The following is a 55073-nucleotide window of genomic DNA, read 5'->3' on the forward strand; positions in this document are numbered from 1 at the left end:
GAAGTTGACCTTGGAGGTGAAGGTCAGCTTCACCCGGTCCAGACTCTCGACCGTGGCGCCCTTCGCGGGGTCGCTGCTCTTGAGCGCGTCGTGCGCCAGGGCGGGCGAGGCGGGGGCCGTACCGAGGAGGAGGGCGGCCAGGAGCGTGAGGGCTGCCGCAACAGGGGAAGTCTTCATGGCACCCCCAAGGCTACCGACGCCGTCATGCGGTCCCTACCTCCCTGTCTGCGTGCGCCGGAGACCCGCCTCTGCGGCCGTCCGTAAAACGTCCGAGGCCATGCCCGGCAATTGCCGGACACGGCCTTTCGGATGTCACCTTTCTCCCCCTGCTCCGCCTGGCCCACGGGACCCGGCGGGGCGGGGTGGTTCCTACAGCCCCACGCAGGCCAGAGCCTTCTTGTAGGCGTCCACGCTGCGGTCGGGCTCGTCGATGCGTTCCAGGACGCGCGCGGCCGTCAGCCAGGCGTGGGCGGTGTAGCGGGTCGCGGGCAGCTTGTCGAGCGCCTCGGCCGCGGCCTGGAGCTCGTGCAGCGCCCGCTGCTGGCCGTCCAGCTCAGCGGCGGTCTGGCCGTGCAGCAGACGTGCCTCCATCTGCAGCGGCCTGGGCATCCCGTCGAGCATGTCGCAGACGGCCTTGATGTGCTCTCCGGCCCGCTGGGGGTTGGCGAGCAGCAGCTCGGCGCGGGCGAGGTTCATCGCGCAGCGCATCTTGTCCATGGGGTTGGCCGAGCTCTCCGAGAGCTCCTTGTCGACCTTGGACAGCAGCTCACGCCAGGTGCCCGCCTGCATGGGCCGTACGGTCAGCATGACCTGGGCGTAGTCGTTGCGGAGCCTGGCCAGTCTGCGGGGGTCACCGTACTCGGACTGGATGGCCAGGGCGCGCTCGACGTGGCCGACGGCGTCGTCACCGCGACCGCTCTCGACCGCGACGATGGCCGCGCCCCAGTGCGCCAGGGTGAGCGCCTGCGGGGTGCCGAGGACCTCGGCCGCGGCGAGCACCTCGGCGGAGAACTGCCTGGCCCGCAGCAGGTCACCCCGCTCGACGTAGGCGGCCAGAAGCTGCCCGCCCAGCCTCATCAGGCCGTCGGTCCAGGCCGGCCTGACCGCGCCGCCGAGGATCTCCTCCACGACGTTCACCGCCTGGGCCAGGTCTCCCTGCTCGCGGTAGCAGCGCGAGAGGGCGACGGCCACGGCGATGTGGCGCTCCGGGGTCATCGTGGCGGGGTCGTTCTCGCGCAGGCCGTTGAGCAGGGCGATCGCGCCGTCGAGGTCGCCGCAGGCCTCGGTGGCCAGGGCCAGGCCGTACTCGGCGTCCTGTCTGTGCTGGGGAAGGCCCGCCAGGCCGCTGTCGGCGAGGAGCTCGGCGTAGCGCGTGCGCGCCTCGCTGACCTCGCCGTTCTCCATGGCCAGCCTGGCGTAGCCGAGGCCCAGCTCGATCTCCTGCATCTGCTCGGCGGTCACGCCGTTGATGAGGTAGGTGAGGGAGCAGTCGAGCTTCTCGGCCAGCAGTTCCAGGACCGCGGGCGTGGGAGTACGCTTGCCGCTCTCGATCAGCGACACATAACTGTCGGATAGTTCCGGATGGGCGAGTTGCGCCTGGGAAAGACCACGTTGACGTCGGACGGTCTTGATGCGTTGCCCCACCAAGTCTTGACCAGCCACGTTACCCCTTGAAAGATATCGTTCGAGCAGCAGAACCCACGACAGGAGCCTCCCCCGTGCGCCGACGCCTCGCTTTGTCTGCCCTCGCCGTCCTATTTACGGCCACATTTGCAGCCATGAGCAATGCTACGACTGCAAGTGCTGATTCGTCTGCCCCCTCACAGAGCACCAGTCAGTATTCTTTGCAGCTCAACCAGGAGAACAGGACAAGCTGGAGCTATCCCGACTAGCAGCGGGTCAGCCCGTCTGTAAAGCCGGTGCCAGTCCGGCACGGCCCGTCACCGTGGAGAGATCCCGACCGGTGAGCTTCGCGATCCGGTGGATACGGTGGCGGGCCGTTCCGTTGCCCGGAGGAGGTTCCCTGAGCATGGGAACGCTCCAATGCCCCGAGATCCTAGCCCAGGCTCCTCGCCGCCGACATCGCGCCGGAGCCACGGGGGTAGGAACCCGATCATCCCCGGGGCGATGGGAGGCCCATGGACCGGTTCTTCGAGCTGTCGGCGCGTGGTTCGACGGTCGGCCGCGAGGTCAGGGGTGGGATCACCACCTTCATGGCCATGGCCTACATCATCCTGCTCAACCCGATCATCCTGGGCGGGGCGACGGACGTCACCGGGGCGAAGCTGACGATCACCCAGCTCACCACCTCGACCATCCTGGCGGCTGCGGTGAGCACGCTGCTGATGGGGATCGTCGGCAACGCCCCCTTCGGCCTGGCGGCCGGGCTCGGGCTGAACGCCGTCGTCGCCTACCAGGCGGCCCCGCACATGACCTGGGCGCAGGCGATGGGCCTGGTGGTGCTGGAGGGCCTGGTCATCGTGGTGCTCGCGGTCTCCGGGCTGCGCAGGCTCATCATGAACTCCATCCCGCTGGCCCTGAAGCACGCGATCAGTGTGGGCATCGGGATGTTCATCGCGCTGATCGGGCTGGTCGACGCCGGGTTCGTCGGGCGGGGCACCGGGACGCCGGTCCAGCTGGGCAGGACCGGGCACCTGACGGGCTGGCCGGTCGCGGTCTTCTGCTTCGGCCTGCTGCTGATGATCGTGCTCTACGTGCGCAGGACCAGGGGCGCCATCCTGGTCAGCATCGCGATCACCGCCGTGCTCGCGATCGTCGTCAACGCGGTCGCCACGATCGACCCGGCGGCCTGGGGGGTCGTGGTGCCCCGGGTGCCCGAGGGGGTGGTCTCGGCGCCGGACTTCGGGCTGGTCGGGCAGATCGACCTCTTCGGCGGCTTCTCCAAGGCCGGTCCGGTGACCGCGACGGTCGTGCTGTTCACGTTGGTGCTCTCCGGGTTCTTCGACGCGATGGGCACGATCATCGGGGTGAGCGACGAGGCGGGACTGGTCGACGAGCAGGGCCGGGTGCCCCGGCTCGGCGCGATCCTGACCGTGGACGGCGTGGCCGGGGCCGTCGGCGGCCTGTCGAGCGCCTCGGCCAACACGGTGTTCGTGGAGTCGGCGGCCGGGGTCGGCGAGGGCGCCAGGACCGGTCTGGCGGCGCTGGTAACCGGTGCCCTGTTCACGCTGAGCCTGTTCTTCACCCCGATCGCCTCCGTGGTGCCCGCCGCGGCGGCGGCCCCGGCGCTGGTGCTCGTCGGCGCGCTGATGATGACGCAGTCCAGGAACATCCCCTGGGAGGACCTGACGCTGGCCGTACCGGCGTTCCTGACGATCGCGCTGATGCCCTTCACCTACAGCATCACCAACGGCGTCGGGGCCGGGGTGATCTCCTACACGGTCGTCCAGGCGGCCGTGGGAAGGGCCGGACGCATCCCCTGGCTGCTGTGGGTGGTCACCCTGGTCTTCACCGCCTACTTCGCGATCGAGGCCGTCCAGGGGCTGTTCTAGGGCTTCTTGAGGTCGTCCGGATCGCAGGCGACGCCGTCGCCGTCCTTGTCGGTGTACCAGGTGTACTCCTGGTGGGTCTCCTTGAAGTAGGGCCCGTAGCCCGCCTTCGCCGCGGCCTCGCAGTCCGGGAAACGGGGACCCGTCGTTCCCGTGGCGGCAGGCGCCGTTGTGGGCGCCGTCGTGGGCACTGTGGCGGGCGCTGTGGTAGGCACCGTCGTGGCTTCGGGGGTCACCGGAGCCGCGCTGGGGGTCGTCGCCGGGGGCGAGGGGGTTCCGGCGCCGAGGAGGCGGGCGACCATGGCGTCGGCCTGCTCCTTAGTGAAGGAGCCCGCGATGCTCAGGCTGTCCTCGGTGATCACCTGGGCGACCCTGGGGGCCGCGACGACCCGCTCCCCCACGACGATCGCCATCTGCTGGGTGACCGTCTCCTGGGTCAGGTCGTTGATCTGGTCGCGGAAGGTGGGCGCGAACACGATCTTGACCGAGTAGGCGCCGGTGCGGTCCTGGACCGCCTCGATCCTGCGCACCGCGTCCACGCTGACCCCCGCGGCCAGCGTGTAGCAGACCTGCCCGAGGTCGTCGGGCCTGGCGTCGGGGTCGGTGCACGGCCCCTGCTGGGCACCCGTCACCGGCGCGAAGTGGATGGGTACGGCCAGCCGCCGGGGAGGCGTCGCGCCGAGCGGCAGGTCGGGGTTGCGGGTCATCAGCACCGCGAGGGTGCCGAGCACACCGGCGGTCAGCACGACGATGACCAGGGCGACGACCAGGGCGATCGTGGTGATCCTGGTCGCCTGTGGCGGCGGAGGCGGGACAGGCCGGGACTGCTGTGGATCCCGGGGATCCCGGGGATCTCTGGGACGGCCGTGACGGGCGGGTGGCGGCCCCTGCGGCACCCGTGGATCGTCCGTGCCGCCAGGACCGGCGCGCATCTCCATCGTTTCGTCCCCGTATCCTCGCGTCCCTCGCGGGCGAGCCTACCGATCACTCAAAATCCCCGGTAATCGGACGGTCAATCGGGCATCCAGAAAGATGACGACCTCTGTGGTTTGACAGCGTGTTATCAACGATGAGCGATTCATTGCATCTTGCGCGTAGTGCCCTCTTTCTCGGGAACGCAGAGTGAAGATGACATAGGTGCACGAATCTGGAGGAGCCGTGAAGATCGCTGTTCCCCGCGAGGTCAAGAACCACGAGTACCGTGTGGCCCTCACCCCCGCCGGAGCCCAGGAACTGGTCCGGCATGGTCATCAGGTGTTCATCGAGAAGGACGCCGGAGTGGGGTCGTCGATTCCCGACTCCGACTTCCAGAGCGTCGGTGCCGTCATCATCGACTCCGCCGACGACGTGTGGGCCGAGGGAGATCTCGTCCTGAAGGTCAAGGAACCCGTCGCCGAGGAGTACCACCGGTTGAGCAAGGGGCAGGTGCTCTTCACCTACCTGCACCTGGCCGCCTCGGAGGCCTGCACCCGGGCCATGCTGGAATCGGGTGTCACCGGAATCGCGTACGAGACCGTGCAGAACGCCAACGGCTCCCTGCCGCTGCTCGCCCCGATGTCCGAGGTCGCCGGGCGCCTGGCGCCACAGGTCGGGGCCTACCACCTGATGCGGCCAGAAGGGGGCCGTGGAGTGTTGATGGGCGGTGTCTCCGGGGTGCACGCCGCCAGCGTGGTCGTGATCGGCGCCGGGGTCTCCGGCATGAACGCCGCAGTGATCGCGCTCGGCATGCAGGCCGAGGTGGTCCTGCTGGACAAGAACATCGACAGGCTCCGCCAGGCCGACCTCATCTACCAGGGCCACTGCCAGACGGTCGCCTCGAACAGCTTCGAGGTGGAGCGCGCGGTCCTCAACGCCGACCTGGTCATCGGCGCCGTTCTCGTGCCGGGCGCCAAGGCCCCGAAGCTGGTCAGCAACGAACTGGTCTCGCGGATGCGGCCCGGTTCGGTCCTGGTGGACATCTCCATCGACCAGGGCGGCTGCTTCGAGGACTCCCGGCCGACAACCCACGCGGACCCGACCTACCGGGTCCACGACTCGGTCTTCTACTGCGTGGCCAACATGCCGGGTGCCGTACCGCACACCTCGACCTACGCGCTGACCAACGTGACCCTGCCCTACGTCCTGTCCATCGCCGACCTCGGCTGGCGCAAGGCGCTGCGCGAGGATCCCGTGCTGGCCCCCGGCCTGAACACCCACGAGGGGCACCTGACCAACCAGCCGGTCGCCGACGCCCACGGTCTGGACGCGGTGTCCCTGGAGCAGGTCCTGGCCTGACGTGACCGCCCCCGCCCGGCCGGAGACGTCACGGCCGGGTCGGGGTACGGCGTGCCGTACGGGAAGATCAGGTCAGGAGCTGCTCGGCGCCGGGGTCTCCGGAGCCATCGTGGGCGCCGTCGACGCACCGGAGGCGCCGGGGCTCGGGGTGGCCGTCGGGATCGGGGCCTCGGCCGTGGTCGTGTCCACGGCACCGCTGCAGGAGGCGCCGAACTCCGGGGTCTCGGTGCTGTTGTTCCTGTACTTGGCGATGTACTTGGGCAGGCGGGGGTCGTCGGCCCCGTCCAGCTTGATCTGCTTGTTCCAGGAGCTCGCGACGACCTTGGCGGGCAGCCCGGGGTAGGGGCTCAGCAGCATGTAGTCCTGCGAGGCCAGCTCCTTGAGCTTGGCCACCTGGTCCTTGGGCAGGTCCGGCTGGTAGGTGATCCACACGGCGCCGTGCTCCATCGAGTGCACGGCGTTCTCGCTGTTGATCGGCTGGTCGTAGACGCCGCAGTTCTGCCAGGCCGGGTTGTGCTCCCCGCCCATGGGCGGGTTCTCCTTGTACTGCACCTTGGTCAGGACGTGCATGCTGCCCGGATACTTGGCGCTGGTGACACCGTCGAGTGAGGTCGTCGCCCGCTCGTTGACCATGTAGAAGCCAACCAGCCCGACGAGCAGGACGACGACGACACCGCCGACGCCCCACATCAGGAACGCGGCCCTGCGCTCCTGCCGCCTGTGCTCCGCACGCATCCGGGCGAGATTCTCCCGCCTCGCCTGCGCCTTTTCCTTCGACATCGACCCTCCAGCCGGCGACCAACTCCGGGTCAGACTATGCCCTAACCGTGTGTGTGGAGAATAAAGCGAATCACAATGCGTGATACAGCAACGATTCGCCACAGTGGGTACGCTGGGCACGCGATGGAAACCCCCGCAGGAAACACCTCGAAGCCCGGGCGCCGTACGGCACTCGTCGTACTGCTCGCCTGTCTCGCCGCCGCGGCCGTGTTGCTGCTGGTCGTCGGCAGGACCGCGGCGCCGACCGACGCCTCGCCCGAGGCGGGTTTCGCCCGTGACATGGCGACCCACCACGCCCAGGCCGTGGAGATGTCGTTCATCGTCAGGGACGGCAGCAAGGACGAGAACGTCCGGCGGCTGGCCTACGACATCATCGTCACGCAGACCGCCCAGCGCGGGATGTTCAGCGGCTGGCTCCAGCAGTGGGGGCTCGACCAGTCGACCGAGCGCCCCCCGATGGCGTGGATGTCAGGTCACGGTCACGGCGTAACGGCGGCGGCTCCGGGCGCGATGCCCGGTATGGCCAGCCAGGAGGAGCTCAAGAGGCTCCGCGAGGCCACGGGCAAGGACCAGGAGATCCTCTTCCTTCAGCTCATGATCCGCCACCACGAGGGCGGCGTGCAGATGGGCCAGGGGCTGCTGAAACTGTCGGACCGCGCCGAGGTGGTCACCACGGCGCGGCACATCGTCGAGGGCCAGACGGGAGAGATCAAGCTGATGACCGACATGCTGGCCCAGCGCGGAGCAAGGCCACTGCCCTCGATCCTCTAGGGTGTGTTTCCCGGATCTTCGCCATGGCGAGGATCGTCCGGGTGGACGCGCCGGGACGCAGGAGAGGCTCGTAGCGAAGGTTCTGTGCGACCGCCCCAGGTTTCTCCCGGCTCTCCCGTGCCCACCCCCCTGTACGGCGTCCGCCTCGACGAGGTCGGCGCGCCCCTGCGCCGCCCGTTCCCCCGGCCAGGGCAGCATTGAGCAACCTGGCCGGAGGAGATAGAACAGAAATGGTGAACGACGAACCGGAGAACCGCCTGGAGGTGAGCATCTCCGCCGAGGTCGAGGCCGGGCAGTACGCCAACTTCGCATCGGTGTGGCACACCGAGGATGGCTTCGTCCTGGACTTCGCGGTGATCACCAGACCGCCCCAGCTCGCCAACGACCCCTCGTCCGGCCAGCACTTCGTCAGCGTGCCGACCAGGATCGTCAGCCGGATCCGCATCCCCCCGAGCCAGGTGTTCGAGCTCATGAAGGCTCTGGAACAGCAACTGACCGCCTACGAGAAGGAGACGGGCCAGAAGTGACCCGTCCCCCCTGCTCCTCCCCGCGGCGGCGGTCCCTCCGACCGGCCCGCGGGGCTCACGCCTGCGCGCGCATCTCCTCGGCCACGGCCGCGGCGAAGGCGTCCACGTCCGCCTCCGTGGTGTCGAAGGCGGTCATCCACCGGACCTCCCCGGTGGCCTCGTTCCAGGTGTAGAAGCGGAAGCGCTTCTGCAGCCGCTGCGTCACCTCGGCGGGCAGGATCGCGAAGACCGCGTTGGCCTGCACGGCCCTCGGCACCTCGACCCCGGGGATCCTCCGCACGGCCTCGGCCAGCCTGGCGGCCATCGCATTGGCGTTGCGCGCGTTGCGCAGCCACAGGTCACCGGCGAGCAGCGCCTCGAACTGCACCGAGACGAACCGCATCTTCGAAGCGAGCTGCATCGAGTTCTTGCGCAGGTAGCGCAGCCCCCTGACGGCGTCGGGGTTGAGGACCACGATCGCCTCGCCGAACATCAGCCCGGCCTTGGTGCCGCCGAAGGACAGCACGTCCACCCCGGCGTCCGTGGTGAAGGCGCGCAGCGGCACACCGAGCGCGGCGGCGGCGTTGGTCGCGCGGGCGCCGTCGAGGTGGACGAGCATGCCGAGCTGGTGGGCGTGCTCGCAGATCGCCCTGACCTCCTCGGGCGTGTAGAGGGTGCCCAGTTCGGTCGCCTGCGTGATCGAGACGACCCGGGGCTGGGCGCGGTGCTCGTCGCCGAAGCCCCACGCCTGGGTGTCGATCAGCTCGGGGGTGAGCCTGCCGTCCGGGGTGGGGACGGTGAGCAGCTTGAGCCCGGCGGAGCGCTCTGGGGCGCCGCCCTCGTCGGTGTGGATGTGCGCGGACTCGGCGCAGACGACCGCCTCCCAGGGGGCGGTCATGGCGCGCAGCGCGACCACGTTGGCCCCGGTGCCGTTGAAGACCGGCCACGCCTGCGCCGACGGGCCGAAGTGGCCGCGGAAGACCTCCTGGAGCGCCCGGGTGTAGACGTCCTCGCCGTAGGCGGTCTGGTGCCCCTCGTTGGCCAGGGCGACGGCCTGGAGGATCTCCGGGTGCACCCCGGCGTAGTTGTCGCTGGCGAAGCTCTTGACCAGCGGGTCGTGTCTGCGGATGGCGTCTGTCACTTCTTCCCCTCGGTCAGGCGGCCGGGCATCGGTGCCCGGCCGCCCGTGTCGCTCCCGCCCCGGCTCAGGGGGCCAGGACGATCCTGTCGCCGTTCCTGCCGGTGTCCCACAGGCCCTCGATCGCCTCGGCGAGGTCGTCCACGTCGGTGAACCCGGGGAAGGCCCGCTCCGGGCTCGCCTCCCGCATGGCCTGGTTCACCAGGGCCTTGACGACCAGGACGTTGGCCGTCGAGCCCGACCCTTCGAGGGCGTCGGCAAAGGCCAGGGTCCAGGCCTCGGCGGCGGCCTTGGCGGCGCCGTAGGCCGCGTTGCCCTGGGTGGGGCGTTCGGCGGCCAGCGCGGAGACGATGGCGAACCTGCCGTTCCCGCTCTCCCTCAGCAGCGGCTCGAAGGAGAGCGTGACGTGCTGCAGGGTGCGGATCAGCAGGTCGTGCAGCAGGTCCCAGTCCTCAAGCCTGGTCTCGGCGAAGGTCTTCGAGCCGCGCCAGCCGCCGACCAGGTGCGCGACGCCGTCGACCTTGCCGTGCTCGGCCCGGATGTCGGCGGCCAGCCTCTCGACAGCCTCGGCGTCGAGCAGGTCGACCGGGAGGGTCCCCTCGGCACCTGACTTGTCGACGCCGATGACGGTGTGCCCCCTGTCCGTGAAACGGCGCACCACCGCCCGGCCCGCGGGACCTGCCGCGCCCGTCACCAGAATGATCATGCCCGGATCCCCCTCGTGGACTCGACGACATCGCCGAGCTTACGGCGCAGGGCCTCGTAGAACATGCTCAGGGGGAACTCGTCGGACAGCACCGCGTCCACCACGGCCTTGGGGAAGCCCTCGACCGGCAGCGCGTCCACGCCCCGGTGCCAGACGGAGGCCGGGTGCGGCTCGACGTAGGCGGCGACGAGTTGGTGCGCGGCCAGCCAGTGGGCGAGCTTGGAGCGGTCGATCCCGTCGCGGTAGAGCTTCTCCACCTCGCCCCGCAGGTCGGCGACACCGTCGGCGACCCGGCTCCAGTCGACGCTGAGCCGGTTGTCGGTCCACCTGACGACGTCGTTGCGGTGCAGGTAGGCGAAGAGCAGTTGCCCGCCGAGGCCGTCGTAGTTGCGGACCCGGTCACCGGTGATCGGGAAGCGGAACAGCCGGTCGAACAGGATGGCGATCTGGACGTAGCGGGCGTGCGGCACGCCCTCCCGCTCCAGCTTCACGGCCTCGCCGAACGCGGTCAGGTCGCAGCGCAGCTCCTCCAGGGAGTACAGCCAGTACGGCATGCGCTGCTTGATCATGAACGGGTCGAAGGGCAGGTCGCCGTGGCTGTGGGTGCGGTCGTGGATCAGGTCCCAGAGCACGAAGGTGTCCTGGGCCAGCTCCTGGGAGGCGATCAGCCGCGCCGCGTCCGGCGGCAGCGCCAGCTTGAGCGTCTCGGCGGCGGCCCCGCTGACCGCGCGGAAGCGGGCGGCCTCCCGGTCGCAGAAGATGCCACCCCAGGTGAAGCGGGCCGGGGTCTGGCGCACCGCGACGGTCTCGGGGAACAGGACGGCGGAGTTGGTGTCGTAGCCGGAGGTGAACTCCTCGAACGCGATCGGCACGAAGAGCGGGTTGTCGTAGCGCTCCCCCTCCAGGTCGGCCAGCCACTTCGGCCAGACCGTGCGGATCCACACGGCCTCCAGGTGGCGGCGGACGCTTCCGTTCTGGGTGTACATCGGGAAGACGACCAGGTGTTCGAGGCCGTCGATCCGCTGGGCGTCGGGGTGGAAGGCGTCGAGGGAGTCGAGGAAGTCGGGGACGCCGAGGCCCTGCTCGACCCACTTGCGCAGGTCGGCGACGACCGCGGTGAGGTAGGCCTCGTCGTGGGGGAAGCGCGGGGCGAGCCGTACGACATGGTCGATGATCTCGGCGATCAGCTCGACGGCCCTGTCCCGGTCGCCCTCGACGGAGCCGTCCTTGGCCTGCAGCGGCTGGAGCGCCTCGACTGCCTTCTTGAGCCCGAGGAACGCCTCGCGGGCACCGGAGGCGTTCTCCTGAGTGCCAGTGGGGACGGGCACCCGGGCGGCCCAGGTGACGAGGTTGCCCCAGAGCGCGGCGTGGTCGTAGTCGCCGATGGAGTCGTCACCGAACAGGTCGGAGTCGGCGACGACCACGACCCTGCCCTCGCCGTGCCGTACGGCCAGCGCGAGGGGCGCGTCGGCGGGGTCGGCGGTCGGTGAGGTCCGGAACAGCACGCTCGCGTGCTCGGGGCCGGTCAGGACGCCCGCCCGGTAGAAGCACGCCCTGCGCGCCCCGGCCAGCGGGTCCTCCTCGTGGGAGGGGTCGGCGGGGACGCCCAGGACCCAGGAGGCCACGCCGTTGTGGGAGTTCCTGGGGTCCTGGACGGTGGTGTGGGTGACGGTGACGCCGAAGCGGCCGAGCAGTTCGGCGAGGTTGCTGCCGTACTTCTCCTGCTCGCACTCGGCGAGCACGACCAGGCCGCCCCCGGCCGTGACGTAGTCCTCGATGGCGTCGAGCTCCTCGACGGGCAGGACGGGGCTGCCCAGGCCCGTGGTGCGCTCCCAGCGGTCCGCAGAGGGGTGGGCGACCACGAGGACGTCCTGCGCCGCGAGGAGAGCCGGGGTGACCGGTCCACCGGTGTGCGCGGCCACGGTGTGCCCGAGGCGGCGCAGCGACTCGGCGGCGCGGGCGTAGCTGTTGTCGTCGGGATGCCCCGGATTCATCGTTTCGGCCACGTCCCTGCGGATGGTCCATGACTCGTTGTGCGCTTCGTCGAAGAGCACCCGTGGGAACGCTCGCACGATAAATCCTCCCTCAGATGTGTGCCAACGACGGAAAATATACACAAGATGCCCGATTTTTGACACATCACTTACGGTGCGACGATGTGGATCATCGGCGCATGGAGAGGATTACGGGCAGGCCGATACGCGGGACGGGCCCTGACACCGGGCCCGTCCCGGGAGGGTCACCTGCCGGCGAAGTAGTCGGCCACGATCCTGGTGTGCAGCGGGAAGGCCAGCTCCCGTGGGCCGTCGATCGTCAGCCACTCCGTCGTCTCGTCGGTCGGCACGACCGGGGGAAGCGCGGCGGAGGCAGTCTCCGGCCCCCTGGCGAAGATCAACACGGTGCCGTCGGGGGCGCTGAGCACGTCGAGGAGCCGGACGTCGTCCGCCCCGACGACGACCCCGGTCTCCTCACGCAGCTCCCTGACCGCCGCCTGCTGCCAGGACTCCCCCACGTCGACGAAGCCACCGGGCAGGGCGAGTTCGCCCCGGCGCGGTTCGACGCCGCGCCGGATCACCAGCACGCCGTCGTCGACGGGCAACAGCATCACGGCGACCGGCAGCGGGTTGAGGTAGGCGGTGTTGCCACAGAAGGAGCAGGTGCGCGGCCACGCCTGGTCGAGGGCGTATGCACTGCCGCAGAAGGAGCAGTGCGAGTTCCTGGTCATCACGCCGCGAGACTACGGCTCACAGGCGCTTCAGCGGTCCGTGCCGTTCCAGCCAGTTCCGGTAGGCGGGAGAGCGCTGCGACTCCGTCCAGTAGGTGGTGGTCAGCGCCCGCACCAGGTCGTCGGCGTGCGCGGTGATCGGCCCGGGAGCGGTCCACCCGATGAGGTGGCGGAAACGCAGCGGCGAGTCGGTCAGCGGACGGATCGCGATGCCCTCCCTGGCCGGGACTGTCGCCTGGAACAGGCTGACGCAGCGCCCCTCGGCCACCAGGTCGACCCCGACCTCCAGGTTGACGCCGTAGGCCACCCTCGGGGCGAAGCCGTGCGTGGCGCAGGTGTTCCAGAAGTACTCCCTCGGCCCCGATTCGAGCGGGGTCGGCAGCGCCCAGTCCTCCTCGGCGAGGTCGCGCAGCTCGACCTCCTCCCGCGCGGCCAGCGGGTGCCCGGCGGGCAGCCCGACGAAGAGCGGCTCGACCGCGATGGCGGTGTACACCGCGCCCGGTGGCGCCGAGAGCCTGTGGTCCGGGTAGTCGTCGAGGGTCGCCAGCTCGATCCGCTCCGATTCGAGCAGGCCGGGCAGCGTGTCGATCGTCTGCTCGGTGAGCAGTCTGATCTCCGCCCCTGGCAGCAACTGGCGGAGGGTCTTGGCCAGGTAGATCCGCAGCCGGGTGGGCGCGCAGCCGACCCTGATCGGCGCCGTCTCCACCTTCGGGGGCGCGTAACGCCTGGCCGTACGCTCCAGTTCGTCCACGGCGGAGACCAGGGAGCGGGAGCGGACGAGCAGCCACTCGCCGAGCCGGGTCGGGCGGGCACCCTCTGGCCCCCGGTCGAACAGGGGGTCGCCGAACATCTGCTCGATGCGGCGTAGCTGAGCGGTGAGCGCGGGCTGGGACATCTTCAGGGTGGCGGCCGCCCTGGAGATGCTCCCGCTGTCCGCGATCGCACACAGCACCCTCAGATGACGAACCTGGAGATCCACGCATCGAGAGTAAAAGCAAAGAAGCTTTCCAGTAAGGCCTAATCGGCGAAGTGCCCAGGACACGCTTCGGACACATCGGCCTCCCCGGCCACCCGGGGGCGGTTTTCGGACCGTCTGTTACCGGGTTACAGGTCCGTCCGGTACGGCTCACCGCCTCGACGACCCCCTCCCGAGGCCTCCGCCGTACCGGAAATTTGTGGCTTTAGTGGGTTATTTCTGGACTTTGGGGCGGCGGCGGGGTGGCAGCGTGGAAGGGGCAGGATCGTGGGAACGAGAAAGCCTGCCTTGTCTGGTTCCCGGCTGGCGCCTCCGGGGTCGCCGTTGGGAAAGTCCGCAGGTGGGGGGCTGCGGGGCTGCCGCCCCCAAGGGGCTTTGACCCCCTTTTTCGTCTCATACCAAGCTTTTTCGGTGGAGATTCAGGAAATTCCACGAAATAGCGTGGCGGGCGGCAATAGAGTGTGGCCTCGCTCGGGGGTCTCGTCTCGCCCGGGCCGTGCTGTGCGGCAGGGGCGCACGACCCGAAGGGGTTGATGGTGCCACCTCGTGTCCGTACGGCGCTGCTCGTAGGACTTCCCGTGCTTCTCCTCGGGCTGATGGCGAACGTCGTCAGCAACCGGCTCCCCGTCTGGGTGCAGGACAACTCGCCGTTCCTCCTCGTGATCGCCTTCCTGCTGGTGGAGGCGGGAGCCGCCTGGGCCACGAGCCCCACCAGGAGGAAGCGCAGACGCGCCCGCCTGCGGACCGAGGTGGTCCGCGCCGTCGCCGCCGACACGGCGCGGATCCTCGACAGCGCTCTCGGCGGCATCCCGCGCATACCGCCGTGCCTGTCCGAGCGATCTGAGCCCACGGCCCCGTCGGTGACCGGGATCGGCGCCGTGGGCGCGCGGGCCGTACGACGGGATGACGGGCCGCTCGCGGCGTTCGACAGGTCCGGCTCCTCGCTGCTGCTCCTCGGCGCGGGTGGCTCGGGCAAGACGGTGCTGCTGGCGGAGCTCTGCCGCGACCTCGCGGAACGGGCGCTCGCGGACAGGACCGAGCGCGTCCCCGTCCTGGTCGGCCTGGCCGGGTGGACCAGGAAACAGGGTCCTCTCGAACGGTGGCTGCGCGACACCGTCGCCGCGAGATACGGACTGTCGCGGGGGCTCGTGGACGAGCTGATGGACGACGACGGGCTCACGCTCCTGCTGGACGGCCTCGACGAGGTGCGGGGAAAGGACCGTGGGGAGTGCGTGGCGCAACTCAACAAGCTGATCACCGAGCGGGCCCCGTTGCCGGTCGCGGTGAGCTGTCGCAGCGTGGAGTACGGCACGACCGGCGACGTGCGGGCGCGGCTGGTGGCCGAGATCCAGGTTCCCGACGCCGACACGGCCGCCACCTACCTCAAGGCCCTGCGCAGCCCGACTGCCGACGCCGTCGCGGCCGTGCCGAGGCATGACGACGCGTGGTGGGAGCTGGTCACCTCCCCGCTGATCCTGGGGATGATCGTCAGGATCGCCGCGCACGACCCGACCGCCGTGCTCGTCGGACGGGGATCACCCGCGCGGCGGCGCGGCCAGGTGGTCGACACCTACGTAAACGTGATGCTCGGGCGCAGGGCGAGCGGGGAGGAGGCCGATTCCCGCAGGTGGCTGGCGTGGCTGGCCCACTCGATGGACAGGACGCGGCTGTCGAGCCTGCCGATCGACCGGCCGCCGACAGCGTGGCTCGCCCTGTTCTGCGACCCGCCGTCCATCAAACACCTGGTGGTCAGGGCCTATATGGTGTGCGCGGCCTCGACCGTCGTCGTGGGCTCGGTGCTGGGCGTGGTCCCCGGCCTGGCGATCTCCCCGACCGCCTTCATGATGATCTTCCCCGCCCTGCTCATCCGGTACGACCTGGCCAGGCACCACACGGACGCCGACGCCCCGGTACGGCTCATCGCCCGCATCGGGGTGCCGCCCTCCGACCTCATGCCCGCGACCCTCGCCAGGGCGGGGATCGTGCTGCTCGCCGCGGCGCTGCTGGCCCTCATCCCGGGTGTGCCCGCGGCGTGGCCCCTGGCCGTCGTCCCCGCGGCGTTCGCCACCGAGGCGCTCACCCTGACCACCAGCTCGGAGCCACGGGAACTGCCCGACAGACAGGCCGCCCTCCCCGGTTTCAGGATCCGCCTCTCGACGAGGAACGCCCTGCGGGGCCTCGTCTTCCTCGGCGTGCCCGCCGCGGCGATCATCGCCGGGGCGTCCTGGATCGCGCAGGGGCCCGAGTACGTCCTGCCGACCTTCGTGGCCGAGACCGGTCCGCTGTGCCTGGGGGCGTGGCTCGCTGCGGGCGGCGCCCCCGTGGTCCAGCTCAGGCTGATGCTCAGGCGGATCCACCGCCGTGGCCTCGGGCCCCGGCGCTATCTCGACTTCCTCGACTCGGCGGCCGACCGTCTCATCCTCAGGCGGACGGGGACGGGCTACGTCTTCGTCCACCACCTCGTGCGGGACCGCCTCGCCCAGGAGTGGCGCCGGGCCCATTGACATCCTCCTGTTATGAACGTCCGTTCATAACAGGCCGAGGAGGAACCATGAACGCCGTCGTCAACGCCCACCAGGCCGAGGCGTGGAACGGCTACCGGATTTGTCCCTAATGTCTCGGCATTCGCACCGAAGGCGAAGCGGCCCTTCTCGCAGAGCGAGATAGAAAAAGCCGATCCGCCGTCATGACGAACCAGCACCTGATAGCTTCGCCGCGTCAGGTACCGCCGGGCGGGCGGGAACGGAGCCGCAAGGCTCAAAAGCCTGTGGAGACCTGATAAGACCATTTCGGTGGCACAGGTCGCTGAAGCAGGAAGCCACAGAAGTACCGCACATGCTGCACAGGTTGAGTCTCCGGCGTTCACGCTGGAGAGCACGTCAAGAGGGCAACCACTGGGCTGATCACCAGGACCGCTGATAACGCCGAGGGCGTCGCCCAGGTCCACCCGCTGCCCCCGGCGGGTTCGACGTGGCGGTGAGCCGGTTCGGGATCATGTTCTTCGCCGACCCGGTCGCCGCGTTCGCCAACATCGGCCGCGCGCTGCATCTCGGCGGACGCCTGGCCATGCTGTCGCTGCGGAGCATGGCGGAACAGGACCTGGGCCCCGTCTTCGCCGCGATGACCCCGCACCTGCCGGGACGGCCCGCCTCGACCGAGCCCGGCCACCCCGGCCCCGAGTCACTGTCCGACCCCGCCCGCGTCCACGAAGTCCTCACCGGGGCGGGCTTCGAGGACGTGGCCACGACCCCCGTGGACGCGCCCCAGACGTGGGGCGCCGACGCCGAGGACGCCGCGGCGTTCCTGGGCGCCTGGGGCCCCGTCCGGTTCATGCTCGGCCAGACCGACCAGGACTCGGCCGCCCGCGCCCTCGCCGCGCTCACCGAGGCGATGCGCCCCTTCGAGCGTCCCGGTGCCGTACGGCTGCGCGGCGCCGCCTGGCTGATCACCGCCACCCGGCCGTGACCCACCGGCCTCACCAGAACGCCTCGCTGGGACGCCTCGCTGAGGACGTCTCACTGGGACGTCTCACTGGAACGTCTCACTAGGATGCGGGGTGATGTCACCGAGAAAAGCGGCAGCCCTGCGTGACGGCGCCGACGGCCTGAGCCTGCGCGACCACCTCGTCGCCACCGCCGCGCGGCTCATCGCCGAGCGCGGCACCGCCGGACTCACCGTCCGCGACATCGCCCGCGAGGCGCGGGTCGCGGACGGCGTGCTGTACAACCACTTCGAGGGCAAGGAGGAACTCCTCGCCCTCGCCCTGCACGCCCACGTCCGCTCCGTCGAGCGCGACCTCGGCCCGCTGCCCGCCGTCCCGGGCGAGAACACCGTCGCCGACAACCTGCACGCCTGCCTCACCTACGGCCTCGCCCTGCACACGGCCTTCCTGCCCGCCTTCGCGGGCCTGATCTCCCAACCCGAGGTCCTCGCCCGCTTCCACGCGCTGCCCAACCCCCTGGGCAGCGGCAGAGGGCTGAAGACGCTTCTGGCCGACTACCTGCGCGCCGAACAGACCCTCGGCCGCCTCTCCCCCGTCGCCGACCCCGAGGCCGCCGCCGCCATCATCGTCGGCGCCTGCCACGAACTGGTCCTCCCCCGCCTACTCCAGGGCGCGCTCCTGACCGAACCGCCCCCCGGCCACACCGAAACCCTGATCACCACCCTGATGAACGGCCTCGCCCCTTCCACCTGAGACGCGTCCCGCATCCCGTACTCAGACCGGCATCCTCTTCGCCACAAGACGCGCCCGGTCGAGAAACTCCCGCTCCTCCTCGCCACCCGGAACAAGAACGCGCCCCGACCGTTCGAGCATCACCACCGAAACGGTGAGGGTTCCACTCATCAGCTCCCTGCGACGACACGAAATACTCCTGGAACATCCGCCTGTTCAGCGTTTCGAAGGCCACGATGTCAATCTCACACATGTCACCGGATATCTCGACCACGCCGGACGGCTGACCGAGAAGTTCGGATATCGAACGCAGGAGGGAAAGATAAGTCTTGCCCACTCGTAACGCCGGGCTCCATACGGTTTCCTCCCCGACCTCGAAGACGTAACTCATCCCCACTCCAACCAGATGTCACGGTTCTTCGGCTTCTTTCCACGAGTACCGTTCTGCCTGTTCCTCCAGGTAGGACCTCCACCGGGCGAGCATGGTGACCTCTCCGCAGGACGAACCGCCCGTCAGAACGACATCGACGTCCTCGCCCAACCACAGGACGCCTTCACGGTCACCTCCACCCGCCCTCATCAGGAGGATCACGGCTCCCGTGGAGGGATGCACAAGGCGCGCCCCGAGTCCGCCAGCCTTTTCCGCGGGAAGACGAAACCGCAGGATCTCCCCGCGCACGGCGCACCTCCTACCAAGGGCACGACACCTGCTCTCCCCCGACGCCGCCACCATCGGCTCCTGCTCAGAACACGGCCCACCCCTCTACTAAACACCTTTCATGCGATTCAGCATCCTCCTAAGAGAATCTATATCAACAGACTCCCATCCCTTGAGATCACACTCCTCGATCACCCGTAAGGCACATTCCTTCACTGATTCAAAAAAGACATCATAAGATATCTCGATCAATCGGCCGCTGTTTGCGCTTCTGGCCCGGAAGAGGTTTGCAATACATCTTTCACCATCGAAGTCCAGGATGATCTCCCAAGGGCCGTCCATGAAAGATAATTCGATACTTCCAGCCGCACCACCTCTGCTCTCGGAAGATAGAACAGCCTCTGTCCACCAGCCCAGAACGACAACGGGGAAATCCATCCACTCCAACTCCGGAAACGGCTCCTCCGCTCCCTCCACCCAGATGGGACCAACGATCGATCCGGAAGCCAGCCTCTCCAGCGCCGAGACATCGACCATCACGCGGACTTCTTTTTTCATAGCATCGTCACAGAACAAGCGGTTTCAATCACCTTAGTTTTGAGGTATCGGCATGACCGAAAGGATATTTCGTCACTCGCGCTACTCCTTCACCACCGCCGACGAGGGAAAGTGACGCGGCGACACCATGGAACTGTCAGTCCGCGTCCGAGTCGCCGTCCTCCAAAGCCTCATCCATCAATCCTTCGATCTCCCTTCAAGGTCATCATGAAACGCAACATGCGAGCGAAGATCACCTATCCACTCCGGGCTGAGGACAACCATTTCCTTGGCAGCCGAAAGACTCAGATCATAAATTTTTGACACCATATATATGGCCTCCACGGTCGAACGGCCCGCCGTACGCAGGCGGGAAATAATTGCCCTCGGTTCCTCCCCATCACCCCCTGCACACACCAGGCGATCACATTCATCGTCAATCTCGCGCCTATCCATCACCATCCCACAAATTTTATACAGTTCGGACGACACATTCCATCGGACAGGATTCTGACATATTTAACACACCAACCCGGAGGACAATTACTTTGGCATCAAAATAGACGTACTGGTCTACTTCCACCCCGGCATCAGCCGTCGCCAACCACTCGACGACTTCAGGAGCCAGCGATATTCCCTTCTCCATCGAGTCGTCAGCATCGCGAAACTCCTGTACCACCACCAGGGATATCTCCCAACGTCCCTCCGCGTGCAATGTGTGAAACTTCCCGGCCATGGGAAGGCCCCACGAGACCAGCTCGTCGAAGGCGTCTTCCGGCCTTTCGAAGCCGCCCTCCGGCCCGATCTCAACACTCCACGAACTGAACCGATGAGGCTCTCCAGTCCTCGGCGACCTCTCCCCAGCCCGGAACATCCGATCAGCCGTTATCCCCGTAATGACTGACACCTCAGCAGGATCAGCACTCTCATTAACGAGCCGCAGGGATACTCGAAACAAATTAAATCACCACTTGCATTTCCGATTTAATCTTCACCTTGCCATCTTTACTGGTAAGCCGGTGATAACCATCCGATCCGTACATCACCTCCCCATACGAGCGTGACGTTGTCCAAGCGTTCCAACCGGACCAACGAACCCCGAGCGCGACGGAAAGAAAAAGGAGTGGTCTCCTATCCCAGCGGGGAAAGGATGGCACTCGCTTCCGGTTCTCCGCTCAGGGGAATGATATTCCCCGGACCGTGCTTCTTCGCCTTATTTTCTCCCGTACCGCTCTGCCTGTTCGTCCAGGTAGGACCTCCACCGGGCGAGCATGGCGGCCTCTCCCACCTCGGCACCGGCGGGCGCGGGCATATACCGAACGAACCCCTCCAGGGCCTCCGGGTGGTCGAAGTCGGAATACAGCGCCTCAACGACTTCGAGAGGCTCGTTCACCTTCTCCCTGTTCTCGTGGAGCCAGGCGAGTGACAGGTAGAGCCAGACGGCCTTCCTGTCCGAGGTCCGGCAGTCGGCCTGACGGCTTCCCAGTATCTCGTCCACCCGGCAGAGCTCCTCCCGGAGAAGGAAAGCCAATTCCTGGAACAGGGGATCGTCAACACCCTCGCAAACGGCCATCAGGCAGAGGGAGACGACCCCTTCACGATTGAGCCATCCCATCCGGAACCCGCACGCCACATCTTCCAGATGGAGCCTGACACGCGACCAGACGAAATCCGCGGGAATGGTGAAACCGATCTCCGGCATCCTGTCGATCATTTCGCCTCCGACGGGCAACGGTAGCCCGCCCTCCCGTCGGCACCCGATGGCGTCGGCGGGGTGATACGCCGCCGGAGGGACGGCGGGTCCGTCCGGGGGCGGACGACCTGGGGTTGGGGGCGGATCTACCGTCCTTGGGACAGTTCCGCACAGCAAGGCACAGCAAGGAAATTCCCGATGTTCAAGGACTCAGCCGACTTCAGGCGTATCGCGTCCGGCACGCTGCTGATCGTCGCACCCCTCCTGCAAGCGATCGCCGTCATCATCGACCCCGGCACCTGGGGTGATGACCGGGAGGCCGTCAGCTTCGGCGACAACCCGGCCCTGGCCCAGGCGCAGTCGGCCCTGTACCACTGGGCCTACCTGCTCATGGCGCTGGTCGCCATCGCCCTGCTGCACGTGATGCGCCGCAGGATGGTGGTCTTCGGCCACGTCGTGGGCTCGCTCACCGCGCTCGGCTACATCAACCTGTCGGGCATGCTCATGATCGACCCGGTGGAGTGGTGGCTGGGGCAGCGCAACACCCCCGAGCAGTCCGCCAAGATCCTCGACGAGATGCTGAACCTGCCCGGGGTCGTCTTCGCCTTCCAGATGCCCTGGCTCTTCTTCGCCATCCTCGGCATGCCGGTCCTGCTGGTGGGCGTGTGGCGGGCAGGGTTCACGCACTGGTGGGTGCCGCTCGTGGTGGCGGTCGGTTACGGCACCTCGCTGGTCGTGCCGTACGGCCCGGCCTCGGTTGTGCTGTGGGGCGCGTGCGCGGTCGCGATCGGCTCGCTCGGCGTCAAGGTGCTCAGGATGAGCCGTACGGAGTGGGTGGCCTATTACCCCACGGACGCTCCCGGCCGGACGACGCCCGACTCGTACGCGAACACCACGGCCTGAGCCCGGTCCCGCAGATGGAGTTTCATGAGCACCCGCGCGACGTGCGTCTTGACCGTGGCCTCACCGACGAAGAGCTCCCCGGCGATCTCGGCGTTGGTCATGCCCCTGGCCAGGAAGCGCAGCACCTCAAGCTCGCGCGGGGTCAGCTCGGCGAGCTGCGGCGGGGGCGCGGGGTCGTGGCGGCCGGCGAAGGAGGCGATGACCCGGGTGGTGACGGCCGGGTCGAGCAGCGCGTCGCCGCCGACGACGACCCTGATGGCCTCGACGAGCTGTTCGGGCGGCGAGACCTTCAGCAGGAAGCCGCTGGTCCCGGCGCGCAGCGCGGCGTAGAGGTTCTCGTCGGTGTCGAAGGTCGTCAGCATGACCACCTTCGGCGGGGCGGGCTGGCCGAGGAGCTGCCTGGCCGCGGTGAGGCCGTCCATCCGCGGCATGGAGATGTCCATCAGCACGATGTCGGGCCGGGTACGGCGGGCGACGGAGACGGCTTCGAGGCCGTCGGCGGCCTCCCCGACGACCTCCATGCCCGCCTCGCTCTCCACGACGAGCTTCAGCCCGGCGCGGACCATCGCCTGGTCGTCGGCGATCACGACGCGAATGCTCGACTCACTTGATCCGTTCATCGGCGAACACCTCCTGGTGGGAGATAGGCAGGGACGCGTGGACACGGAAGCCGCCCTCGGGACGCGGGCCGGCCTCGAAGTCGCCGCCGAAGAGCGCGGCGCGTTCGCGCATGCCGACGAGGCCGTTGCCCGTCGACAGTTCGGACGGGGCTCCGCCGCCGCCGTCCAGGACCTCAAGCTCGACACGGTCCCCGTGGTAGGTGATGGTGATCGTGATCTCGGACTCGCCGCCGTGTTTGACCGCGTTGGTCAGGGCCTCCTGCGCGATGCGGTAGGCGGACAGGTCGAGGCCGGGCGGCAGCCGTACCGGATCGCCGACGATGTCGAGACCGATCCGCAGGCCGGAGGAGACCAGCGAACTGACCGTGCCGGCCAGCAGGTCGAGACCCGGCTGTGGGATGGCCTCGTCGAGCGGCATGCGCAGCGCGCCGAGCATGACGCGCAGTTCGTCGACCGCCTCCCGGCCCATCCGTTCGATGCCGAGCAGCATCTCCTCGTGCGGGCTTCCCATCCGGCGAAGCACCCCGGCCTGCATGACCATCATGCTGACGCTGTGGGCCACCACGTCGTGCAGCTCGCGGGCGATGCGGGTGCGTTCCTGGGCGACGGCCTCGGCGGCCTGGCGCTCCCTGTCACGTTCCAGTTGTACGGCGTGGGCCGCGAGGCGCCGTGCCCTGGCGGCGTAGGCGTGCACCGCGAGACCGGTGAGGTAGGCGGCGCCGAAGACGACGGTGAGGAAGATGACCTCGTCGAAGGGCAGCCAGCGGTGGTCGACGGCGCCGGAGTCGAAGACCAGGATGCCGGTCACGGCCCAGGCGAGGCCCGGCTTGAAGGGCAGTTCCGCGGCGACCGTGTGGAAGACGATCAGCAGGGAGAACAGCTGCCAGGTCTGGCAGGATTCGTAACCCTGCCGGTGCCAGGCGTACTGGGCGAGGATCATCAGGATGAAGACCGCGACCGGTGCCCTGCGCCGGAACCACACCAGCACCCCGGTGACGAGCGCCTGGCCGATCCACCACAGCTCGGGGGTCTCGGCGGCGCCGTGGTCGGCGGCGACGGTGAAGGCCTCCAGGGTGCCGAGCGCGATGATGGCCAGGCCGATCAGCAGGTCCACCCTGGGCACCGCGCGGAGGTGCCGGGCGAGGAAGTCGACGCCGGAGCGCTGCAGGAGGGGAGAGGGAACCGCCATGCGGGGAGACTAATCGCTCCCGCCCGCCGTGCATATGGGACAAACCACCCAGACAAGTGGCTTACAAGTGGGCCACAAGTCAGGAGGTCCCGAAGGACACGCTCCGCACGAAACGGTTGGCCAGCGCGCTGTCACAGGTTCCCGGGGCGCAGAAGTAGATCATGAGGGCGGGCTCGTCCTGCCGTTCCACGGCCCAGCCGGTGAAGTCCAGCCTGCCGCCGCGCTGCGGGTCGGTGATCGACCCTTCGAGCCGTACGGCGGGCTTGCCCCCCACCCGCACCTGGACGACCTCGGAGAAGACGTTGACCGTGCCCGGCAGCGAGGACTGCAGGGTCTCCTGGAGCTGCTGGGCCCCGCTCCTGGGGTCGAGAGTGTCGAGGGTCTGCGCGTAGATCCCGGTCGCCTCGGTGGGGGACGCCTTGATGATCTCGTTGACCGCCGCCCAGTCGGCGGTGACCGGCGTGCCGAACAGCGTGTCGAACTCCCCCGCCTTCGGCGAGACGACCACGAACACGTCGGCGTGCGCGCGTGGGGTCCAGCCGGACGGGTGCTCGAAGGAGATCGGCACGGCGGCCGTCCCCGCGTACGGCGCCCAGGTGTCGCCGCCCCTCAGGACCGTGGCGAGCACCGCGACCAGCGTGACGACGGCCGCCACGGCGAGGACCGCGCCGATGACGATCCCCCGTGAGGACTTCTTCCGCGCGGCCTTCTTCCGCGGCGGCTTACGCTTCTCGCGCGCGGGCTCGTCCTGCGGGGCGGTCTGCGTGAGCCGGTAGGACTGGCCGCTGATCGCGTCCCGCAGCTCGGCGACGAACTGCGTGCAGGTGTCGTAGCGCTGCTCGGGCGACTTGGCCAGCGCCCGCGCCATGACGCCGTCCACCTCCATCGGCAGTTCGGGCCGCAGCGTGCTGAGCGGGGTCGGCGCCTCGGCCAGGTGCGCCCACAGCAGCGCGATCTCGTTGTCCCGCTGGAACGGCAGCCGCCCCGACAGCGCCTCGTAGACCACGCAGGCCAGGCCGTACTGGTCGCAGCGGCCGTCGATGCGCTCCTTGTTGATCTGCTCGGGCGACATGTAGCGGGGCGTGCCGATGAACTGGTCGGTGTGGGTCAGCCCGGAGATCGAGGTGCGGTGCTTGGTGATGCCGAAGTCGGTGAGGTAGGCGTGGTCGCCCTCGGTGTGGCCCGCGACCAGGATGTTGGCGGGCTTGACGTCGCGGTGGATGAGGTCGTGCGCGTGCGCGGTGTCCAGCGCCGCCGCCACCTGGGCGAAGATCCTGTTGACCTGGCTGACCGGCATCGGTCCCCGGTCGTAGAAGAGGCGGCGCAGGTCGGGACCGGCCACGTAGCGCATCGCGATGTAGAGCGTGCCGTCGTCCGCCGCGTCGGCCTCGTAGACCGGGATGATGTTGGGGTGGTCGATGCTCGCGACAGTCCGCGACTCCAGCACGAACCGCTGGCGGAAGCGCTCGTCCTCACCGAGCAGCGGGTTGAGGATCTTCAACGCGACCTTGCGGTTCAGCCGGGGGTCGATGGCGAGGTAGACCACCGCCATGCCGCCCTTGCCGATGATGTCCTCGACGCGGTACCCGGCCACCTCCTGGCCGATCAGGGATCTGTCGTTCTGGGCCATCACGCCTCCGTGGGGTGCCCGCAGTAGCCACAGAAGCGGTGCGCGGGCCCGAGGCGCATCCCGCACGCGGTGCAGTACTTCTGCACGACGGTCCCGCTCTCCCCGGTCCCGGTCTCCTTGGTCGCAGGTCCGGCGCCGGGGTCACGCGCGACCAGCACCGGACCTCCTGGCTGGCCGGGCGCGGTGTTCGTCCTGGGCAGCGCGGGGAAGGACCTGCCGACCACGACTGTGGCGTCGGGCACCTCGTCGGGCGGCGTCACCCGCGGCACGGGCCGTTGTTCGAAGGGCGGCGGCTCCTCGGCTTCCTCCTCGGTCCCCCTCCTGCGCCACAGCAGGAACGCCCCGGCCAGTACGGCCAGCACCAGCACGCCGCCCGCGACGAGGAAGGGCCATAGCGGAAGCCCGGCGGAGGTGTGGTGGGCGGCGGCGTCGGCCTTCTTCGCCCCCTCGTCCTCGGCGGTCCCGCGCTTCTGCTGGGAGGTCTTCAGGTGGGCCGCGGCCAGCACGTGTCCCGGATAGAGGTCGAGGACGCGCTGGAAGGCGGGCACCGCGTCACCGTAGTAGTGCGTGTGGAAGCGGGTCAGCGCCTGCTCGAAGGCCGCGTCGATCGGCCCTCTCCTGGCGGTGACCTTGGCCTCGGCCAGGGCCTTGGTGACCTCCCTGACCCCGATCATGCGGCCGTCCTCGCCGCCGCCGACCAGCAGTCCGACGACCTCGCCCTTCTTGTCCTCGATCACCGGGCCGCCCAGCAGGCCCCGGTCGACGAGCGCGCCCAGCTTGCGCGGTTCGTCGACCTTGTTCTCCGGGTCCTTGAACTTCCTGCCGCCCTCACCCGCTCCCCCGGCGGTCAGGTGGCCGATGTCCACGGTCTCCGGCAGGTTCGGCGCGGGCCGTCCGGTGAACCCGGCGACCGCGACCGGCCAGGAGTCCTTGTCGGGCACCTGGGCCGCGAGCGGCGCCGTCGGCAGGCCCGCGCTGGCGTCGGCGCGCCCGACCGGCACGAGCACGGCGGGGCTGTCCGGCTTGTCCCCGACCCGGGTGATCTCGGCCTTGAAGCCCTCCTCGTCGGGCCGGGAGATGTTGGGGAAGACGCGGACCTCGGTGGTGACGTCGATGATGCAGGTCGCCGTCGGCAGCTTGGGCGGGTAGCACTCCTGCAGGTGGTGGTTGAGCTGGTCGTCCTTCAGCGTGTGCCGCTTGAAGTCCTCGGGGATCTTGACCTTGTGGTGCTCGGCGAAGATCTTGTTGGCGGCGTAGACCGCCACGTCCTTGTCGGTCTTGACGACCCGGGTGAGGGTGACGACGGCGCCGTCGGGGTTGACCACGGTGCCGGTGCCGACGCCGATCGGCACGTCGTAGGAGCGCTCCACATGGACCAGCTCGCCGACGTGGTCGAGCAGGGTGATGTCCACGCGCGCCTTGGCCTCGACCCTGACGACGGCGGGGGTCACCAGGTCGGTGATGCCGCTCGGGTGCTCGTGGGCGAAGGCGGGGACTGTCGCGGCGGTCACGGGGACGAGAACGCCGAGGAGTGCCAGAGCCAAGACGAACCGCCGCATAGCCACTCCATAGGGGGGATTAGGACAAGCGTGGCAACCGTAGTGCAGAAGTCAATAGAACAGCATGCGGATAAGCGTTTGATAGACGAACAATCGATGTTCTGCCAGGACACACCCCACCAGAACCCCGGCAACAACGCCCACACCAGCCGTTAACCCCTACATATCGGACAGCCCAGAAGATGGTTCCGGTACGGCCCGGCCGCTCCGGTCCATCCAGTCGCGGGTGCCCCGCCGTACGGCATCGTGGACCGCGCGGGCCACGCGGGCGCCCCAGGTCGAGCGCGGGCCGCCGAACAGCTCGGCCCCACCCTCTTCCCGTACGGCGACGCAGACCGCGTCCGAGGCGGTGCCCGTGCCGGGGAAGCCCTCCTCGACGAGTGCCTGGGTCTTGGCCTCGGTGACCGTCATGACCGCGTTGACCAGGGCGGCGTCGGTCATCGCCACCGGCACCGCGACGACGATGTTGATCGTCCCCGGGAGATACATCGGCGCCAGCTCGGGATCGGGGGTCCCCTCGGGGGCCGCGGCCCAGGTGGGCACGCGCAGGCCGACGGTGGCCGCGACCTCGACTCCCCCGTCGGCCGCCGTGGTGAACCGGTCGACGGCCGCCGCGGTCAGCATCCCGACGCCGGGACCGGGCGGAGCCATCTCCAGCAGGTGCGCCACCGGGTCCATCCGCGAGTAGCCGCCGGCCACCTGGGCGTTGAGCACCCACCCGACCGGCCCGATGCCGCCGCCCAGCATCGCCGAGGAAATCGCCCGCCAGCCGGGCCCGCACTCCCACAGCAACGAGGCGAGCCTGGCCCCGTCCTCCTCGCGGTGACTCAGCCCGAGCCTCACGGGCGCTCCAGGTGGACCTGCGGCCTGCCGCCCGTACCGGCCACCACCCGGACCCGGGCGTCGAAGTGCTCGCCGATCAGTTCCTCGGTGAGGACCTGCTCCGGGGTGCCCGTGGCCGCGGCGCCGCCGTCAGCGACCAGCGTCATCCTGTCGGCGTACTGCCCGGCGACGCTCAGGTCGTGCAGCGTCGTGACCACGGTCAGGCCGTCGGCCAGCCTGAGCCGGTCGAGGAGTTCGAGGACCTGCTGCTGGTGCCCCAGGTCCAGGGCCGTGGTCGGCTCGTCGAGCAGCAGCACCGACGCCCGCTGGGTCAGCGCCCTGGCGAGCACGACCCGCTGACGCTCCCCGCCCGACAGGTGGCCGAGCGTGCGCCCGGCCAGCGCCGTCAGGTCGAGCCGCTCCAGCACCGAGCCGGTCACCTCCCGGTCCGCGCGGCTCTCCCTGCCCAGATGCGGGATGTACGGCGTGCGCCCGAGCAACGCGTAGTCGAAGACCGTCATGTCACCCGGCAGCGCCGGGGTCTGCGGGGCGTAGGCCAGCAGGCGGGCCCGCTCCCTCGGTCTGAGCCCGCGCACCGGCGTGCCGTCCACGAGCACCTCACCGGAGTGGGGCAGCAGCCCGGCCAGCGCCCTGAGCAGGGTGGACTTGCCCGCGCCGTTGGCCCCGATGACGGCCAGCCACTCACCCGCGTCCGCCCGAAGATCCACCCCGGCCAGTACGGCCCGGCCCCCGAGGACGACGCCGAGCCCCCTGGCCTCGACGCGGCTCACGTCTCCACCCGCCGGGTCAGGCGCAGCACGGTCACGAAGAACGGCGCGCCGGTGAACGCGGTGACCACCCCGATGGGCAGCTCGGCCGGGGCGATCACGGTCCTGGCGACCAGGTCGGCCACGACCAGGAAGGCGGCCCCGCCGACCAGGGACAACGGCAGCACCGCCCGGTAGGACCCCCCGGCCAGACGGCGCACCACGTGCGGCACCACGATGCCGACGAAGCCGATGAGCCCGCTGACCGCCACGGCCGAGGCCGTCGCCAGCGAGGCCGCGAGCAGCACCACGAGCCTGACCCTGGCCACGTTCACCCCGAGGCTGGACGCCTCGTCGTCGCCGACCGACAGCACGTCCAGCAGCCTGCCGTACAGCAACATGACCACGACGGAGACCACCGCGTACGGCAGAACCAGCCTGACCTGCTCCCAGCCGCCGCCGACGTTGCCGAGGATCCAGCTGTAGACGCGCTGGAGCTCCTCCACGTCGAGCTGCTGCAGGAAGGTCTGGATCGCGGTGAGGAAGGAGGTGACGGCGACTCCGGCCAGGACCAGCGTCGCGGTCCCGCCGCCCCGTCCGGCGACGTTGCCCAGCGCGTAGGCGAGCATGACGCCGCCGATCGCCCCGGCGAACGCCGCCCCGGGCACCAGGAGCGTGCCTCCCTCGCCCGTCGTGAACACGATCACCGCCGTCGTCGTCAGCCCCGCCCCCGCCGCGGCCCCCAGCAGGTAGGGATCGGCGAGCGGGTTGCGGAACACGCCCTGGTACCCGGCGCCCGCGCAGGCCAGCAGACCGCCGACGATCGCGGCCAGCAGGACCCTGGGCAGCCTGAGCTCCAGCAGCAGCGCCCGCTCGACCGGCGCGAGCCCGGAGTCGGCGGAGACGAACGGCAGCCAGTCGAGCAGTTGCAACGCGGCCCCGCGCGGCGCGATGTCCGCCGCCCCGACCAGCAGGGCGGCGAGCATGCTCACCAGCAGCAGGCAGCAGGCCGCGAGCGTGACGAGCAGGCGCGGCCCCGCCGTCCTGACCTTCCCGGCGGGCGGGAGAGAACCGGTCACCTAGCTGTTCGCGGTCTTCTTCACGGCCTCGCCGACCTGCTTGACGAGATCGACGACCCGCGGACCCCAGCGGGAGGCGAGGTCGTCGTCGAGGGGGACGACCCGGTCCTTCTTGATCGCCGAGAGCCCGGACCAGCCGGGACGCTTGGCGAGGGTCTCCCTGGACTCGCCGCAGCACTTGGTGTCGGCGAGGAAGACGAGGTCCGGGTCGGCCTTGACGACGAACTCGGCGGAGAGCTTGGGGTAGCCGCCCGCCGCGTCGGGCGCCTTGTCCGCGATGTTGGTCAGCCCGAACAGGCCGTAGATCTGGCCGACGAAGGTGGTCGAGGTCGCCGAGTACGGCGTGCTGTCCAGCTCGTGGTAGTAGGTGAGCTTCTTACCCTGGGGCGCGTCGGCGGCCAGGGCCTCGATCTCCTTCCTCATCCCGGTGGCGACCTCCTCGGCCTTGTCCACGTTGCCGGTGGCCAGGCCGAGGTCGGTGATCTGGTCGTAGGCGTCGTCGAGCTTGGTGGCCGCGGGCTCGACCAGCACGGGGACGCCGAGCGTGCTCAGCTTGCCGACGACGCCGTCGATGTCGTTGGCGAGCACGACCAGGTCGGGCTTCTTGGCGACGATCGCCTCCACGTTCGGCTTGAAGCCGGACAGGGTCGTCTTCGGCGCCTGCTCGGGGTAGTTCGACTGGTCGTCAACCGCGACGACCTGGGGACCGGCCCCGACGGCGAAGAGGCCCTCGGTCGCGGTCGGCGACAGCGAGACGATGCGCTCGGGACGCTTCTGGACGACGACCGGACCGTTGCCCGCCTGGACCGTGACGGGGAAGCTCCCCCGCTGCGGGGACCCCGTCGCGGAGGGCTGCGCGGTCGTGCTGTTTCCTGCGTCTCCCGCGCCTTCGGGGTTCCCGGCGCATCCGGACAGGGCAAGCACACCGGACAGCGCGCCGACGAGGGCGATACGTACGGGCCTCACTCGGGGGTCCTTTCGGTCATCGGAACAGAGAGACCCGTGAAGGGACGGGGTCACCCTTTCCACGAGGGCAGACAGCGTCGGCACAGCGGAAGGCGACCTGGCTCGATCAGGGAACGCTCCCCTGACCATGACAGTTGCGGGACAGCGCCGGACTCACACCGGACTTCGCTACACACTGCACGTCAAACAAACGCTATCAATCCCCCAAATCCCCTCCCAGTCAAGCCCAACCTCCTAACTCCCCAGCCCGAGCACCGACGCCAAGCGTGAGGAGTTTCCGGCTTGGGCGCGTCGGTGAACTGGACTGAGGAGCGACGGAGCGAAGCGGAGAAGTGACGAGGGAAGTCACCGACTTCGGGCGCCCAAGCCCGCGCCGCCGAAGGCGTCGCAAAGAGGCAGGGCAGCGGAGGAGCGACGAGGGAAGTCACCGACTTCAGGCGCCCAAGTCCCGCGACGCCGTCAGGCGTCGCAAAGGGGCAGGGTCCCCCAGCTCCCTCTCCGCCGCCGCGATCACCTCCTGCAACCTCAGGCCGTGGGCGGCGTCGAGGGGGTGGCCGCCGCCTCTGGCGACGGTTTCGGCGAACTCGGCGAGCATGACGGCGAACGAGTCCGGCCCGAGGCGGCTCCCGTCGAGGTGTTCGCTGCCGAGACGGCCGTAGACGTCCACCCTGGAGGGCGGGGTCTCGCCGGGGACGCTCATGCACAGCGACGCCTCGCTGACCGCGCCCGTCTCGTGTTCGAGCAGCAGACCGACCCAGCCGCGCGGGTTGCCGTGGGCACGCACGCCGGTGACCCGGCCGAGGGCGGCGTCCAGCATGTCGATCATGTGCGGGCCGATGTCGAGGATCGCGCCGCGCTCAAGGCGCCAGGGGGTGGCGAAGTCGCCGCCGAGCATGGAGCCGGAGACGCTGACCGCGTTGCCGCCGAAGGGCTCGATGGCCGAGACCCTGGCCAGGAAGGCCCTGGTCGCCGCCGAGTACCGCCAGGTGAGGACCATCTGGGAGGGCACCCCGGCCTCGGCGACCGCGTCGGCGAGCCGTCTGGCCCCGTCGAGATCGGCGGCGAGCGGCTTCTCCAGCAGCAGCGCCTTGCCCGCCCGCGCGGCGAGCACCCCCAGCTCGGCCTGTACGGCGGGCGGCACGGAGAAGGCGACCGCCTCGCAGTTGTCGAACAGCTCCTCGATCCGCTCGTAGACCGGGACCCCGAACCGGGCGGCGGCCTCGGGGCGCCGCGCCCACACGCCCACCAGGCGCGTGTCCGGTCCGGCCGCGAGGATCGGTGCGTGCACCATCTCCGCCCACGGCCCCGCGCCCACCAAACCCACAGATATCGTCACGGCCCCAGCCTCTCACGACCTCTTCCGCCGGTCGTGCGCTCATCCGGGACCCACCCCACCAGAGACGCCGGGCCGTACCGGCATGATGGATCACCTATGGACGAGATGATTCTGCTGCGGCACGGCGAGACCGAGTGGAGCAGGGACGGGCGGCACACGGGGCGCACCGACCTGCCGCTGACTCCCGTGGGCGAGGACCAGGCGCGGGCGCTCGCGCCACTGGTCGGGGACGGGTCCTTCGGGCTCACCCTGGTCAGTCCCGCCTCGCGGGCCCGCCGTACGGCGGAGCTGGCCGGGCTGACCGGCTACGAGGTCGATCCGGACCTGTGGGAGTGGGACTACGGCGGCTACGAGGGCGTCACGACCGTGGACATCCGGCGCACGCGTCCCGGGTGGTACCTGTGGCGTGACGGGGTGGTTCCCGGGGACGCCGAGCATCCCGGCGAGAGCGTGGAGGAGGTCGCCGCGCGCACCGACCGGGTGATCGCCAGGGCCCGCGCCGCGGACGGCACGGTCGTCGTGGTGGCCCACGGCCACCTGCTGCGGGTGCTGTGCGCCCGCTGGCTCGGCCTTCCCGCGCGGGACGGCCGGCTGTTCCGGCTGGACACCGGGACCTACTCCCGGCTGGGGTTCGAGCACGGCGAACCGGTGGCGCTCACCTGGAACGCCCCCGTCTGAGGGCCGGACCACGAGCCGGGCCGAGGACCTCGGCCCGTCAGCCATTCCAGCACCGCGCGGTGGCCCCTGCGGGCCTCCTCGTAGTGCTTCCATCTCCAGTAACGAGACTGGTCGCGTACTCCGGTGACCCATGTGCGGTAGGACACCGGAGGAGTGGTCGCACCGTCGCCCGTGGCCTGTGAGGCGACACCATATGTGCGGATCACGACGCGACCGCCCGGTGCGAACAGCACGTCGTCGGCCACTGGATACAGGGTCATCCGGTCGAGCATGGCTTGAGCCCCCATTCGCTGTTGGCTCACACTCTTTCCCGCCGACCCGCTCCCCGGGTTACGTCATCGGCGCGGCGAGGTTAACCACTCGCCCCCGATGTGAAAACGGCGTTACACCGTAAGGCTGTCGAACTCCCCGTCTTTCACCCCGAGCACCAGCGCGCGGATCTCGTCGCGGGTGTAGATCAGGGCCGGCCCCCCGGGAAAGCGGGAGTTCCGGACCGCGATGCTGCCGTCGGGCAGTTCCGCCAACTCGACGCAGTTGCCCGTCGAGTTGCTGTGACGACTCTTACGCCAACTCGCCCCGGCCAGGTCCGTGGCGGGCATGCCGTTGTAGGTGTGGTTCATTTAGATCTCTCTGAGAAGGTCGCCGAGGATCTCGGCGGTGCCCCCAGGCGTGGTGCTTTCCACGCACAGCTGCTCCATGGCCGTGAGGTATGGATCAATGTCCTCACGTTTGTCCAGGTAGAGGGCACCCCAGAGCTGCTCGACATAAACGACGTCCGACAGGTCGGACTCGGGAAACCGCAAGATGCTGAACGCACCACCCTCGGCCGCGTGCATGCCGAACCGGAAGGGCATCACCTGGATGGTGATGTTGGACAGCGCGGCCACCTCCAGCAGGTGCTGGAGCTGTTCGCGCATGATCTCCCGTCCTCCGATAGGACGCTTCAGGGCCGCCTCGTCGATGACGGCCCACAGACGTGGCCCGTCCTTCTTCGTCAGGCGCTCCTGCCGCTGCATGCGCATATGCACACGACGCTCGATCTCCGCCTCCGGCACGTCCGGGTAGCCCAACCGGATCACGGTTCTCGCGTAGGCCGCCGTCTGCAGCAGGCCGGGAACGAACTGCACCTCGTAGGTGCGGATCACGTTCGCCGCCTCCTCCAGCCCCACGTAGGTGGTGAACCAGTTCGGCAGGAGATCGCCGTACTTGTGCCACCAGCCGGGGGTGTTCGCCTCGCGGACCATCTCCAGCAGGCCGCGCCGTTCTGCGTCGTCGAGCACGCCGTACAGGGTGAGCAGGTCTTCCACGTCTCGTGTCTTGAAACCGACGCGACCCAGTTCCATCCGGCTGATCTTGGACTCCGAGGCGCGGATGTGAAATCCGGCCACCTCACGGGGGAGCCCTTTCTCCTCACGCAGGCGACGCAGGCTTGCGCCGAGCATGATGCGCCGAACGGTGGAACCGGTACCGGGCGGGTCCATGGACACGTGGTTGCTCCTCGCTCGCTTTCCTGATCGACAGTCTGTCACTTCGCGGCCCAAGATTTCCCAGCCGCGGACAAGATCCCCTTTCTGTCCGATTGCCGATTTCATGGGTAACCGTAGCGGTTGCACGCACCTTATGCACGTGCATTCGCTCTTGCACCTGCACGGGAGTTTGCACCATGATGATCGCTGTGCAGTCCGCCCACACCGCGCTCTCCCGAACCTCCTGGACGGCGCTCGACTGGTGGCCCCCCGTCGGCTGGTGGCCAGATACGGCACGCGATCTCCTCTCCGGATCCGCGGCCATGGCAAGCGCCACCTTCGTGCTCCCCCCGCAGGCCGAGTCGGTGCACTCCGCCCGCAGCTTCGCCGCGGGGACGCTCACCGGCTGGAAGCTCACCGACCTGGTCGAGAACATGGAGCTCGTCGTCTCAGAGCTGGCGACCAACGCCTTCAGGCACGGCCTTCGCCTGGCCGAGACGCGTGCGAAGGAACCGATCAGGCTCTCGCTGCTGCGCCGGGGAGGACTGGTCACCTGCGCGCTCAACGACCCGGGATCGGGCTTCCCCACGCTGCGGGATCCGTCACCCCTGGACATCGGAGGGCTCGGACTGCACATCGTCGAGTCGCTGAGCGTGCGCTGGGGCTGGGCGCCCCTGGCCCCCTACGGAAAGATCGTCTGGGCCGTCCTCGGCTGACCGGACACCACGAAGACCATCTCGGACGGCGCCGCCTCTTCCCTCATTGGCGCCGGCCGGTCCCGGGTCCGTGACGCACCCCCGCGAACGGCCTCGGGACCGGCCAAACAGCCGCCGAATCCCGCCGGTCACCCACCGGTGGACCGGTGAACGTCACGTGAACCTGTCGCATTCTGCGCGGTGCGTCCCCTGGCGACGCCCTCTGCATTACCGTGGATGTTTATGGCTCACGGAGAGTCCCCGTGTGAGATTCCTGCAGAGAGCTGCGAGATGGACGATCACCTGCTCGGCTGGTTGAAGACCCTCGACGAAGAACGGCTCACCCTGATCCTGGCCAACCGGCCGGACGCCATCGCGCCGCCGTGGCCGCGCCGCCTCGACACCCTGGCGCAGCGGCTGGGCAACGGGTCCGCGATCTCCGCGGTCATGCGTTCCCTCCCGCTGCCCTCGCTGGAGATCGCGCAGGCGGCCCTGGCCCTGGGCGACCGCGTCGACGTCGAGACGCTGGCCAGGTTCATGGGCGTCTCCGAGGCCGAGGCCGCCCCCTGGATCGACCTGCTGTCCGACCACGCCCTGGCCTGGCCCGACGGTGAGGGCCGCATCCGGCTCGCCGGGGCCCTGGCCCGCTGGTGGACGGCCCCGTGCGGCCTCGGTGAGTCGCTCTCCCACTACCTGAACTCGTGGACGGTCAGCGCCGACGCCCTGCGCGCGCTGGCCAGGACGCTCGGCCTGCCCAACGGGCAGAAACGCCAGACCGTCGCCAAGATCTCCGAGACGCTCGCCGACCCCGGCCGCCTCGCCGCCCTGCTCGAACGGGCGCCCGAGGGGTCCAGGAGGCTGCTCGACGAGTTCGCCTGGGACGGCCCGTCGCGCGGCGTCGACGGCGGCCGGTTCGTGGTCCCCGGCTCCCCGGAGAAGTGGGCGGGCGACCACGGCCTGCTCTTCCGGCCGAGCTGGAACATCGCGGAGATGCCCAGGGAGGTGGCGCTGGCTCTGCGCGGCGCCGACTACCACCCCCCGTTCACCCCCGCCCCGCCCGACCTGGCGACCGTCCCCGTCGATCCCGAGGCCGTCGACCACCTGATGACGCTGGCGGCCCCGCACGTGGTCGAGCGCTGCGCCGCGATGCTGGAGAACACCGCGAAGATCCCGCTGCCGCTGCTGAAGGCGGGCGGGGTCGGCGTGCGCGAGGTGCGCAGGCTCGCCAAGGACACCGGCTGCGACGAGGACGAGACCCGGCTGCTGCTGGAGATCTGCGCGGTCGCCCGGCTGCTGGCCTGGGACGACACCGCGGGCGGCCTGGTGCCGACCGAGAAGTTCGACCGCTGGCGGCTCGACGACGCGGCGGCGAGGCTCCGGGTGCTGCTGGCCGCCTGGTGGCGCATGGAGCGCTCCTCGCTGCGCCGGATCGACGGCAGATACGGCACGGTGCTCGGCGACGACCCGGCGGGCATCCTGGTCGCCCGCGCCAGACGGGCGGTGCTGGGCGTGCTGGCCCGTCTACCTGCGAGTACGGCGTGCGCCGACCGGGCCGGGCTCGTCGAGGCGGCCCACTGGCACGCCCCGCTGCTCGACCGCCCGCTCCTGGGCGAGTGCGCCCCCGCCGTGCTTGAGGAGGCCAGGATGCTCGGCCTGGTCGCCTACGACACGATCACCGACCTGGGACGCGCGCTGGCCGCGCTGCAGGTGGCCGGTGACGAGAACGACGACTCGGTGCCGCTCGTCGAGAACGACCCGCTCCTGGCCGAGTGCTCGACCAGGGCCCTGGCCAGCGTACGGCGCAGCGCGCTGTTCGGCGCCGACCTGACCGCCGTCGTGACGGGTCCCCCCTCGGCCGAGCTGGCCGAGCTTCTCGACCGGGCCGCCGACCGCGAGTCCAGGGGCGCCGCCTCGGTGTGGCGCTTCAGCCCGGCGAGCGTACGGCGGGCGATGGACGCCGGGTGTTCCGCCGACGACCTGCTGGCCGATCTCGCCGAGGTCGGCACGGTGCCGCAGCCGCTCGAATACCTCGTGCACGACGTGGCCAGACGGCACGGGGAGATCACCGTGACCACGGTCGCCTGCATCGTGCAGGCCTCCGACCCGGCGCTGCTGGCCGAGATCGCCGGGCACCGGAAGCTGGGCAGGCTGGGGCTCCGGCTGCTCGCGCCGACCGTGCTCGCCAGCTCCATGCCCGCGGCCAGGACCCTGGACGCGCTGCGGGAGAACGGCTACGCCCCGGTCCCGGTCGAGGACACCGGGGAGATCACCGTCCGCCGGGCCCGGATCGAGGAGCCCCAGGGCGGGCGGCTGATCCTGCTGCCCGGGGGGCGGGTCGCCGAGTTCGAGCAGCCTCCCTACCCCGTCCTCGACACCCCGCCCGACCCGCGTGAGCACGCCAGGCGGCTGCTGGCCACCGAGGAGGGCGCCCGTGGCACCGGCAGGACGTGGGCGGTGATCGGCCGGATGGCCTCCCGGCTGCCAACCGCCCAGCAGTCGCTGCTCGGTTTCGTGGTCGACCGGGGGGTGCGGGCCGCGATCACGCTGGCCGACGGCCTGACCGCGACCATCAGCCACGGTGAGCTGCGCGGCGGGGCGCTGGACGCCTGGTGTGAGGAGGCGGGCGACTATCTGGAGTTCCCCCTGGCCGACATCGTCGAGGTCCGCGGCACCTTCGTCTGACCCTCTCCGCCAGGGAACCGAGCATCTGCACAGGGCGTCTGCACGTTCGCCTGCACACGTCTCCCGCCGTGGGGGCGCATGCCTGGCCGTACTCGACGGTCAGGACCGTCGCGTGCTCGGCGGCCAGCGGGGCGAGCGGAAGGCCACGTGCGGGTGCCAGAACCGGTAGGCGCCGCCGTGCTGCTTCCCGGGCCAGGCGGCTGGCCGCGCTCGGTTACGCCCGCGACCGCGAGTACCGCGACGGCATCCAGGACCGGGCGACGGCGGGCCTGCCCGTCGAGTCCGGCGTCAGGTCCTGACCCCGCAGCGCCGTACGGCCAGCAGGGCGAGGGCCCGGCTGACCTCGAACACCTCCCGCAGCTCGACCCGCTCCCTGGGCGCGTGGGCCAGGCGCACGTCCCCCGGCCCGTAGTGCAGGGCCGGCACCCCCCGCGCGGCGTACAGACGCAGGTCACTGCCGTACGGCGCGGCCGTCTGGATGGGACGGACGCCCGTCGCGTCGGTGACCGCGTCGGCGACCTGGCCCGGCAGCTCGTGGCCCTCGGGCACCCGCCCGCTGGCGAACTGCCCACCCGGCCAGGTGAGCGTGACGGGGTGCTCCCGCAGCCACGGATGGTCGATCCCGGCGAGCGCCTCCTCCAGGGCGAGACGGGCCCTCGCCGGGTCCTCCCCGAGGCGCACGCCGAGCCTGCCCTCGGCGACGAGCAGGTCCGGCACGCTGCTGGCCCAGTCGCCCGCGCGGACCGTGCCGACCTCGATCGGGTAGGGCAGCGGGTTGCCCGCGAAGAGCGGGTCCGGGTCGCGGTTGCGTTCGGCCTCAAGGCGTCTGAGCGTCTCGAAGACCGGCCAGAAGACCTCCAGGGCGTTGACGCCCTCGTGGCGGGTCGCTCCGTGGGCGGCCCGCCCCTCGACCTCGATCCGGAACGTCAGCGCGCCCGCCGTCGCGGTGATGACCGTCCCCCCGGTCGGCTCGGTGATCACCGCGGCCTCGCCCCGGTGCCCGCGGGCCAGGGTGGCGAACGCGCCGAGCCCGCCGTCCTCCTCCCCGGCCACGCAGTGCACGGCCAGGGGCCTCGCCAGCCGTACTCCCGAGGCCCGCAGCGCGGCGGCGACGGCGAGGTTCGCCGCGAGGCCGCCCTTCATGTCGCAGGCGCCCCTGCCGTACAGGAAGCCGCCGCTGGTCCGGGCGCCGAAGGGGTCGGTTCCCTCCCAGCGGGCCGGGTCGCCGATCGGCACCACGTCGACGTGGCCCTGCAGGACGAGGGCGGGCTCCCCCTGTCCTCCGGTGACGCCGACCACGCCGTGGGCCCGGGTGCGCGGCGCCTCGGTGCCGGGGAAGCCGGGGGTCGCCCTGAGCGCGGCGAGGTCGATCTCCCACAGGTCGACGTCGAGCCCCGACTCCTCAAGCAGCCGCGCGCAGCGGTGCTGCAGCTCGGACTCCGCGTCGCTGCCGGTCACGCTCGGCACCCTGACCAGCTCGGCCAGCAGGGCGGCCGTCCGCGCGTCGTCGAGCGCGTCCAGCACCCGTCCCTCGGCTTCCCGCGTCATGGCCGCCTACCCCTCCAGGGCGACCCTGCGGGCCAGGCCGAGGGGAAGGCCGCCGGAGCCCGCCAGCCTGTCGTGGAAGGTCCGCAGGTCGCCCCGGCCCGCGGCCAGGTAGTCGTCGCGGATCCGGTCGATCTCCAGTGCCCCCGTCAGGTAGGACGGCGCCTGGGTCGGCCACGCGCAGTAGCGGTCCACCTCGCCCTTGGCGGTCCCCGGGGTGAGCGAGGACCTCGTCGTCATGAACTCCTCGGCCTCCTCGACGCCCATGTCACCGCAGTGCAGCGAGGTGTCCACGATGATGCGGGCCGCCCTGAAGAGCCGGAAGTCCAGGTGGGCCAGCTCCTGGGCCGCCGTGGTGAAGTAGCCCTGCTCCCGCATGACCTTCTCCACGTACAGGCCCCAGCCCTCGACGAAGTACGGCGTGCGGAACAGCTTGCGGACCCTTCGGGGGCTGCCCGCGACCCAGGACAGGTGCCAGTGGTGGCCGGGGTAGGCCTCGTGGACGGCGATGGAGGGCATCTGCGCCCTGGCGTTCGTGCGCAGCCGCTGGCGCACCTGCTCCTCGGTGAAGGAGTCGGGGGTGAACGGCACGAAGAAGTGCCCGATCCGGGAGGTGGACAGCGGCGGGGGCTGCAGGTAGGAGGCGACGGCGAGGATGGGCCGCTGGAACTCCGGGGAGGGCACGACGCGGCACTCCTCTCCCTCGGCGAAGGTCACCAGGCCGCGCTCGCGCACGAACCGCCTGGCCCGCTCGGTCTCGGCCTCGTACTCGGCCCGCATGTCCTCAAGGGTGGGCGCGTGGTCGTCCTGGAGCGCGGTGACGGCCGCGTGCCAGTCGCCGGTGCCGCCGGGCAGCCGCAGCGCGACCTCCCGCATCTGCGCGTCCAGCTCCTCGTAGGCCTCCTGGCCGCGCTTGAGCAGTTCGGCGGCGCCGTACCCCAGCGTCTCCCGCTCGCGCAGCAGCCTGGAGTAGAGCTCCTCCCCCATCCGCCAGGTGCCGCCCGCCCGGAAGCCCTCAAGGAAGGCGACGAGGTCGTCGAAGGCCGCGGCGGCGGGCTCGGCCGCCTCGGCCAGGCGGGCGCGCAGCCGTTCGTCCCCGACCAGGCCGGGGACCGTCACGGTGAGGAAGTTGCGCGCGGTGCGGGCCTGGCCGAGTCCCCGCCTGACCAGCAGCTCCGAGGCCAGCGCCGGGTCCAGGTTGGCCTCGCAGGCGGCCAGGACGCCGGGCACCTCGGCCAGCCTGGCGACCGCGGCCTCGACCAGTTCGGCCTCGGGTGCCAGGCGCTGCAGGAACGGGCTGAACATCGAGGCGAAGACCGTGCCCACGTAGACCGCGGGGTCGCGCCGCCAGGTCGGCCAGTCCTCGTAGGCCAGGGCGCCCCGCAGCGTCGAGACGACGAGCTCGCGGTCGATCTCCTCCTCGAACCCCTCCCCCTCCGGGGTCGCCGCGAGGCGTTCGAGCCAGCGCCGGGACCCGCGCTCCCTGTCGAGGAAGCCCGCCTCGGAGAGGTCGCCGAGGGTCCTGTCGTAGCCCTCGGCCCCCAGGAGGGTGGCCTGGACGGGGTTGGTCTCCAGATGCCAGGTGACGAAGTCGTTCACGAGCTCAGAGGACGTCATAGCGGAAAATCCTACTTTCGGCCCCCCGGAAGGCTTCAAGACTCACGGTGCCGTACGGCCCGCGCGAGGCGATCGCAGGTGGCCGAGGGGCTCCGTTCCCATAAGCTTCTCCTGTGGGTGACCCGAAGTTCGAGATTCAGATGCTCCACGACCGCGTCATGGTCAGGATCGAACAGGAGTCGGAGGAGCGCCGCAGCACCGCGGGCATCGTCATCCCCGCGACGGTGAAGATGGCCAACCGGCTCGTCTGGGGTGAGGTCTGCGGCGCGGGCGCGAACGCCCGTTCCGTCAAGGTCGGCGACAAGGTGCTGTTCAACCCCGAGGAGCAGTACGAGGTCGAGGTGCACGGGCAGCTCTACCTCGTCATGCGCGAGCGCGACCTGCACGCCATCGCCACGCCGCAGACCGACAACGGCACCGGCCTGTACCTCTAGTCGCCGGGCGCCGCGAGGCGGCACCCGGCGGTGACGGTCAGCCGCGCGTGTAGCTCAGATAGATCTTCTTGTCCCAGTCACGCGCCGAGACGTCGGCCAGGACCCGCAGCCCCTTGCCCTTGACGTCGATGACCACGACCTTGTAGACGCCGGAGCCGGGCAGGACGGCCACGAAGCTGCGCTCGTCCCACCAGCCGAGCAGGGCCTTCGGCTTGACGCCCTTGACCTTGACGGCGAGCTTGCCCGAGCTGCGGTCCCAGACGCAGACGTCCTCGGCGTAGCTCGCCGGGCACCAGGTCATCAGTCCCTTGCCGGAGGGAGAGAAGACGTCCTCTCCTCCCGCGGGGGCGCCGGTCTTGGCCAGGGTGCGCCTGACCGTGCCGTCCTGGCCGTAGAAGCGGACCCCGCCCTGGTGGGCGGCGACGAGCTGGGCGTTGTCCGGGGTCCAGCGGAACCTCGCGGTCTTGTCCACCCCGGAGACGTTCACGGTGCGGGCGGTCTTCGCCGCCACGTCGACGACCACGAAGCCGGTCGTCTCCCAGCCCCCCGCCGCCTTGCGCTGGACGGTCAGGGCCACCTTGCGGCCGTCGCGGGACCAGTGGGCGAAGTGGGCGACGAACGGCTTCTGCACCGTCTGGATCTTGACGGCCTTCTCCGTGACCAGGTCGGCCAGCAGCACCGAGTCGTGTCCCGAGGCGTAGGCGGTGGGAACCGCGAGCGCCTTGGCCCCGCCCGGCGCGACCGTGATCTCCTGGTATCCCTTCTGCTTGGCGAACGCCTCGCCCCTGCGCAGGTAGGCGAGGTTGCCGAGGGTGTAGGAGGTCACCGTGAGCGGGTCCGCCGGGCTCTCCCTGACGGTCACCCCGGTGTCGGGCAGCGAGACGTCCGCCGGGAGGGCGGCGTGGGCTGCGGACGGGGCGAGCGCGGTCAGGCAGGTCGCGATGACAGCGCCGCCGAGCATTCTGTTGATTACAGGAGTCACAGGCACGGGCGCAGCCTAGGACGGGAGTTACTCATAGTTTGTGATCTATACCGAATCGGTTTCCCTGACAAGGGCGCTTCTTTCGATGAGAACCGCCGGGATTGGCCAGGAGAGGACCGACGAGGGAGGGGTTGGGGTGGTTTCTGATGGGGAACGGGAGAATTCGGAGACACGCGGGCCGGGTGGGGACGATCGTCGCCGTTCCCGCCCGGCCGGTCGTGCTCGTCAGAAGTAGCTCGCGCCCGTGACGGTGACCGGGGCGTCGCCGACGTTCTTGATCTTGAGGCGGACGCACTCGGGCACCTGGGACTCGGTGGCGGCGACGTAGGCGGCGTGGTCGCCCGCGGGGATGGCCACCTTGCCCAGGGAGCGGCCGTGGCAGTTGTTGACCTTCACCTCGGTGGGCTGGCTGTTGCCCTTCAGCCGGACCAGCACGTTGCCCCGGTAGGCGGCGGTCGGGGTGAGCTGGGGGCTGAGGAACGCCTCGGCGCCGGGCTCGACCGTCGCGCTCAGGTTCGCGCTGTCGGCGTGAGCCGTACCGGGCAGGACGACCAGCGCCGCGGTGGCCAGGGCGGCCAGGGAGGACAGGGTGCGCATCGGGCGTCACTCTCCTTGTGTCCGTGTGGATGAGCGGATGGGACGCAGAGGACACTACGGAGGGCGACGCATGGCCTACGCCATGTGATCCTCGGCGGAGGGCAAAGGATCACCCGGCCCGGTCAGCGGTTCAGGAGGGCGCGCGCCTCGGCGATCAGGTCGATGTGGAGGCTGAGCCTGAGGCCGTAGTAGACGATCACCATGGCGGTCAGGGCGGCGGCCAGGATCACCAGGATCTTGACCGGCCAGGCCTGGCGCCCGAGCCAGGCGGTCCAGGCGGCCAGCGTCCGTTTGCCGAACTGCAGCAGGCGGTGCGCCCAGTGGAACTCCGTCGCCAGCACGGCCAGACCGGCGAAGACGACCAGCCAGCCGGGGCCGGGGAAGGGGACCATGATGAGCCCCGCGATGACCAGCACGGAGCCGATGACGCCGATGACGATCTTGAGAGTGAGGCGGCCGGTCCTGGTGGTCCTGATGCCGTCGAGCCATCCGTGGATGCCCGAGCGCCGGGCCGCCTCGTCCTTCAGGGCGTCGGCGTCGCCGGTCTCCGACGGGCGCCCCGAGGCGTCACGTTCGTCATGCGTCCTGTCGGAAGTGGCCACCTGATCCCCTCGACGTTGGCTTCGTCAAAGGATAGGCGCCTTCGCGTGGATCGCACCCACCTCAGCCCCTGAGTTCGACGACGATCAGCGTGTTGCCGTCGGGGTCGGCCAGGTGCAGCGAACGGCTGTCGGCGTCCTCCCGCTCGTTCCACACGCGCACGCCGTACTCGGCGAGGCGCGGGGCGAGGCGGCCGAGGTCGGCGGTGTAGAGCACGAGGGAGGGCCTGCCGCCACCCGGGGAGCCGCCCGGGGGGTCGCCCACGGGCATGAGCCACACCCCGACCGGCTCCTGGCCCGGCAGCCCGACGTGCAGGTAGCGGTAGCCGCCGTCGGTCTGGTCGTGGAGCACGGCGAAGCCGAGGACGTCCCGGTAGAAGGCGAGCGCCACGTCGAGGTCACCGACGGGCAGGACCATCCGCCCGACGGCGGAGAGCAAAGTTTTCTGTGAGGTAGCGATCACGGGAGGGACCCTAACGGCGGCGACCGACGTTTTCCCCGGCGTTACGCGCTCTTGGTCGTGACGGGTTCTCGAAACTGGTCTTACAGGTCCAAGGTAAAAACCCTGGTCAATTGGGTGATTTTAGCCCCAAAAGTGGGTTAATGTCCGTCCATGTCTGAGGCTCCCCTTGTCAAGACCGTCAGCGTGAGGACGGTCAGCGGCCCCTGCGCCGTGTCCGCCATCACCGGATCGGTCCTGCCCCGCGAGCGCCTCCGTACCGACCTGCGCTGGGCGGCGGGCGTTCCGTCCGACCCTCAGCGCTGGCTGGACGAGGAGGACGCGGCCGCCGTAGAGCTGCGCGAACTGCGCAGGTCCGACGGGCTCGGCCTGGTGGTCGAGCTCAGCTCCATAGGAACCGGTCGCGACGCCGCGACCCTGTCCAGGATCTCGGCGTGCAGCCGGGTCTCCGTGATCGCCGGAACCGGGTTCTTCTCGGAGCCGTTCAGCCCGTCGTGGGCGCTGACCGCCGACGTGGACGCGCTCACCGCCCACCTGATGGACGAGATCAACGACGGCCTCGACGGCACCAGCTCCCGTCCCGGCGTGATCGGTGAGATCGGCGCCTGGGGCGAGGAGCCGACCCCCGCCGAGGAGCGGTACGCGGTCGCCGCCGCCAGGGCCTCCCTGGCCTCCGGCCTGCCCGTCGCCGTCAGCGAGCGCGGCGGCCTGCCCCTGATGGAGATCCTCCTCTCCGAGGGGGTCCCCGCCCACCGGATCAGCGTCGCAGACGCGGGCACCGACCCTATGACCGCGCACAAGGTCGTCGAGTCCGGCGGCTACGTCTGCCTCACCTCCATGGGCGGCGACCGGCTGCGGGACGCCCTCGTCCTCATGGAGGACGGCTACGCCTCCAGGCTGCTGTTCAGCAGCGGTCTGTCCAGGTTCTCCGAGATCGAGCGGTACGGCGGCGCGGGCTACAGCCACCTGTTCCGCACCCTCCTGCCCAGGCTGCGCGAGTCGGGCGTCGGGGAGGGCGCCATCCGCATGATCACTCATGACAACCCCCTCCGCTGGCTGACCTGCGCCCCCTAGGCCATGTCGATCAAGGTCGCGAACGCCCCAGTCAACTTCGGGATCAACCGGGCGGAGGGCGGTGCACCGAGCCCCGACCTCCTGCTCGACGGGCTGGCCGAGGCCGGTTACGAGGGAATCGACTCGGGGCCGATCGGCTACCTGGGCACCGGTGGCGGTCTGCTCGACCGGCTCGCCAGGACCGGGATGGGCCTGGCTGGTGGCCAGGTGGACCTGCGCTACGACGACGAGGACGCCTTCGCCGCCGGACTGGCCGGGCTGTACACGGCGCTGGCGGTCTTCGCGAGCGTGCCGGTCGCCGACTCACGCTTCGCCCCCCGCCTGACCCTGGCCTGCCCGCCCCACCGCAGGCGGTTCACCCAGGGCGTCGCCCCCGGCCTGCCCGGCGAGGCGTGGGCCGACTTCGCCTCACGAGTGCAGGAGGCCGCCGACCGCTGCCGGGACCGGGGTCTCGAACCCGTCTTCCACCACCACCTGGGCACGCTCGTCGAGACCCCCGAGGAGGTCGAGAGGTTGCTCGACCTCACCGACGTCTCGCTCTGCCTCGACACCGGCCACTTCTGGCTCGCGGGCGGCGACCCGGTCACCGCGCTGCGGCTGTGGGGCGACCGGATCAGGCAGGTTCACCTCAAGGACGCCAGCAGGCGGGCCCGCGACCGGGCACGGGCCGCGGGCGGTGACCTGGCCGCGGTCATCGCGGGCGACGCCTTCCCCGCGCTCGGGGCGGGCGAGGTCGATCTGGCGGGCGTCCTGCGCGAGCTGCGCGACTACGAGGGCTGGCTGGTCGTCGAGCAGGACGCGCCGGGCCCCGGCCAGGACGTCGGGCGCGCCATGGCCGACCAGCGCGCCAACCGGATCTGGCTGAGCGCGCACGGCCTCTGAGAACGGCTCAGGCGCAGGCGGCCCCGGTCCGCGGCGGATCGCAGTCCACGGAGCACTCCCGTGGCGGCAGCATCAGCCGCGAGCCGGGACCGCCAGCCGCGGCCTTGTCGTCGGGGTTGATCAGCGCGCAGCGGTCGAGGGACAGGCAGCCGCAGCCGATGCAGTCGCTCAGGCCGTCCCTGAGTAGCTGTAACTGTTTGATGCGGTCGTCCAGCTCGCTCTGCCAGGCCGCCGAGAGCCTGGCCCAGTCGTCGCGGTTCGGGGTGCGCTCGTCAGGCAGGGCCGACAACGCGTCCTGGATGGCCCTCAGGGGGATCCCGACCCGTTGCGAGACCCGGATGAAGGCGATCCTGCGCAGCGTGTCACGGCTGAAACGGCGCTGGTTGCCCGCCGTACGGCGGCTGCTGATCAGGCCCCTGGACTCGTAGAAGTGAAGGGCGGAGACGGCGACCCCGCTGCGCGAGGCGAGTTGGCCGACGGTGAGCTCCATGTTCGCGGACACGTTCCACTCTAACTTGACCTTCACCATGATTGAGGTTGCACGCTGGAGGCATGACCTTCACGCGGGCAGAGCTCGACTACCTCTCCGACCAGTTCCTCGGGCGTCTGGCGACCGTCGGACCGGACGGCGCGCCACAGAACAACCCGACGGCCTTCACCGTCGTCCAGGAGACGGGGACGATCGACATCCACGGCCTGGCCATGGGCAAGACCAGGAAGTTCCACAACGTCAGGCGGGACGGCAGGGTCTCCTTCGTCGTGGACGACATCGCCTCGCGGACGCCGTGGAAGGTCAGGGGGCTGGAGATCCGCGGGGTCGCCGAGGCCGTCGAGGGCGTGGAACCGCCCGAGCCCTACCTGAGCCGGGAGGTCATCCGCATCCGCCCGACGCGGATCATCTCCTGGGGGCTCGAACCCGGCCAGGAGGACATGCGTGGCCGCGACGTCTGATCCCGTACGGCATGCCGGACATGAGCCGTGACCGCGACAATGGGGACATGACGAGAGCACTGGTGCTTGGCGGCGGAGGAATCGCGGGGATCGCGTGGGAGGCGGGCATCGTGACCGGCCTGCGGCGGGCGGGCCTGGACCTGGGTGAGGCCGACCTGGTGGTCGGCACGTCGGCGGGATCGGTCGTGGGGACCCTCATGACCACCGGCGTCGATCTGGAGGAGGCGGTCGTCGCGCAGGCGGAGGCCGAGCCCGCCGCCTCCCCCCGGGTCGATCCCGAGGCGGTGATGGCGGTCTTCGGCCTGCTCCACGACTCCTCCCTCGACCCCGAGGAGGCCAGGCGGCGGGTCGGCGCGCTCGCCCTGGGCACCGAGGACACCGGGGCCAGGACCGAGGAGATCGGCAGGCGGCTGCCCGTGCAGGAGTGGCCGGAGCGCAGGCTGCTGGTCACCGCGGTCGACACCGTGACCGGCGGGTTCGTGGTCTGGGACCGTCACTCGGGCGTCCCGCTGCCCTCGGCCGTCGCGTCGAGCTGCGCCGTGCCGTGCGTCTTCCCGCCGGTGGAGATCGGCGGGCGCCACTACATGGACGGCGGGGTCCGTTCGGTGACCAACGCCGACCTGGCCGCGGGCAGCTCGGCGGTGGTCGTCGTCGAGCCGCTGGCGCACCTGGAGACCAGGGAGCGCTTCGACGCGGAGATCACCACGCTCGGGGACGCGGCGGTCGCCCACGTGGCGCCCGACCAGGCGGCCGTCGACGTCTTCGGGATCGACATCCTCAACCCGGCCCTGTGGCGGCCCGCCTTCGCGGCGGGCCTGGTCCAGGCCGCCGACGTCGCCGAGACCGTGGCCAAGGTCTGGCGGATCTGAGCCCGTCCCCCGGGGTCAGCGTTCGACGCTCCAGTCGTGGCGGCCGACGGCGTAGGCGGCGCCGTCGGCCCTGAGCCAGCCCGCCTCGGCGAGGGTTCCGAGGCTGTGCCGTACGGCCTCCTCAGGCAGGTCGGTGGCGTGGACGATCTCCTCGACCGTCGCCGTCCTGTCGTCGACCGCGAGCACGGCCACCGCCTCGTAGACGCGGGTGTCCGTCCCGGACAGCGCCTGGACGTCGGCCTGTCGTTCCTCGCTCATGTCGTTCCGCTTCCCTTCCTCGGTCCGTTCCTTCGAGGCCCCCGATGGCCCCCAGAGGGCCGGTCGACTCCGGCCTCATAGTCACTCCCCGTCACTCCCGTACGCCCCTCCACGGCCCTTTCACGGGCTTCTGTGGGGCTTCTGGAGGGCCGCTACCGGCGGCGTGCGCCCTCGCGCAGCCGTTCCGGATCAACGTCCCGCCCCGGATGGCGCCGGAGATATTCGCGTTCGAGCTCCTCGGTGCGCGCGGTGTGGTTGGCCAGCGCTTCGTCTGATGCGTGCAGAAATGTCTCGGTGCGAGTAACGTGCAGGTGACGCAGCTCTCGGAGCAGGCCTTCCTCGGTGAGACCACGCGGACTGATTCCCATTCCCATAGGGAACCGCCTACCCCGTCCCGCCTCCGCCGCACCTCTTCGCATTCCTCGCTTCCTTCGCATTGGAGCGCTTTCACGAAATTGAGTCAGATTTCGTGACACGTTTGCATTGCGGCCATAACGTCTTAGCCTTACCTTCCCGGTATGGATCTCGAGCTCCGACACCTCAGGATCGTGCGCGCGGTCGCAGAGGCCGGGAGCGTCACCAAAGCTGCCAGCCATCTCGGGCTGGCACAGCCCGCGTTGACCGCGCAGCTCAAGCGGATAGAGCGAGTGCTCGGGGGAGCTCTTTTCGAACGCGACCACAACGGCGCGCGGCCCACACCTCTCGGGGAACTGGTCTTGTCCAGGGCGATGGTCTTGCTACCGGCCGCCAGGGAACTCCAGGAAGAGGCGGTCCGCTTCGCCAACGCCACCGGCGACATTCCTCGTTACCGGCTGGGCGCCACCAACGGTCCCATCCTCGGCGGGCTGGTCGACCGGCTCGCCAGGGCGTGGCCGTCGACACCGGTGAGCACGTACACGTCGTGGTCGGCCAGGGAGCTGACCACGATGGTCATGCTCGGCCGGATCGACTTCGCGCTCATCGGCGCCTGCGGGGAGAGCGCCCCGCCGGTCGAGGGACCGGTGGTCTGGCTCACCGTGGGAATGGACCCGGTCTTCGTCCTGCTCAACGAGGACCATCCCCTCGTGGACCGGAAGGAGGTGACACTGGCCGAACTGGCAGGAGAGAGCTGGGCGGTCACCCCCGGTGACAGTTGCTTCGGTGACTGCTTCGCCACGGCGTGCGCCCGCGCGGGCTTCACGCCGCAGACCATCTACGAGACGGACGTGGCGACATGCATGCACCTGGCCAAGGTGGGCCGGGCGGTCGTACTGTGCCAGGCGACCTTCCAGCCGACGGCCGGGGTGGCGCTGGTACCCCTCGTGGACGCGCCACTGCGCTGGCGGCAACTGCTTGGCTGGCATCCGGAAGGCCCGGGTGCGCGAGCCGCCGCCTCGATCGTCGAGCACGCCAAGGCCGCCCACGCGGACGCGGTACGGCAGAGCACCCGCTACGCCGCGTGGCTCGCGGACAATCCACGTTTCGGCACCTCTCCGTGACACCGCGGTGAGGCACCAGACGCGGAGCCCACGGAGAACCCGTACCCCCCGCGTTCACCGTCCGCCCGGCCTGAACGGCCGGGCCCGAACCCCCCAACCCGTGAACGCCGCCGCCCCTTCCAGAAGGGACGGCGGCGTCCTGACGTTCAGGGCCGGGTACGGCGGGGCGGGAACGTCGAGAACAATGGACGGGTGAGTGACCTTCTTACGCTGAGCGAGGGCGCGGTGCTGACGCACCTGGCCACCAGGGCCGAGCTGACGGGCGGTGCCCTGCGGGCCGTGGACGACCTGCGGCTGTGGGCCCGTCTCGCCGACGGCGACGGGCTGCCGCTGGCCGGGGGCGGCACGGTGCGCACGGTGGTCGAGGCGGGCGAGCCGTACCTCACCGGGCCTCGGGGCTGGCTCGCGGCGGTGCGGCCCGAGGAGGTGGTCGCGCTGCGCCTGCGCGGGGGCGGGTTCGAGCTGTCCACCACGACGCTGACCGGGTTCTCCGCCGAGCGGGCGGTCCGGGTCACCGAGGAGTTCGCCCAGCGGGCCCTTGAGGCGCTGCGCGCCTTCGCCGAGGGGCTAGAACCGAGTCCCGGGGTCTCCATCGACGTGGCGGTCCTCGGTCTGCTGGCCAGCGACCCCGAGACGTTCGCCGATCCGCTGCCGCCGCTGGCCCCGCTGCTGAACGGCGCCTCACTTGAGGTGCGGGGCGGCCGGGTCGGCATCGTCGGCGCGCCGTGGGAGACGGACTCGGTGGCCGACCTCTCCCCCTCGGACGTCGTCAGGCTGGCCCTGGTCCGCAGCGCGCTGCGCACCTACGGGGAGGGCGCCAACCTGTCGCGGGCGCTCACCTACCTGGGCCGCTCGGAGACGGTGCTCACCAGGATCGCCGACGAGGTCGAGCGGGAGCCGCTGCCCGCGCGCCTGGTGGAGGCGCTGCCGCGCACCGACCCCGCGGCGCTGCTGCTGGCCGCCAGGACCGCAGAGGGCGAGGGCCGCTCGTTCGAGGCCGCCGGGATCGTCTCCGAGGTGCTCACGCTGGCTCCCGGGCTCACCCCGGCGGAGCGGGACGCGGCCGAGTACGCCGCGTGCCGTACGAACCCGAAGGACCCGCTGCCCGCGCGGGCGGCGCACCTGTTCCGGCAGCTGCTGGTGTACGGCGACCGCCCGGCCAGGCGCCGCCTGGTCGACGACCTGGTCGCGCTGAGCGTCCGGGTCGCCGAGCCCGCCCTGGCCGACCTGGCGCTGTTCGAGAACGACGTCGTCGGCGAGTTCCTGGACGCGCGAGGCGAGTGGCTGCGCGAGGACGAGGTCCGGCTGCTCGAATCGTGGCGCGGGACGCCGCTGCGCCTGTGGGAGGTCCTGGAGGCCGGCGACGGCCGGATCACCCTGCGCGACGCGGCCGAGGAGGCCGGGCGGCCGGTCACGCTTGCCGACGAACTGCTGCCCTCCCAGGCGCTGCCCGGCGACCTGATGCTGACCAGGCTGCTCGACGACGGGACGGGGCCGCACGTGTTCGGCCACCCCTTCAAGGTGGATCCGGCGCGCCGTCAGGAGATGCTCGCCCTGCTCGCCGACCCGGTCGATCCCTACGCGGTCGCGGCCTTCTTCAGACGCGCCGCCCGGTGACGGGGCTCAGCCGCTGGTCTGCGGCAGGACCGGTCCCTCGCTCGCCTGGACCAGGACGAACCCCTGGCCCTGGAAGGCGAGCTGGACCGCCTCGCCGCTGCCGCGCCCGATGAGCGCCGCGGCCTTGAAGGTGCGGTTGACGCCGACGCGCAGGCTGGTGCTCCAGCACACCGCGGACTGGCTGTCGGCGTAGGTGGGCGCACGGGAGGCGTCGAGCAGGACGGGCGCGCCGTGCGCGGTCACGGCCACCCACCCGGTGCCCTGGACCGTGGTGTTGAACAGGCCGCCGGTGGCGATGCCCGCGCCCTGCACCCGCTGGATGTCCCAGGTGAGCTGCGGGTCGAAGGCCAGCAGGTTCCTGCCGTTGACGGTGATCGCCTCGTTCTCCAGGTAGAACAGGTGGATGTCGTCGGCGTTGTCGGCCACAAAGAGCAGGCCCTGGCCCCGCACCCGCATCAGGGGCACGCCCTCGCCGGTGACCATCTTCTTCAGCAGGCGGCCGACGCCGCCTCCCTCGTAGTCGAAGTCCATCTGCCCCTGGAAGGCGACCATCGACCCCTGCCTGGCCAGCACCTCCCCGTTGAGCTGCACCCGCAGCATCTTGGCGTTCTGCAGGGCGAAGTGACCGGGAACCTGCGCCTGGTCGAGGTTTCCGAAGAACGAGCTACGCACGGGTGATGCCTCTCGATGTCGGGGGATTCACACCGGAACGACGCGCGAGGGGACGGAGGAGTTCCCCCGGTTCCGGGACACCCCAATCATCAGGCCAATCACCGATAAATCAGCACATCGGGTCGTTACGCTACCGCTTCGTGACCGGATCCTGACGGACGGGCAGCCGTGGCCGGTCACCGGCCCGTCCCCACCGGACCCGCCCTGTCGGCGCGGCGGAGGGCCACTCCTATCGACAGGACCGGAATTGCGATTAATGATCGTAAATAATCGCGACTGCCGCCGGGGCAGCGCATGCACAAGGAGAAGACGTGACCGCCGAGATCGCGGGCTGGCTGTTCCACACCATCAGGCGCGAGGTCGCCGGCGCCGAGGCCCTCGCCGCGGAGACCGACCTCGTCTCCACCCTCGGGGAGAGGACCCTCGGCCCGGGAAGCGGCCGAGGGTTCATCGAACACATCCGCTCGAACAGCGAGGCGAAGATCAGGATCGTCGAGATGTTCACCAGGAACCGGGCGGTCCTCGACGACCTCGAAGGCCGCATCCGCGAAGGCGAGAGCCTCACCGCGGGCGAGGCGCACGCCCTGGCCGTCGCCGCCATCCGCGACGAGGTGCTCACCGAGGCGCTCACCGAGACGGCGTACGGCTACCGCCTGCGCCCCGGCTGGAAGGAGGAGTGGAAGCCGTGACCACCCCCGTCAGGCCGTCAGATGAACGCGTAGCACTCGACCTCGGCGCGGCGGAAGGTCAGGCCCTTGGCGAGCGAGTCCCGCACGCACGCCCGCTCGGAGGGACTCAGCCGCAGCGGGCCGCACACGGTGACCCCGGAGTACGTACGGCAGTCCAGGTCCGGGTTCTCCTCGGCGCCCACCCGGAAGTCCTGCCTGACCGTGTCCCGGCACGTGGCCCTGCGCCGCGCCGTGGCGGCGTAGGAGCACTGGTTGAGGAGTGTCTCGTACTGCGACCGGTTCACCGGTGTCCTGCCGTTCTCCCTCGGCAGCGCCCGCGCCGTGGTCCCGGTGACGACGAGCCCGGCCGTGCTGACCATGACAAGCGCCGTGACGGCGATGATGCGTTTCATGACGCCTCCCCCTGTGACCAGTCATGACGTCCCTCTGTGACCAATCCTCAATCCACAGTAACGGGCGCATGGCAAAGAACACTTCCGGGGCACAAGGGGCATAGCGTTACGGAAGGACGGTTCCGCGAGAACGGGGAGAGCGTTGGACGACCACGGCTGGCTGCGGCTCGCGTGTGACCTGGCCGGGCGCTGCCCGCCGTCCTCCTCGGCTTTCTCCGTCGGCGCCGTGGTCGTCGGCGCGGACGGGGTGGAGATCGCCAGGGGGCACTCCCGGGAGACCGGACCCCACCTGCACGCCGAGGAGGTCGCGCTCTCCAGGGTCTCCCCCGGCGATCCCCGGCTGCCCGGTGCGACCGTCTACAGCAGCCTCGAACCGTGCAGCGTGCGCCACTCCCGTCCCGTCCCCTGCAGCTCGCTGATCATCGCCAGCGGGGTGCGGCGGGTCGTGCTGGCCTGGCGGGAGCCGCTGCTGTTCGTCGACTGCCGCGGCGCCGAGGAGCTCACCGCAGCGGGCGTCACGGTGCTGGAGATCCCCGATCTGGCCGGGGCCGCCCGGAAACCGAACGCGCACCTGCTGACGGCCTGAGGGTCACCGCGGGTCGATCACGGCCCTGGCGCGGGCCAGCCGTACGGCACGCGAGAGGGTTGTGATGTCGTAGGCGCCCTGGTGGCGCCGTCCGTTGACGAAGAACGTCGGGGTGCCGGAGACGCCGCTCAGGTCGGCCGTGTCCACGTCCTCGGCGATCCTGGCCGTGCCCACGTGCTCCTGGAGGTCGCGGCGGAAGCGTTCGACGTCGAGCCCGAGCGCCTCGGCGTGGCCGACCAGGTCGCGCGGGCGCAGGTCGTCCTGGTGCGCCAGCAGGCGGTCGTGCATCGGCCAGAAGGCGCCCTGCGCCGCGGCGGCCTCCGCGGCCTCCGCGGCGAGCTGGGCGCGCGGATGCACGTCGTTGAGCGGCAGGTGCCGCCAGACGTAGCGCAGGTCGCCGAACCCGGCCAGCAGGTCACGGACGACGGGCTCGGCCTGGCCGCAGTAGGGGCACTCGAAGTCGCCGTACTCGACCAGCGTCACGGGCGCGTCCTGCGGCCCGCGCACGTGGTCGCGGCGCGGATCGACCGGCGCGACCAAGTCCACGATGGACTCCGAGGTGCCCAGCAGCGCGCGGATCCGCAGCGGTTTCGGCAGCAGCGTGGTCGCCCGCGACAGCAGCCAGGTCAGCGTCGAGGCGCACAGCGCGGCGGCGAGCACGCCGACCTTCGCCTCTTCGAGCTGGGGGCCGCGCAGGGCGATGGTCGCCACGAGCAGGGAGACGGTGAAGCCGATGCCCGCGATCGTGCCTCCGCACAGGACCGCCGCCCACCCGACGGGAGGGCGCAGGCGCCCGCCGCTGAGCCGGGTGACCAGCCACGCGGTGCCGGTGATGCCGACCGGCTTGCCCAGGACGTAGCCGAGCAGGACGCCGATCGTGACCGGCGAGGTGACGGCGCGGCCGAGCAGCTCGCCGGTCACCTCGATCCCGGCGTTGCAGAGCGCGAACAGCGGGACGATCAGGTAGCTGGTCCACGGGTGGTAGAGCCGCTGCAGCCGTTCGTTCGGCGAGATGGCCGAGGCGAGCCCGGCGCGGACCGAGCGTTCGAGTTCGGGGGTCGGCTGCTCACGGAAGAGCCGGAACAGACCACTGGCCCGTTCGAGGTCGGTGCGGGCCGCCGGGTAGGCGTAGGTCAGCAGGCCCATCGCCAGCCCGGTGATGAGCGGATCGACGCCGGAGACGAACAGCGCGGTCCACGCCGCCACGCCCAGCAGCACGTAGACCAGTCCCCTGCGCACGCCCAGCGCCCGCACGACCAGGACCAGGGCGAAGATCCCGAGCGCGGTCAGCAGCGGGGGCACCGCGACGTGGCCGCTGTAGACGGTCACGATCACCACGAGGGCGACGATGTCGTCCACCACGGTGACGGTGAGCATGAAGACCCGCAGCCGGTCGGGCAGGCGCGAACCGGCCAGGGCCAGCATGCCCAGCGCGAAGGCCGTGTCCGTGGACATCGCCACGCCCCAGCCGTACGCGGAGGGCAGGCCCGCGTTGATCACGAGGTAGATCGCGACCGGTACGGCCATGCCGCCGATCCCGGCGAGCACCGGGAGGGCGGCCCGCCGCCGTTCGCGCAGCTCACCCATGTCGAACTCGCGGCGGGCCTCAAGGCCGACGACGAAGAAGTAGAACGTCATCAGCCCGCTGTTGACCCAGCCGCGCAGGTCCTGGGACAGGGCCGCCCCGCCCAGGTCGATCGTCAGCGGCGTGCGCCAGAGCGCCTCGTAGGCCGAAGGGACGAGGTTGGCCCAGGCGAGCGCGACGAGCGTCGCCACCAGCAGGACCGCGGCGCTGCCGGTCTCGGTGCGCAGGAACTCCCGCAGCGGGGTCCGCAGGCCGCGCGCCCACACGGTCCTTCCGGCCCTCTCGGTGCTCATCTCCCGGGGCGGGTCGTCAGGCCAGGCAGCGCAGGGCGGCCCTGACCCTGCGGTCGATCGGGTAGTCGTCGGGGAGCCTGCCGACTGTCGCCTCGACGAAGACCGGGACGGGCAACTGGGTGGTCGTGTCGTAGGCGTGCACCCAGATCCGCTCCGCGGTCGGCTCAACCTGGGCCTGCGAGCCCTGCTCCTCAAGCACGAAGACCGCGACCCTGGCCCGCCACCAGGCCCGGTCGTCGGCCTCCTCCTCGGAGACGGGCGCCCCGACGTCGTCGGCGTGGGTGGCGTACTCGGAGTCGTAGTGGAAGGTCTGCCTGCCGACCGGGTACGGCCCGGCCAGGGTGGGCAGCGACGCGTCACGGCCGAGTGCCCGTATGCGCGCCCGGGTCACGCCGTTCGCCTCCCGCCACTCCTGGAGCACCTCCTCGACCGGCAGATCCCTGCGGCGGCGCACACACCAGTCGTTGAAGGCGTTGAAGCCGCCCTCGACCCCCTCGCGCCTGAGCATCGCCGAGAACCCGTCGAGGTCGTCGTCGAGACAGGCGTGGTTGTACAGCTCCTCCCCCGCCAGGTGCCCAAGGACGTCGCGGACCGACCAGCCCGCCGCGCGGGAGGGACGGTTCCAGCCCTCCTCGTCAAGGCCGGAGAAGAACC

General features: G+C 70.3%; 59 protein-coding genes and 1 pseudogene (2 of these 60 running past the window's edge). 21 read left to right on the plus strand and 39 right to left on the minus strand.

Going from position 1 to position 55073, the window contains the following annotated elements; all coding sequences use genetic code 11:
• Together FHS44_RS15640 and FHS44_RS15645 are read right to left on the minus strand one after the other, a co-directional pair.
• Positions 1-177: the start of a copper resistance CopC family protein gene (locus FHS44_RS15640; RefSeq protein ID WP_184714988.1), read on the minus strand. 411 nt of this gene lie to the left of the window's left edge; the window shows 177 of its 588 coding nt (coding positions 1-177); it begins with the start codon at positions 175-177; its stop codon lies off the left edge, out of view.
• 192 nt (positions 178-369) lie between these two features.
• Positions 370-1662, minus strand: coding sequence for a helix-turn-helix domain-containing protein (locus FHS44_RS15645; protein WP_184714990.1), 1293 nt, complete (start codon positions 1660-1662; stop codon positions 370-372).
• A 476-nt stretch (positions 1663-2138) separates the two neighbouring features.
• On the opposite strand from FHS44_RS15645, the gene FHS44_RS15650 reads away from it, so the two are divergent.
• Positions 2139-3512 (plus strand): NCS2 family permease, encoded by a 1374-nt coding sequence (locus FHS44_RS15650; RefSeq protein ID WP_184714992.1) that lies wholly within the window; start codon positions 2139-2141, stop codon positions 3510-3512.
• Here FHS44_RS15650 and FHS44_RS15655 read toward each other — a convergent pair.
• The gene (locus FHS44_RS15655) at positions 3509-4447 is read right to left on the minus strand and encodes an excalibur calcium-binding domain-containing protein (protein WP_184714994.1); all 939 of its coding nucleotides are present in this window, start codon (positions 4445-4447) and stop codon (positions 3509-3511) included. The two genes, FHS44_RS15650 and FHS44_RS15655, sit on opposite strands and share 4 nt — an antisense overlap.
• Before the next feature lie 220 nt (positions 4448-4667).
• On the opposite strand from FHS44_RS15655, the gene ald reads away from it, so the two are divergent.
• Positions 4668-5783, plus strand: coding sequence for an alanine dehydrogenase (gene ald / locus FHS44_RS15660; RefSeq protein ID WP_184714996.1), 1116 nt, complete (start codon positions 4668-4670; stop codon positions 5781-5783).
• A 72-nt stretch (positions 5784-5855) separates the two neighbouring features.
• On the opposite strand, the gene FHS44_RS15665 is transcribed toward ald, so the two are convergent.
• Complete coding sequence (locus FHS44_RS15665) at positions 5856-6563, minus strand: thioredoxin-like domain-containing protein (protein ID WP_184714998.1); 708 nt, start codon at positions 6561-6563, stop codon at positions 5856-5858.
• 123 nt (positions 6564-6686) lie between these two features.
• Between FHS44_RS15665 and FHS44_RS15670 the strand changes: the two genes are divergently transcribed.
• Both FHS44_RS15670 and FHS44_RS15675 read left to right on the plus strand, forming a co-directional pair.
• The gene (locus FHS44_RS15670) at positions 6687-7334 is read left to right on the plus strand and encodes a DUF305 domain-containing protein (RefSeq protein WP_184715000.1); all 648 of its coding nucleotides are present in this window, start codon (positions 6687-6689) and stop codon (positions 7332-7334) included.
• Between the two features lie 230 nt (positions 7335-7564).
• The gene (locus FHS44_RS15675) at positions 7565-7861 is read left to right on the plus strand and encodes a DUF3467 domain-containing protein (RefSeq protein ID WP_184715002.1); all 297 of its coding nucleotides are present in this window, start codon (positions 7565-7567) and stop codon (positions 7859-7861) included.
• A 55-nt stretch (positions 7862-7916) separates the two neighbouring features.
• On the opposite strand, the gene FHS44_RS15680 is transcribed toward FHS44_RS15675, so the two are convergent.
• The 5 genes from FHS44_RS15680 to FHS44_RS15700 form a co-directional block, all read right to left on the minus strand.
• Positions 7917-8981, minus strand: a complete 1065-nt coding sequence (locus FHS44_RS15680; protein WP_184715004.1) for a threonine aldolase family protein — start codon at positions 8979-8981, stop codon at positions 7917-7919.
• A 64-nt stretch (positions 8982-9045) separates the two neighbouring features.
• On the minus strand, positions 9046-9684 hold the full coding sequence (locus tag FHS44_RS15685) for an SDR family oxidoreductase (protein ID WP_184715006.1): 639 nt from the start codon (positions 9682-9684) through the stop codon (positions 9046-9048).
• On the minus strand, positions 9681-11756 hold the full coding sequence (locus FHS44_RS15690; protein ID WP_184715008.1) for a DUF6421 family protein: 2076 nt from the start codon (positions 11754-11756) through the stop codon (positions 9681-9683). Before FHS44_RS15690 ends, FHS44_RS15685 begins: the two co-directional genes overlap by 4 nt.
• 167 nt (positions 11757-11923) lie before the next feature.
• Positions 11924-12409 carry an NUDIX domain-containing protein gene (locus FHS44_RS15695; protein ID WP_184715384.1) on the minus strand — a complete coding sequence of 162 codons (486 nt, stop codon included), beginning with the start codon at positions 12407-12409 and terminating at the stop codon, positions 11924-11926.
• Between the two features lie 19 nt (positions 12410-12428).
• Positions 12429-13388, minus strand: a complete 960-nt coding sequence (locus FHS44_RS15700) for a LysR family transcriptional regulator (protein ID WP_184715010.1) — start codon at positions 13386-13388, stop codon at positions 12429-12431.
• A gap of 530 nt (positions 13389-13918) precedes the next feature.
• On the opposite strand from FHS44_RS15700, the gene FHS44_RS15705 reads away from it, so the two are divergent.
• The 3 genes from FHS44_RS15705 (at position 13919) to FHS44_RS15715 (ending at position 17580) form a co-directional block, all read left to right on the plus strand.
• Positions 13919-15889 (plus strand): NACHT domain-containing protein, encoded by a 1971-nt coding sequence (locus FHS44_RS15705; RefSeq protein ID WP_184715012.1) that lies wholly within the window; start codon positions 13919-13921, stop codon positions 15887-15889.
• Positions 15890-16361: 472 nt separating this feature from the next.
• A complete protein-coding gene (locus FHS44_RS15710) occupies positions 16362-16850 on the plus strand; it encodes a hypothetical protein (protein WP_184715014.1) in 489 nt (162 codons plus the stop codon).
• A 94-nt stretch (positions 16851-16944) separates the two neighbouring features.
• Complete coding sequence (locus FHS44_RS15715; protein WP_184715016.1) at positions 16945-17580, plus strand: TetR/AcrR family transcriptional regulator; 636 nt, start codon at positions 16945-16947, stop codon at positions 17578-17580.
• A gap of 21 nt (positions 17581-17601) precedes the next feature.
• Here FHS44_RS15715 and FHS44_RS41765 read toward each other — a convergent pair whose 3' ends face one another.
• From FHS44_RS41765 to FHS44_RS15735, 6 genes and pseudogenes are all read right to left on the minus strand, one after another.
• Positions 17602-17730: a hypothetical protein gene (locus FHS44_RS41765; RefSeq protein ID WP_281401408.1), complete on the minus strand. Its 129-nt coding sequence runs from the start codon at positions 17728-17730 to the stop codon at positions 17602-17604.
• Positions 17731-17749: 19 nt separating this feature from the next.
• Positions 17750-17950 (minus strand): annotated as a pseudogene (locus tag FHS44_RS42725) (DUF6086 family protein); the annotation flags it as partial.
• 18 nt (positions 17951-17968) lie between these two features.
• Positions 17969-18238, minus strand: a complete 270-nt coding sequence (locus FHS44_RS15720) for a hypothetical protein (protein WP_184715018.1) — start codon at positions 18236-18238, stop codon at positions 17969-17971.
• A gap of 87 nt (positions 18239-18325) precedes the next feature.
• Entirely contained in the window at positions 18326-18757 is a 432-nt protein-coding gene (locus FHS44_RS15725; RefSeq protein WP_184715020.1) for a hypothetical protein, read from the minus strand.
• Positions 18758-19226: 469 nt separating this feature from the next.
• The gene (locus tag FHS44_RS15730) at positions 19227-19712 is read right to left on the minus strand and encodes a DUF4279 domain-containing protein (protein ID WP_281401410.1); all 486 of its coding nucleotides are present in this window, start codon (positions 19710-19712) and stop codon (positions 19227-19229) included.
• A gap of 255 nt (positions 19713-19967) precedes the next feature.
• Positions 19968-20468, minus strand: coding sequence for a DUF2247 family protein (locus FHS44_RS15735; protein WP_184715023.1), 501 nt, complete (start codon positions 20466-20468; stop codon positions 19968-19970).
• Positions 20469-20645: 177 nt separating this feature from the next.
• Between FHS44_RS15735 and FHS44_RS15740 the strand changes: the two genes are divergently transcribed.
• Positions 20646-21350 carry a hypothetical protein gene (locus tag FHS44_RS15740; RefSeq protein WP_184715025.1) on the plus strand — a complete coding sequence of 235 codons (705 nt, stop codon included), beginning with the start codon at positions 20646-20648 and terminating at the stop codon, positions 21348-21350.
• Here FHS44_RS15740 and FHS44_RS15745 read toward each other — a convergent pair.
• From FHS44_RS15745 to FHS44_RS15785, 9 genes are all read right to left on the minus strand, one after another.
• Positions 21290-21970, minus strand: coding sequence for a response regulator (locus FHS44_RS15745; RefSeq protein ID WP_184715027.1), 681 nt, complete (start codon positions 21968-21970; stop codon positions 21290-21292). The genes FHS44_RS15740 and FHS44_RS15745 overlap by 61 nt on opposite strands.
• Entirely contained in the window at positions 21954-23159 is a 1206-nt protein-coding gene (locus FHS44_RS15750; protein WP_184715029.1) for a sensor histidine kinase, read from the minus strand. The genes FHS44_RS15745 and FHS44_RS15750 overlap by 17 nt, the downstream gene beginning before the upstream one ends.
• A gap of 79 nt (positions 23160-23238) precedes the next feature.
• On the minus strand, positions 23239-24789 hold the full coding sequence (locus FHS44_RS15755; RefSeq protein ID WP_184715031.1) for a serine/threonine-protein kinase: 1551 nt from the start codon (positions 24787-24789) through the stop codon (positions 23239-23241).
• On the minus strand, positions 24789-26348 hold the full coding sequence (locus FHS44_RS15760) for a zinc ribbon domain-containing protein (protein ID WP_184715033.1): 1560 nt from the start codon (positions 26346-26348) through the stop codon (positions 24789-24791). The genes FHS44_RS15755 and FHS44_RS15760 overlap by 1 nt, the downstream gene beginning before the upstream one ends.
• Positions 26349-26507: 159 nt before the next feature.
• The gene (locus FHS44_RS15765) at positions 26508-27191 is read right to left on the minus strand and encodes an adenosylcobinamide amidohydrolase (RefSeq protein ID WP_184715035.1); all 684 of its coding nucleotides are present in this window, start codon (positions 27189-27191) and stop codon (positions 26508-26510) included.
• Positions 27188-27961 carry an ABC transporter ATP-binding protein gene (locus tag FHS44_RS15770; RefSeq protein ID WP_184715037.1) on the minus strand — a complete coding sequence of 258 codons (774 nt, stop codon included), beginning with the start codon at positions 27959-27961 and terminating at the stop codon, positions 27188-27190. Before FHS44_RS15770 ends, FHS44_RS15765 begins: the two co-directional genes overlap by 4 nt.
• On the minus strand, positions 27958-28965 hold the full coding sequence (locus FHS44_RS15775; protein ID WP_376771597.1) for a FecCD family ABC transporter permease: 1008 nt from the start codon (positions 28963-28965) through the stop codon (positions 27958-27960). The genes FHS44_RS15770 and FHS44_RS15775 overlap by 4 nt, the downstream gene beginning before the upstream one ends.
• Before the next feature lie 51 nt (positions 28966-29016).
• The gene (locus tag FHS44_RS15780; protein WP_184715039.1) at positions 29017-29982 is read right to left on the minus strand and encodes an ABC transporter substrate-binding protein; all 966 of its coding nucleotides are present in this window, start codon (positions 29980-29982) and stop codon (positions 29017-29019) included.
• Positions 29983-30415: 433 nt separating this feature from the next.
• A complete protein-coding gene (locus FHS44_RS15785) occupies positions 30416-31318 on the minus strand; it encodes a Gfo/Idh/MocA family protein (RefSeq protein ID WP_184715040.1) in 903 nt (300 codons plus the stop codon).
• Positions 31319-31414: 96 nt separating this feature from the next.
• Here FHS44_RS15785 and FHS44_RS15790 point away from each other — a divergent pair, with 96 nt between their 5' ends.
• Positions 31415-31996, plus strand: coding sequence for a histidine phosphatase family protein (locus FHS44_RS15790; protein ID WP_184715042.1), 582 nt, complete (start codon positions 31415-31417; stop codon positions 31994-31996).
• A gap of 383 nt (positions 31997-32379) precedes the next feature.
• Here the strand turns inward: FHS44_RS15790 and FHS44_RS15795 are convergent, their stop codons facing one another.
• Together FHS44_RS15795 and FHS44_RS15800 are read right to left on the minus strand one after the other, a co-directional pair.
• Positions 32380-32616, minus strand: a complete 237-nt coding sequence (locus tag FHS44_RS15795; RefSeq protein WP_184715044.1) for a DUF397 domain-containing protein — start codon at positions 32614-32616, stop codon at positions 32380-32382.
• Entirely contained in the window at positions 32617-33477 is an 861-nt protein-coding gene (locus tag FHS44_RS15800; RefSeq protein WP_494518510.1) for a Sco1979 family transcriptional regulator, read from the minus strand.
• 182 nt (positions 33478-33659) lie between these two features.
• Here FHS44_RS15800 and FHS44_RS15805 point away from each other — a divergent pair, with 182 nt between their 5' ends.
• From FHS44_RS15805 to FHS44_RS15815, 3 genes are all read left to right on the plus strand, one after another.
• The gene (locus tag FHS44_RS15805) at positions 33660-34178 is read left to right on the plus strand and encodes an ATP-binding protein (protein WP_246435426.1); all 519 of its coding nucleotides are present in this window, start codon (positions 33660-33662) and stop codon (positions 34176-34178) included.
• A 270-nt stretch (positions 34179-34448) separates the two neighbouring features.
• The gene (locus tag FHS44_RS15810) at positions 34449-36839 is read left to right on the plus strand and encodes a helicase-associated domain-containing protein (RefSeq protein WP_184715048.1); all 2391 of its coding nucleotides are present in this window, start codon (positions 34449-34451) and stop codon (positions 36837-36839) included.
• Positions 36840-36907: 68 nt separating this feature from the next.
• Positions 36908-37138 (plus strand): hypothetical protein, encoded by a 231-nt coding sequence (locus FHS44_RS15815; protein ID WP_184715050.1) that lies wholly within the window; start codon positions 36908-36910, stop codon positions 37136-37138.
• Here FHS44_RS15815 and FHS44_RS15820 read toward each other — a convergent pair.
• Both FHS44_RS15820 and FHS44_RS15825 read right to left on the minus strand, forming a co-directional pair.
• Positions 37128-38387, minus strand: a complete 1260-nt coding sequence (locus FHS44_RS15820) for an ArgE/DapE family deacylase (protein ID WP_184715052.1) — start codon at positions 38385-38387, stop codon at positions 37128-37130. The genes FHS44_RS15815 and FHS44_RS15820 overlap by 11 nt on opposite strands.
• A gap of 6 nt (positions 38388-38393) precedes the next feature.
• On the minus strand, positions 38394-40001 hold the full coding sequence (locus FHS44_RS15825; protein WP_184715054.1) for a DUF885 domain-containing protein: 1608 nt from the start codon (positions 39999-40001) through the stop codon (positions 38394-38396).
• A 113-nt stretch (positions 40002-40114) separates the two neighbouring features.
• Between FHS44_RS15825 and FHS44_RS15830 the strand changes: the two genes are divergently transcribed.
• A complete protein-coding gene (locus tag FHS44_RS15830) occupies positions 40115-40435 on the plus strand; it encodes a GroES family chaperonin (RefSeq protein WP_184715056.1) in 321 nt (106 codons plus the stop codon).
• A 37-nt stretch (positions 40436-40472) separates the two neighbouring features.
• On the opposite strand, the gene FHS44_RS15835 is transcribed toward FHS44_RS15830, so the two are convergent.
• The 4 genes from FHS44_RS15835 to FHS44_RS15850 all read right to left on the minus strand — a co-directional run bounded on the left by FHS44_RS15835 (position 40473) and on the right by FHS44_RS15850 (position 43076).
• Positions 40473-41396, minus strand: a complete 924-nt coding sequence (locus FHS44_RS15835; protein WP_184715058.1) for a TolB-like translocation protein — start codon at positions 41394-41396, stop codon at positions 40473-40475.
• A gap of 246 nt (positions 41397-41642) precedes the next feature.
• The gene (locus tag FHS44_RS15840; protein ID WP_184715060.1) at positions 41643-42014 is read right to left on the minus strand and encodes a hypothetical protein; all 372 of its coding nucleotides are present in this window, start codon (positions 42012-42014) and stop codon (positions 41643-41645) included.
• A 122-nt stretch (positions 42015-42136) separates the two neighbouring features.
• Complete coding sequence (locus FHS44_RS15845) at positions 42137-42616, minus strand: TIGR02611 family protein (protein WP_184715062.1); 480 nt, start codon at positions 42614-42616, stop codon at positions 42137-42139.
• Positions 42617-42677: 61 nt separating this feature from the next.
• Positions 42678-43076, minus strand: coding sequence for a VOC family protein (locus FHS44_RS15850; protein ID WP_184715064.1), 399 nt, complete (start codon positions 43074-43076; stop codon positions 42678-42680).
• 150 nt (positions 43077-43226) lie between these two features.
• Between FHS44_RS15850 and FHS44_RS15855 the strand changes: the two genes are divergently transcribed.
• Together FHS44_RS15855 and FHS44_RS15860 are read left to right on the plus strand one after the other, a co-directional pair.
• Complete coding sequence (locus FHS44_RS15855) at positions 43227-44147, plus strand: phosphotriesterase family protein (protein ID WP_184715066.1); 921 nt, start codon at positions 43227-43229, stop codon at positions 44145-44147.
• A 3-nt stretch (positions 44148-44150) separates the two neighbouring features.
• Positions 44151-45029 (plus strand): sugar phosphate isomerase/epimerase family protein, encoded by an 879-nt coding sequence (locus FHS44_RS15860; RefSeq protein ID WP_184715067.1) that lies wholly within the window; start codon positions 44151-44153, stop codon positions 45027-45029.
• 7 nt (positions 45030-45036) lie between these two features.
• Here FHS44_RS15860 and soxR read toward each other — a convergent pair whose 3' ends face one another.
• Complete coding sequence (gene soxR, locus FHS44_RS15865) at positions 45037-45519, minus strand: redox-sensitive transcriptional activator SoxR (protein WP_184715390.1); 483 nt, start codon at positions 45517-45519, stop codon at positions 45037-45039.
• Positions 45520-45581: 62 nt separating this feature from the next.
• On the opposite strand from soxR, the gene FHS44_RS15870 reads away from it, so the two are divergent.
• Together FHS44_RS15870 and FHS44_RS15875 are read left to right on the plus strand one after the other, a co-directional pair.
• Positions 45582-45980, plus strand: coding sequence for a PPOX class F420-dependent oxidoreductase (locus FHS44_RS15870; protein WP_184715069.1), 399 nt, complete (start codon positions 45582-45584; stop codon positions 45978-45980).
• 47 nt (positions 45981-46027) lie between these two features.
• The gene (locus FHS44_RS15875) at positions 46028-46849 is read left to right on the plus strand and encodes a patatin-like phospholipase family protein (RefSeq protein WP_184715071.1); all 822 of its coding nucleotides are present in this window, start codon (positions 46028-46030) and stop codon (positions 46847-46849) included.
• Between the two features lie 15 nt (positions 46850-46864).
• Here the strand turns inward: FHS44_RS15875 and FHS44_RS15880 are convergent, their stop codons facing one another.
• Together FHS44_RS15880 and FHS44_RS15885 are read right to left on the minus strand one after the other, a co-directional pair.
• Positions 46865-47107 carry a helix-turn-helix domain-containing protein gene (locus tag FHS44_RS15880; RefSeq protein ID WP_184715073.1) on the minus strand — a complete coding sequence of 81 codons (243 nt, stop codon included), beginning with the start codon at positions 47105-47107 and terminating at the stop codon, positions 46865-46867.
• A 152-nt stretch (positions 47108-47259) separates the two neighbouring features.
• Complete coding sequence (locus FHS44_RS15885) at positions 47260-47475, minus strand: DUF6158 family protein (RefSeq protein ID WP_246435427.1); 216 nt, start codon at positions 47473-47475, stop codon at positions 47260-47262.
• A gap of 150 nt (positions 47476-47625) precedes the next feature.
• On the opposite strand from FHS44_RS15885, the gene FHS44_RS15890 reads away from it, so the two are divergent.
• Together FHS44_RS15890 and FHS44_RS15895 are read left to right on the plus strand one after the other, a co-directional pair.
• The gene (locus tag FHS44_RS15890) at positions 47626-48585 is read left to right on the plus strand and encodes a LysR family transcriptional regulator (protein WP_184715077.1); all 960 of its coding nucleotides are present in this window, start codon (positions 47626-47628) and stop codon (positions 48583-48585) included.
• Positions 48586-48777: 192 nt separating this feature from the next.
• Positions 48778-50202, plus strand: coding sequence for a hypothetical protein (locus tag FHS44_RS15895; protein WP_184715079.1), 1425 nt, complete (start codon positions 48778-48780; stop codon positions 50200-50202).
• 6 nt (positions 50203-50208) lie between these two features.
• Here the strand turns inward: FHS44_RS15895 and FHS44_RS15900 are convergent, their stop codons facing one another.
• Positions 50209-50874 carry an AIM24 family protein gene (locus FHS44_RS15900; RefSeq protein WP_184715081.1) on the minus strand — a complete coding sequence of 222 codons (666 nt, stop codon included), beginning with the start codon at positions 50872-50874 and terminating at the stop codon, positions 50209-50211.
• A gap of 311 nt (positions 50875-51185) precedes the next feature.
• Here FHS44_RS15900 and FHS44_RS15905 point away from each other — a divergent pair, with 311 nt between their 5' ends.
• Positions 51186-51563 (plus strand): hypothetical protein, encoded by a 378-nt coding sequence (locus FHS44_RS15905; RefSeq protein WP_184715083.1) that lies wholly within the window; start codon positions 51186-51188, stop codon positions 51561-51563.
• Positions 51564-51580: 17 nt separating this feature from the next.
• On the opposite strand, the gene FHS44_RS15910 is transcribed toward FHS44_RS15905, so the two are convergent.
• Positions 51581-51955 (minus strand): hypothetical protein, encoded by a 375-nt coding sequence (locus tag FHS44_RS15910; protein ID WP_246435428.1) that lies wholly within the window; start codon positions 51953-51955, stop codon positions 51581-51583.
• Positions 51956-52097: 142 nt separating this feature from the next.
• On the opposite strand from FHS44_RS15910, the gene FHS44_RS15915 reads away from it, so the two are divergent.
• Positions 52098-52541, plus strand: a complete 444-nt coding sequence (locus FHS44_RS15915; RefSeq protein ID WP_221460707.1) for a cytidine/deoxycytidylate deaminase family protein — start codon at positions 52098-52100, stop codon at positions 52539-52541.
• Positions 52542-52544: 3 nt separating this feature from the next.
• On the opposite strand, the gene nhaA is transcribed toward FHS44_RS15915, so the two are convergent.
• Positions 52545-54419: a Na+/H+ antiporter NhaA gene (gene nhaA, locus FHS44_RS15920; protein WP_184715085.1), complete on the minus strand. Its 1875-nt coding sequence runs from the start codon at positions 54417-54419 to the stop codon at positions 52545-52547.
• Between the two features lie 16 nt (positions 54420-54435).
• On the minus strand, positions 54436-55073 hold the 3' portion of the coding sequence (locus FHS44_RS15925) for a maleylpyruvate isomerase family mycothiol-dependent enzyme (RefSeq protein ID WP_184715087.1). 79 nt of this gene lie beyond the right edge of the window; only the last 638 of its 717 coding nucleotides appear in the window; its start codon lies beyond the right edge, outside the window; the stop codon is at positions 54436-54438.

This window comes from Streptosporangium saharense, from assembly GCF_014203715.1.
In the GTDB taxonomy this organism is placed as follows: domain Bacteria; phylum Actinomycetota; class Actinomycetes; order Streptosporangiales; family Streptosporangiaceae; genus Streptosporangium; species Streptosporangium saharense.

Coding starts and splice junctions, on each gene's coding strand:
- FHS44_RS15650 (WP_184714992.1), top strand. CDS start 2,139: ATGGACCGGTTCTTCGAGCTGTCGGCGCGTGGTTCGACGGTCGGCCGC.
- FHS44_RS15655 (WP_184714994.1), bottom strand. CDS start 4,447: ATGGAGATGCGCGCCGGTCCTGGCGGCACGGACGATCCACGGGTGCCG.
- FHS44_RS15665 (WP_184714998.1), bottom strand. CDS start 6,563: ATGTCGAAGGAAAAGGCGCAGGCGAGGCGGGAGAATCTCGCCCGGATG.
- FHS44_RS15670 (WP_184715000.1), top strand. CDS start 6,687: ATGGAAACCCCCGCAGGAAACACCTCGAAGCCCGGGCGCCGTACGGCA.
- FHS44_RS15675 (WP_184715002.1), top strand. CDS start 7,565: ATGGTGAACGACGAACCGGAGAACCGCCTGGAGGTGAGCATCTCCGCC.
- FHS44_RS15685 (WP_184715006.1), bottom strand. CDS start 9,684: ATGATCATTCTGGTGACGGGCGCGGCAGGTCCCGCGGGCCGGGCGGTG.
- FHS44_RS15695 (WP_184715384.1), bottom strand. CDS start 12,409: ATGACCAGGAACTCGCACTGCTCCTTCTGCGGCAGTGCATACGCCCTC.
- FHS44_RS15705 (WP_184715012.1), top strand. CDS start 13,919: ATGGTGCCACCTCGTGTCCGTACGGCGCTGCTCGTAGGACTTCCCGTG.
- FHS44_RS15715 (WP_184715016.1), top strand. CDS start 16,945: ATGTCACCGAGAAAAGCGGCAGCCCTGCGTGACGGCGCCGACGGCCTG.
- FHS44_RS41765 (WP_281401408.1), bottom strand. CDS start 17,730: ATGAGTGGAACCCTCACCGTTTCGGTGGTGATGCTCGAACGGTCGGGG.
- FHS44_RS15735 (WP_184715023.1), bottom strand. CDS start 20,468: ATGATCGACAGGATGCCGGAGATCGGTTTCACCATTCCCGCGGATTTC.
- FHS44_RS15740 (WP_184715025.1), top strand. CDS start 20,646: ATGTTCAAGGACTCAGCCGACTTCAGGCGTATCGCGTCCGGCACGCTG.
- FHS44_RS15745 (WP_184715027.1), bottom strand. CDS start 21,970: ATGAACGGATCAAGTGAGTCGAGCATTCGCGTCGTGATCGCCGACGAC.
- FHS44_RS15750 (WP_184715029.1), bottom strand. CDS start 23,159: ATGGCGGTTCCCTCTCCCCTCCTGCAGCGCTCCGGCGTCGACTTCCTC.
- FHS44_RS15755 (WP_184715031.1), bottom strand. CDS start 24,789: ATGGCCCAGAACGACAGATCCCTGATCGGCCAGGAGGTGGCCGGGTAC.
- FHS44_RS15760 (WP_184715033.1), bottom strand. CDS start 26,348: ATGCGGCGGTTCGTCTTGGCTCTGGCACTCCTCGGCGTTCTCGTCCCC.
- FHS44_RS15790 (WP_184715042.1), top strand. CDS start 31,415: ATGGACGAGATGATTCTGCTGCGGCACGGCGAGACCGAGTGGAGCAGG.
- FHS44_RS15795 (WP_184715044.1), bottom strand. CDS start 32,616: ATGAACCACACCTACAACGGCATGCCCGCCACGGACCTGGCCGGGGCG.
- FHS44_RS15800 (WP_494518510.1), bottom strand. CDS start 33,477: ATGGACCCGCCCGGTACCGGTTCCACCGTTCGGCGCATCATGCTCGGC.
- FHS44_RS15805 (WP_246435426.1), top strand. CDS start 33,660: ATGATGATCGCTGTGCAGTCCGCCCACACCGCGCTCTCCCGAACCTCC.
- FHS44_RS15810 (WP_184715048.1), top strand. CDS start 34,449: ATGGACGATCACCTGCTCGGCTGGTTGAAGACCCTCGACGAAGAACGG.
- FHS44_RS15820 (WP_184715052.1), bottom strand. CDS start 38,387: ATGACGCGGGAAGCCGAGGGACGGGTGCTGGACGCGCTCGACGACGCG.
- FHS44_RS15825 (WP_184715054.1), bottom strand. CDS start 40,001: ATGACGTCCTCTGAGCTCGTGAACGACTTCGTCACCTGGCATCTGGAG.
- FHS44_RS15835 (WP_184715058.1), bottom strand. CDS start 41,396: ATGCTCGGCGGCGCTGTCATCGCGACCTGCCTGACCGCGCTCGCCCCG.
- FHS44_RS15840 (WP_184715060.1), bottom strand. CDS start 42,014: ATGCGCACCCTGTCCTCCCTGGCCGCCCTGGCCACCGCGGCGCTGGTC.
- FHS44_RS15855 (WP_184715066.1), top strand. CDS start 43,227: ATGTCTGAGGCTCCCCTTGTCAAGACCGTCAGCGTGAGGACGGTCAGC.
- FHS44_RS15860 (WP_184715067.1), top strand. CDS start 44,151: ATGTCGATCAAGGTCGCGAACGCCCCAGTCAACTTCGGGATCAACCGG.
- soxR (WP_184715390.1), bottom strand. CDS start 45,519: ATGGAGCTCACCGTCGGCCAACTCGCCTCGCGCAGCGGGGTCGCCGTC.
- FHS44_RS15870 (WP_184715069.1), top strand. CDS start 45,582: ATGACCTTCACGCGGGCAGAGCTCGACTACCTCTCCGACCAGTTCCTC.
- FHS44_RS15875 (WP_184715071.1), top strand. CDS start 46,028: ATGACGAGAGCACTGGTGCTTGGCGGCGGAGGAATCGCGGGGATCGCG.
- FHS44_RS15880 (WP_184715073.1), bottom strand. CDS start 47,107: ATGAGCGAGGAACGACAGGCCGACGTCCAGGCGCTGTCCGGGACGGAC.
- FHS44_RS15885 (WP_246435427.1), bottom strand. CDS start 47,475: ATGGGAATCAGTCCGCGTGGTCTCACCGAGGAAGGCCTGCTCCGAGAG.
- FHS44_RS15890 (WP_184715077.1), top strand. CDS start 47,626: ATGGATCTCGAGCTCCGACACCTCAGGATCGTGCGCGCGGTCGCAGAG.
- FHS44_RS15910 (WP_246435428.1), bottom strand. CDS start 51,955: ATGAAACGCATCATCGCCGTCACGGCGCTTGTCATGGTCAGCACGGCC.
- nhaA (WP_184715085.1), bottom strand. CDS start 54,419: ATGAGCACCGAGAGGGCCGGAAGGACCGTGTGGGCGCGCGGCCTGCGG.